Annotated in this window: 55 protein-coding genes, 1 tRNA gene and 3 pseudogenes (1 of these 59 only partly in view); 19 read left to right on the forward strand and 40 right to left on the reverse strand. The window is 68.6% G+C overall.

The features are described from left to right. From A5773_RS00120 to A5773_RS00155, 8 genes are all read right to left on the reverse strand, one after another. On the reverse strand, positions 1-1,160 hold a 1,160-nt coding region (locus A5773_RS00120), incomplete at its 3' end, for a DUF6779 domain-containing protein (protein ID WP_067788925.1). An 86-nt stretch (positions 1,161-1,246) separates the two neighbouring features. Continuing rightward, complete coding sequence (locus tag A5773_RS00125) at positions 1,247-1,723, reverse strand: DUF3180 domain-containing protein (protein WP_066955524.1); 477 nt, start codon at positions 1,721-1,723, stop codon at positions 1,247-1,249. Beyond that, positions 1,723-2,256 (reverse strand): 2-amino-4-hydroxy-6-hydroxymethyldihydropteridine diphosphokinase, encoded by a 534-nt coding sequence (gene folK, locus A5773_RS00130; protein WP_067788820.1) that lies wholly within the window; start codon positions 2,254-2,256, stop codon positions 1,723-1,725. The genes A5773_RS00125 and folK overlap by 1 nt, the downstream gene beginning before the upstream one ends. A gap of 108 nt (positions 2,257-2,364) precedes the next feature. Further along, positions 2,365-2,766 (reverse strand): dihydroneopterin aldolase, encoded by a 402-nt coding sequence (gene folB, locus A5773_RS00135; RefSeq protein WP_067788821.1) that lies wholly within the window; start codon positions 2,764-2,766, stop codon positions 2,365-2,367. Continuing rightward, entirely contained in the window at positions 2,759-3,592 is an 834-nt protein-coding gene (folP, locus tag A5773_RS00140; protein WP_067788824.1) for a dihydropteroate synthase, read from the reverse strand. Before folP ends, folB begins: the two co-directional genes overlap by 8 nt. A 19-nt stretch (positions 3,593-3,611) precedes the next feature. Further along, entirely contained in the window at positions 3,612-4,226 is a 615-nt protein-coding gene (gene folE, locus A5773_RS00145; RefSeq protein ID WP_066955536.1) for a GTP cyclohydrolase I FolE, read from the reverse strand. Between the two features lie 15 nt (positions 4,227-4,241). Further along, positions 4,242-6,629: an ATP-dependent zinc metalloprotease FtsH gene (gene ftsH / locus A5773_RS00150; RefSeq protein ID WP_066955539.1), complete on the reverse strand. Its 2,388-nt coding sequence runs from the start codon at positions 6,627-6,629 to the stop codon at positions 4,242-4,244. Between the two features lie 322 nt (positions 6,630-6,951). Then, the gene (locus tag A5773_RS00155) at positions 6,952-7,368 is read right to left on the reverse strand and encodes a VOC family protein (protein WP_067788929.1); all 417 of its coding nucleotides are present in this window, start codon (positions 7,366-7,368) and stop codon (positions 6,952-6,954) included. Between the two features lie 131 nt (positions 7,369-7,499). On the opposite strand from A5773_RS00155, the gene A5773_RS00160 reads away from it, so the two are divergent. Genes A5773_RS00160 through A5773_RS00170 form a run of 3 tightly spaced genes read left to right on the forward strand, consistent with a single transcriptional unit; the run spans position 7,500 to position 10,668 of the window. Continuing rightward, positions 7,500-8,471: an alpha/beta fold hydrolase gene (locus A5773_RS00160; protein WP_369817288.1), complete on the forward strand. Its 972-nt coding sequence runs from the start codon at positions 7,500-7,502 to the stop codon at positions 8,469-8,471. After that, the gene (locus A5773_RS00165; protein WP_067205925.1) at positions 8,468-9,655 is read left to right on the forward strand and encodes an LLM class flavin-dependent oxidoreductase; all 1,188 of its coding nucleotides are present in this window, start codon (positions 8,468-8,470) and stop codon (positions 9,653-9,655) included. The genes A5773_RS00160 and A5773_RS00165 overlap by 4 nt, the downstream gene beginning before the upstream one ends. Further along, positions 9,655-10,668 carry a zinc-binding dehydrogenase gene (locus A5773_RS00170; protein WP_067788827.1) on the forward strand — a complete coding sequence of 338 codons (1,014 nt, stop codon included), beginning with the start codon at positions 9,655-9,657 and terminating at the stop codon, positions 10,666-10,668. The genes A5773_RS00165 and A5773_RS00170 overlap by 1 nt, the downstream gene beginning before the upstream one ends. Before the next feature lie 4 nt (positions 10,669-10,672). On the opposite strand, the gene A5773_RS00175 is transcribed toward A5773_RS00170, so the two are convergent. The 4 genes and pseudogenes from A5773_RS00175 to A5773_RS26710 form a co-directional block, all read right to left on the reverse strand. After that, on the reverse strand, positions 10,673-10,957 hold the full coding sequence (locus A5773_RS00175; RefSeq protein WP_066955548.1) for a WXG100 family type VII secretion target: 285 nt from the start codon (positions 10,955-10,957) through the stop codon (positions 10,673-10,675). Between the two features lie 30 nt (positions 10,958-10,987). Beyond that, entirely contained in the window at positions 10,988-11,284 is a 297-nt protein-coding gene (locus tag A5773_RS00180; RefSeq protein WP_066955551.1) for a WXG100 family type VII secretion target, read from the reverse strand. Between the two features lie 74 nt (positions 11,285-11,358). After that, a complete protein-coding gene (locus tag A5773_RS00185) occupies positions 11,359-12,453 on the reverse strand; it encodes a PPE family protein (RefSeq protein ID WP_067788829.1) in 1,095 nt (364 codons plus the stop codon). 711 nt (positions 12,454-13,164) lie between these two features. Then, positions 13,165-13,446: pseudogene (locus A5773_RS26710) on the reverse strand (PE family protein); the annotation flags it as partial. A gap of 172 nt (positions 13,447-13,618) precedes the next feature. Here A5773_RS26710 and A5773_RS00195 point away from each other — a divergent pair. The 5 genes and pseudogenes from A5773_RS00195 to A5773_RS26380 all read left to right on the forward strand — a co-directional run. Further along, positions 13,619-13,969, forward strand: a complete 351-nt coding sequence (locus A5773_RS00195; RefSeq protein ID WP_066955561.1) for a hypothetical protein — start codon at positions 13,619-13,621, stop codon at positions 13,967-13,969. Between the two features lie 51 nt (positions 13,970-14,020). Continuing rightward, positions 14,021-14,734, forward strand: a pseudogene (locus A5773_RS25260) (DUF222 domain-containing protein); the annotation flags it as partial. A 39-nt stretch (positions 14,735-14,773) separates the two neighbouring features. Then, positions 14,774-15,235, forward strand: coding sequence for a DUF2834 domain-containing protein (locus A5773_RS00205; protein ID WP_066956001.1), 462 nt, complete (start codon positions 14,774-14,776; stop codon positions 15,233-15,235). Between the two features lie 341 nt (positions 15,236-15,576). Next, positions 15,577-16,455: a hypothetical protein gene (locus tag A5773_RS00210; protein WP_067262705.1), complete on the forward strand. Its 879-nt coding sequence runs from the start codon at positions 15,577-15,579 to the stop codon at positions 16,453-16,455. Between the two features lie 37 nt (positions 16,456-16,492). Further along, positions 16,493-16,714: pseudogene (locus tag A5773_RS26380) on the forward strand (hypothetical protein); the annotation flags it as partial. Here A5773_RS26380 and A5773_RS00215 read toward each other — a convergent pair. Then, entirely contained in the window at positions 16,686-17,918 is a 1,233-nt protein-coding gene (locus A5773_RS00215) for a PPE family protein (RefSeq protein WP_066955570.1), read from the reverse strand. The pseudogene A5773_RS26380 and the gene A5773_RS00215 sit on opposite strands and share 29 nt — an antisense overlap. 10 nt (positions 17,919-17,928) lie before the next feature. Next, entirely contained in the window at positions 17,929-18,228 is a 300-nt protein-coding gene (locus A5773_RS00220) for a PE family protein (protein WP_066955573.1), read from the reverse strand. A gap of 387 nt (positions 18,229-18,615) precedes the next feature. Between A5773_RS00220 and A5773_RS00225 the strand changes: the two genes are divergently transcribed. Then, positions 18,616-19,362: an SIMPL domain-containing protein gene (locus tag A5773_RS00225; RefSeq protein WP_067788835.1), complete on the forward strand. Its 747-nt coding sequence runs from the start codon at positions 18,616-18,618 to the stop codon at positions 19,360-19,362. Positions 19,363-19,477: 115 nt separating this feature from the next. Here the strand turns inward: A5773_RS00225 and hpt are convergent, their stop codons facing one another. Genes hpt through dacB form a run of 4 tightly spaced genes read right to left on the reverse strand, consistent with a single transcriptional unit; the run spans position 19,478 to position 23,509 of the window. Continuing rightward, a complete protein-coding gene (gene hpt / locus A5773_RS00230; protein WP_066955579.1) occupies positions 19,478-20,089 on the reverse strand; it encodes a hypoxanthine phosphoribosyltransferase in 612 nt (203 codons plus the stop codon). Positions 20,090-20,139: 50 nt separating this feature from the next. Next, positions 20,140-21,102 (reverse strand): tRNA lysidine(34) synthetase TilS, encoded by a 963-nt coding sequence (tilS, locus tag A5773_RS00235; protein WP_067788838.1) that lies wholly within the window; start codon positions 21,100-21,102, stop codon positions 20,140-20,142. Next, a complete protein-coding gene (locus A5773_RS00240) occupies positions 21,081-22,127 on the reverse strand; it encodes a zinc-dependent metalloprotease (RefSeq protein ID WP_067262709.1) in 1,047 nt (348 codons plus the stop codon). Before A5773_RS00240 ends, tilS begins: the two co-directional genes overlap by 22 nt. After that, positions 22,124-23,509 carry a D-alanyl-D-alanine carboxypeptidase/D-alanyl-D-alanine-endopeptidase gene (gene dacB, locus A5773_RS00245; protein ID WP_067262712.1) on the reverse strand — a complete coding sequence of 462 codons (1,386 nt, stop codon included), beginning with the start codon at positions 23,507-23,509 and terminating at the stop codon, positions 22,124-22,126. Before dacB ends, A5773_RS00240 begins: the two co-directional genes overlap by 4 nt. Positions 23,510-23,623: 114 nt before the next feature. On the opposite strand from dacB, the gene A5773_RS00250 reads away from it, so the two are divergent. Continuing rightward, positions 23,624-24,112 carry an inorganic diphosphatase gene (locus A5773_RS00250; protein WP_066955591.1) on the forward strand — a complete coding sequence of 163 codons (489 nt, stop codon included), beginning with the start codon at positions 23,624-23,626 and terminating at the stop codon, positions 24,110-24,112. Between the two features lie 67 nt (positions 24,113-24,179). Further along, positions 24,180-24,872, forward strand: coding sequence for a hypothetical protein (locus A5773_RS00255; protein WP_067788841.1), 693 nt, complete (start codon positions 24,180-24,182; stop codon positions 24,870-24,872). Here the strand turns inward: A5773_RS00255 and A5773_RS00260 are convergent. Further along, on the reverse strand, positions 24,869-25,948 hold the full coding sequence (locus A5773_RS00260) for a DUF475 domain-containing protein (RefSeq protein ID WP_067262879.1): 1,080 nt from the start codon (positions 25,946-25,948) through the stop codon (positions 24,869-24,871). The genes A5773_RS00255 and A5773_RS00260 overlap by 4 nt on opposite strands. A gap of 92 nt (positions 25,949-26,040) precedes the next feature. On the opposite strand from A5773_RS00260, the gene A5773_RS00265 reads away from it, so the two are divergent. From A5773_RS00265 to A5773_RS00275, 3 genes are read left to right on the forward strand one after another with little or no spacing between them, the layout of a single operon-like run. Continuing rightward, positions 26,041-27,318 carry a hypothetical protein gene (locus A5773_RS00265; protein ID WP_066955597.1) on the forward strand — a complete coding sequence of 426 codons (1,278 nt, stop codon included), beginning with the start codon at positions 26,041-26,043 and terminating at the stop codon, positions 27,316-27,318. Positions 27,319-27,341: 23 nt separating this feature from the next. Further along, on the forward strand, positions 27,342-28,043 hold the full coding sequence (locus A5773_RS00270; protein WP_066955600.1) for a glycosyltransferase family 2 protein: 702 nt from the start codon (positions 27,342-27,344) through the stop codon (positions 28,041-28,043). After that, positions 28,040-28,381 (forward strand): DUF2304 domain-containing protein, encoded by a 342-nt coding sequence (locus A5773_RS00275; RefSeq protein WP_066955604.1) that lies wholly within the window; start codon positions 28,040-28,042, stop codon positions 28,379-28,381. Before A5773_RS00270 ends, A5773_RS00275 begins: the two co-directional genes overlap by 4 nt. Here A5773_RS00275 and A5773_RS00280 read toward each other — a convergent pair. After that, positions 28,378-29,322 carry an NAD-dependent epimerase/dehydratase family protein gene (locus tag A5773_RS00280; RefSeq protein WP_156659636.1) on the reverse strand — a complete coding sequence of 315 codons (945 nt, stop codon included), beginning with the start codon at positions 29,320-29,322 and terminating at the stop codon, positions 28,378-28,380. The genes A5773_RS00275 and A5773_RS00280 overlap by 4 nt on opposite strands. Here A5773_RS00280 and A5773_RS00285 point away from each other — a divergent pair. After that, a complete protein-coding gene (locus A5773_RS00285) occupies positions 29,288-31,096 on the forward strand; it encodes a hypothetical protein (protein WP_231989172.1) in 1,809 nt (602 codons plus the stop codon). The genes A5773_RS00280 and A5773_RS00285 overlap by 35 nt on opposite strands. Before the next feature lie 96 nt (positions 31,097-31,192). Here the strand turns inward: A5773_RS00285 and A5773_RS00290 are convergent. After that, a tRNA-Thr gene (locus A5773_RS00290) sits at positions 31,193-31,268 on the reverse strand. Between the two features lie 54 nt (positions 31,269-31,322). Continuing rightward, complete coding sequence (locus A5773_RS00295) at positions 31,323-32,531, reverse strand: DNA polymerase III subunit delta' (RefSeq protein WP_066955610.1); 1,209 nt, start codon at positions 32,529-32,531, stop codon at positions 31,323-31,325. Positions 32,532-32,637: 106 nt separating this feature from the next. Between A5773_RS00295 and A5773_RS00300 the strand changes: the two genes are divergently transcribed. Next, complete coding sequence (locus A5773_RS00300; protein ID WP_231989174.1) at positions 32,638-34,311, forward strand: adenylate/guanylate cyclase domain-containing protein; 1,674 nt, start codon at positions 32,638-32,640, stop codon at positions 34,309-34,311. 6 nt (positions 34,312-34,317) lie between these two features. Here the strand turns inward: A5773_RS00300 and topA are convergent, their stop codons facing one another. The 3 genes from topA to cspA form a co-directional block, all read right to left on the reverse strand. After that, the gene (gene topA, locus A5773_RS00305) at positions 34,318-37,116 is read right to left on the reverse strand and encodes a type I DNA topoisomerase (RefSeq protein ID WP_066955615.1); all 2,799 of its coding nucleotides are present in this window, start codon (positions 37,114-37,116) and stop codon (positions 34,318-34,320) included. A gap of 193 nt (positions 37,117-37,309) precedes the next feature. Further along, positions 37,310-37,900 (reverse strand): hypothetical protein, encoded by a 591-nt coding sequence (locus A5773_RS00310; protein WP_066955618.1) that lies wholly within the window; start codon positions 37,898-37,900, stop codon positions 37,310-37,312. Between the two features lie 143 nt (positions 37,901-38,043). After that, positions 38,044-38,247: a cold shock protein CspA gene (cspA, locus tag A5773_RS00315; RefSeq protein WP_066955621.1), complete on the reverse strand. Its 204-nt coding sequence runs from the start codon at positions 38,245-38,247 to the stop codon at positions 38,044-38,046. Between the two features lie 257 nt (positions 38,248-38,504). On the opposite strand from cspA, the gene A5773_RS00320 reads away from it, so the two are divergent. Continuing rightward, a complete protein-coding gene (locus tag A5773_RS00320; protein ID WP_066955624.1) occupies positions 38,505-40,835 on the forward strand; it encodes a DEAD/DEAH box helicase in 2,331 nt (776 codons plus the stop codon). Between the two features lie 238 nt (positions 40,836-41,073). After that, positions 41,074-42,111 carry a PAS domain-containing protein gene (locus tag A5773_RS00325; RefSeq protein ID WP_066955626.1) on the forward strand — a complete coding sequence of 346 codons (1,038 nt, stop codon included), beginning with the start codon at positions 41,074-41,076 and terminating at the stop codon, positions 42,109-42,111. Here the strand turns inward: A5773_RS00325 and A5773_RS00330 are convergent. The 10 genes from A5773_RS00330 to ssd are packed head-to-tail and all read right to left on the reverse strand — an operon-like array spanning position 42,108 to position 49,373. After that, complete coding sequence (locus tag A5773_RS00330) at positions 42,108-43,649, reverse strand: radical SAM protein (RefSeq protein WP_066956010.1); 1,542 nt, start codon at positions 43,647-43,649, stop codon at positions 42,108-42,110. The genes A5773_RS00325 and A5773_RS00330 overlap by 4 nt on opposite strands. A gap of 5 nt (positions 43,650-43,654) precedes the next feature. Continuing rightward, positions 43,655-44,089, reverse strand: coding sequence for a hypothetical protein (locus tag A5773_RS00335; RefSeq protein ID WP_066955629.1), 435 nt, complete (start codon positions 44,087-44,089; stop codon positions 43,655-43,657). Next, a complete protein-coding gene (locus A5773_RS00340) occupies positions 44,086-44,871 on the reverse strand; it encodes a prolipoprotein diacylglyceryl transferase (protein WP_066955632.1) in 786 nt (261 codons plus the stop codon). The genes A5773_RS00335 and A5773_RS00340 overlap by 4 nt, the downstream gene beginning before the upstream one ends. Positions 44,872-44,900: 29 nt before the next feature. Further along, a complete protein-coding gene (locus A5773_RS25860; RefSeq protein WP_369817289.1) occupies positions 44,901-45,191 on the reverse strand; it encodes an Rv3654c family TadE-like protein in 291 nt (96 codons plus the stop codon). A gap of 31 nt (positions 45,192-45,222) precedes the next feature. Next, positions 45,223-45,525, reverse strand: a complete 303-nt coding sequence (locus tag A5773_RS25865; RefSeq protein ID WP_156744674.1) for a TadE family type IV pilus minor pilin — start codon at positions 45,523-45,525, stop codon at positions 45,223-45,225. A 23-nt stretch (positions 45,526-45,548) separates the two neighbouring features. Then, the gene (locus A5773_RS00355) at positions 45,549-45,740 is read right to left on the reverse strand and encodes a DUF4244 domain-containing protein (protein ID WP_066955635.1); all 192 of its coding nucleotides are present in this window, start codon (positions 45,738-45,740) and stop codon (positions 45,549-45,551) included. A gap of 27 nt (positions 45,741-45,767) precedes the next feature. Continuing rightward, a complete protein-coding gene (locus A5773_RS00360) occupies positions 45,768-46,364 on the reverse strand; it encodes a type II secretion system F family protein (RefSeq protein ID WP_197505408.1) in 597 nt (198 codons plus the stop codon). After that, the gene (locus A5773_RS00365; protein WP_067788845.1) at positions 46,361-47,155 is read right to left on the reverse strand and encodes a type II secretion system F family protein; all 795 of its coding nucleotides are present in this window, start codon (positions 47,153-47,155) and stop codon (positions 46,361-46,363) included. Before A5773_RS00365 ends, A5773_RS00360 begins: the two co-directional genes overlap by 4 nt. After that, positions 47,152-48,324, reverse strand: coding sequence for a TadA family conjugal transfer-associated ATPase (locus A5773_RS00370; RefSeq protein ID WP_067788848.1), 1,173 nt, complete (start codon positions 48,322-48,324; stop codon positions 47,152-47,154). The genes A5773_RS00365 and A5773_RS00370 overlap by 4 nt, the downstream gene beginning before the upstream one ends. Continuing rightward, a complete protein-coding gene (gene ssd, locus A5773_RS00375; protein WP_066956013.1) occupies positions 48,321-49,373 on the reverse strand; it encodes a septum site-determining protein Ssd in 1,053 nt (350 codons plus the stop codon). The genes A5773_RS00370 and ssd overlap by 4 nt, the downstream gene beginning before the upstream one ends. Positions 49,374-49,886: 513 nt before the next feature. On the opposite strand from ssd, the gene A5773_RS00380 reads away from it, so the two are divergent. Continuing rightward, on the forward strand, positions 49,887-50,732 hold the full coding sequence (locus A5773_RS00380) for an HAD-IB family hydrolase (protein ID WP_066955644.1): 846 nt from the start codon (positions 49,887-49,889) through the stop codon (positions 50,730-50,732). Positions 50,733-51,172: 440 nt separating this feature from the next. On the opposite strand, the gene A5773_RS00385 is transcribed toward A5773_RS00380, so the two are convergent. The 5 genes in view from A5773_RS00385 to A5773_RS00405 are tightly spaced (at most 22 nt apart) and all read right to left on the reverse strand, a layout consistent with a single transcriptional unit that may run on beyond the window. Next, positions 51,173-51,931 carry an oxidoreductase gene (locus A5773_RS00385; protein ID WP_066955647.1) on the reverse strand — a complete coding sequence of 253 codons (759 nt, stop codon included), beginning with the start codon at positions 51,929-51,931 and terminating at the stop codon, positions 51,173-51,175. A gap of 22 nt (positions 51,932-51,953) precedes the next feature. Beyond that, complete coding sequence (locus A5773_RS00390; protein ID WP_067262884.1) at positions 51,954-53,570, reverse strand: ABC transporter ATP-binding protein; 1,617 nt, start codon at positions 53,568-53,570, stop codon at positions 51,954-51,956. Next, a complete protein-coding gene (locus A5773_RS00395; protein WP_067788851.1) occupies positions 53,567-54,430 on the reverse strand; it encodes an ABC transporter permease in 864 nt (287 codons plus the stop codon). The genes A5773_RS00390 and A5773_RS00395 overlap by 4 nt, the downstream gene beginning before the upstream one ends. Continuing rightward, complete coding sequence (locus tag A5773_RS00400) at positions 54,423-55,349, reverse strand: ABC transporter permease (RefSeq protein ID WP_067262727.1); 927 nt, start codon at positions 55,347-55,349, stop codon at positions 54,423-54,425. The genes A5773_RS00395 and A5773_RS00400 overlap by 8 nt, the downstream gene beginning before the upstream one ends. Before the next feature lie 3 nt (positions 55,350-55,352). Continuing rightward, on the reverse strand, positions 55,353-56,772 hold the 3' portion of the coding sequence (locus A5773_RS00405; protein WP_067262731.1) for an ABC transporter substrate-binding protein. The gene runs 212 nt beyond the window's last position; 1,420 of the gene's 1,632 nt are visible here — the last part of the coding sequence; the start codon falls outside the window, past its right edge; the stop codon is at positions 55,353-55,355.

Consider the following 56,772-nt stretch of genomic DNA (forward strand, 5'->3'; position numbering starts at 1 on the left):
GGCGGCGGAGTGGCCGGAACGGGCGGCGGCGGTGCGAAGGCCGGCTCGTTCGTGGGCGTGAAATTGCGCACCCCATAGTCGCGATATTCCGCCGAGTGGCGCGATCGCGCCCGGCGACCCGATTCGCCGTACGGCGGCGTCACCGGCTCGGCGGGCGGGCCGTCCCAGGCCTCGTCCGACTCGGTCTGCCGGGCGCGCCGCCGCCGGCCCGATGTGTCGTCGGCCGGTGTCACGGGCGATTCGGAGCCGGTCCAGCTACTGCCCGGCGTTCCGGGCGGCAACCACAGTCCCGACGCACCCGCCGGCTGCCAGCCCTGCACTTGCGGCTGAGGCGCCGGCTCCGGCTGCGGCGGGGGCGGTGGCGGCTGCTGCTGGGGCGGCGGAGGGCGAGGTTCGAACCGCGGCTCCGGCTGGGGCGGCGACGCGCTGTACGACGGCTCCGGCTGGGGCGGGGGCGCCGGCTCCTGCGGCGCTTCGTACTGGTGAGGCACCCGCTCGCGGCGGGGCTGCGCCTGCCGGGGTGGCAACAGCGGTTCCTCGGGCACGTCGATGATCGCCGTTTCGTCGGCACGGCCCGGCTGGTTGTCCTGGGGGACGGAGGTGACCCGGTCGCTGGCGACCCAGTCATAGGGCGCGTCACGCGGGGTTTCGCCGTTGCGGTCCCACTCGCTGTACGCGCGCTCGCGTGGCGCCTCGGTCTCCGGCGTCTCCAAGGCCGGGCGCTGCGCGAGGTCGGTGTCGAACAGGATCTCCAGGCTGGTGCGCAACGCGCTCAACTCCGCCCGCAGCTCGGCCAGGTCGTCGGCGGCCTGAGCGCGCAGCTCGGAAGCCAACTCGCGGCGCAGCTGGGACTCCACGGTCAGTTCATACTCGCGACGGGCCGAAATTTCGCGATCCAGCTGCAGGTCGTACACCAGCTTCAGGTCGCGGACGCGGGATTGATCCGCGTCGCTCTGGCGGCGGTACAGCACCGATACGAAGGCACCGGCGACTGCGGCCCACAGCGCCAGGATTACAGCGAGCTTGAGGAGTTCCACCCGATTGGTGAAAACCAGTGCGGAACTGGCCCCCATCGCGAGGACCAGCAACGCGGTCAAGAGCACCCAACCCGGCCTGCGGCCGCCGCGCCGAACGCGGGCGCCGCGGGACAGAACGGTCATGGCCTGACTGTACCTGCGCGAGGTCATTCAGCGTGTCGCCCTAGTCCGGCGATTCTCACGCGGGTTGTCGACGGCATACGTGTGGGCTAGTTTTCCGCGCCTTCACCGTGCTCGGTCTGATCCGGCGGGGACTTGCAGCAATGCTGCAGCCACAGCGCGGCGACGAGTAACGCCAGCGCGCTGACGGCCGCGACCACGGCGCCGCTGGTGTCCTCGGCGGCCGAACGCAGCCAGGACCGCCGCGGCAGGAAATACACGAGCACGCCGACCCACCAGCCCAGCACCAGCGCGCCCACCCAGGCCGACGCCTTGGCGACCATGAGGCTGCGCGCCACCGCCAGCGGGTGCAGCCAGCCGGTGCCAACGCCGATTTCGCCGTCGGTGATCTTGGCCCGCACGTGGCGCGCCCATAAGGCTTCCGCGATGGCCACCGCCAGCAGCGACAGGCCCGTCCAGACCGTGATGGGCGGAAACCACCGGTAGAGGGCATTCACCAGCAGATAACCCACCACCGCAGCGGCGACGACCGCGGCCGTGAGGTCACGTTTGCGGGTCGGGCCCATCAGGCTTCCGGTCCCGGGCCGGCCCGGTCGAGCGTCAGGCTGGTCAACCGAACGCTTTCCCGGTCGGCCGGCTCCAGTTCGGCGAGCAGGCTCGCAACCGGTCGCGGGCCCTCGCCGACGGTCAGCTGGGCATCGGGGTCGATGGCAAGCCACGGGATCATGACGAAGGCCCGCAAATGGGCCAACGGATGCGGCAGCGTCAGGTTGTTCTCGCGGGAGACCACCTCCGCCTCGCCGTAACAGGCGATCAGGTCGACGTCGAGGGTGCGCGGGCCCCAGCGCTCGCCGCGCACGCGGCCCGCCGCCCGCTCGAATTCCTGGGCTCGGCGCAGCCAGCACTGCCCGTCGCACCCCGGATCGTTGGCGATCAGCACCGCGTTGAGAAACGGCGCCTGATCGACCCGGCCCCACGGATCGGTCTCATACACCGGCGACACCGCGAGCACCTTCTCATCCAGCCCGTCGACGACCGACTGCAGGCGCGCCAGTCGGTCGCCCAGGTTGGAGCCGATGGACAGCACCACCCACGTCATAGGCGCCGCTCCTTGACCCCGGCTTCGCCGGCGTCATCGTCGTCGTCGCGCGTCATAGGCGCCGCTCCTTGACCCCGGCTTCGCCGGCGTCATCGTCGTCGTCGCGCGTCATAGGCGCCGCTCCACCGGAACCACCGAACCGCGACCACCGCGCCGCGACCGCCGCACCACCACCGCGACGTCGGCGAACTGCTGCGGGATCGGGGCCTGCGGCTTGTGCACCACCACCTCGACGGCGTGCACTCTGTCGTCTTCCATCACCCGGTCGGCGATCTCGCCACCGACCGCTTCGATCAAGTTGCGCGGCGGTCCGGCCACGACGTCGGTCGCCAGCTCGGCCAGGGCGGCGTAGTCGTAGGTGTCGGCCAGCTCGTCGCTGGCGGCGGCCCCGGCGAGGTCGATCCACACGGTCATATCGATAACAAAGTCTTGCCCGTCGGCCCGCTCGTGATCGAAAACTCCGTGTCTTCCACGAATCGTCAACCCCCGCAATTCGATTCGATCAGCCATTGTCTCCAGCCAGGTCGGTCTGCTGCGTTTCGCTCTGCGTCCAGGTCCCCACCACCTTGAGCGCGTCGGTCGTGGCCCGCACGTCGTGCACGCGAACACCCCACGCTCCGTACAACGCTGCCAGCGCGGAGATCACCGCGGTCGCAGTCTCGCGGCCGGCGGGCGGGCGCGGCGAGCCATCCGGCCCGGCTAACAACGTACCGAGGAACCGTTTGCGTGAGGCGCCCAGGAGCACCGGGATCCCCGTGTCGACCAGCTGTGGCAACGCGCGCAGCAGCGCCCAGTTGTGTTGACCCGTCTTGGCGAACCCGAGCCCCGGATCGATCACCAGGTTGGCGGGGTCCACGCCGGCGGCCACCGCGGCATCAACGCTGGCGAGCAGCTCGGCGCGCACTTCGGCGACCACGTCGTCGTAGTGCGGGGCCGCATGCGGGCGATCGGCCGACACCGACCGCCAATGCATAAGCACCCAGGGCACCCCGGCGTCGGCCAGCAGTGGCGCCATCGCGGGATCTGCACGACCGCCCGACACATCGTTGACGATCCGCGCGCCATTCTGCAGCGCCGCCCGCGCGACGCCCGCGTGCATGGTGTCGATACTCACCGTAATTCCCTCTGCCACAAGCTCTTTGACGACGGGGATCACACGAGCGGTCTCCACCCCCGGGTCGATCCGGGTGGCGCCGGGGCGAGTCGACTCCCCCCCGACATCGACGATGTCCGCGCCGTCGGCGGCCAGCGCCAGTCCGTGCGCCACTGCGTCGCCGGTGTCGAGATAGCGGCCGCCATCGGAGAACGAGTCGTCGGTGACGTTCAGGACTCCCATAACCCGCACAGGCGCCGACTCACTTACGCAGGATGAGATCGAGGGCTTCGGCTCGGGAAGCGGCGTTGGATTTGAACTGTCCGCGTACCGCCGAGGTGGTGGTGACCGCGCCGGGCTTGCGGACGCCGCGCATGGCCATGCACAGGTGCTCGGCCTCGATCACGACGATCACGCCGCGCGGATCGAGTTTCTTCATCAGGGCGTCGGCGACCTGGCTGGTCAGCCGCTCCTGCACCTGCGGTCGCTTGGCGTAAAGGTCGACCAGTCGCGCGATCTTCGACAGCCCGGTCACCCGGCCGTCGTTGCCAGGGATGTAGCCGACGTGGGCCACACCGTGAAACGACACCAGGTGGTGCTCGCAGGTGGAGTACAGCGGGATTTCCTTCACCAGCACCAGTTCATCGTGGTCTTCGTCGAACATCGTGTTCAGCACGCTGTCGGGATCGGTGTAGAGCCCGGCGAACATCTCCTGGTAGGCACGGGCGACGCGAGCCGGCGTTTCCCGCAGACCGTGCCGGTCCGGGTCCTCGCCGATGGCGTACAGCAATTCCCGGACCGCGGCTTCGGCGCGCGCCTGGTCAAACACCCGAGTCGTGGGAGTGGCTGTGTCGGGCCCCAAACCAGTTAAGGCCATCGAATCCTCCGTTCGTCAGCCGTGCGCCGGTGGGTTGGATCGGCTCACGTCGTCGTCCTGCTGGTCGGGAGACTTTCCACCATTCGGGTCGGGCAGCCCGGGCGGCGGGTAAGGCGGATACGGCGGGTAAGGGGGCTGCGCCTGACCCTGCGGACCGTGCTGACCCGGACGAGCGGGGTGGCCCGGATAACCCGGGTGGTTCCCCGCCGGCTGCGGCCAGTAGGGCTGCTGCGGGGCCTGGGGCGGCGGATACCAGTTGGGCTGTTGATCATGCGGTGGCCATCCCGGCGCGTGCCAGCCCGCCGGCGCACCGTAGTCCGGTTGGGTGGGGCCGTGCGGCACGCCCGGGCGGGGGCCGTTCCCTTGAGAACCATTGCCGCCGTTGTTGTTTCGGTCGGCGTCCGCTCCCGCGGCCGCGGCGGCTTGGCTGGCCCGCGCGATGGCCGCCTTGAAAGCCGGTTCGGGAACCGGTGGTGGCCACGGCTCGCCGCGCTCGATGGCCAGCTCGCCGGGCGTCTTGATCGGCGGTTTGTCGGACGGGATGCGGCCACCGAAGTCGTCGAACATGGTGAGTCGGGGCCGCTTTTCGACGTCGGCGAAGATGCCCTCCAGCTCGGCGCGGTGCAGCGTTTCCTTTTCCAGCAGCTCGCCGGCCAGCGTGTCGAGTACGTCGCGGTATTCGGTGAGGATCTCCCACGCCTCGGTGTGGGCCGCCTCGATGAGCTTGCGGATTTCGTCGTCGATGTCGCGGGCGACCTCGTGGGAGTAGTCGGCCTGCGTCCCCATGGTGCGGCCCAGGAACGGGTCGCCGTGTTCGGTGCCGTATTTGACCGCACCCAGCTTGGAACTCATCCCGAACTCGGTGACCATCGCGCGGGCCACCTTGGTGGCCTGCTCGATGTCGGACACCGCGCCGGTCGTCGGCTCCCGGAACACCAGTTCCTCGGCCGCACGCCCGCCCATCGCGAACACCAGCTGCGCGATCATCTCCGAGCGTGTCCGCAGGCCCTTGTCTTCCTCGGGCACCGCCACCGCGTGACCGCCGGTGCGTCCGCGGGCCAGGATCGTGACCTTGTAGATCGGCTCGATGTCGGGCATCGCCCAGGCGGCCAGGGTGTGGCCGCCCTCGTGGTAGGCGGTGATCTTCTTTTCCTGCTCGCTGATGATGCGGCCCTTGCGGCGCGGCCCGCCGATCACCCGGTCCACCGCCTCTTCGAGCGCGGCGGTGGTGATGACGGTGCCGTTCTCCCGTGCGGTCAGCAGCGCGGCCTCATTGATGACATTGGCCAGGTCGGCACCGGTCATGCCGACGGTCCGCTTGGCCAATCCGTCGAGGTCGGCGTCGGGGGCGATGGGCTTGCCCTTCGAATGCACTGCCAGCACCGCGCGGCGACCCGCCAGGTCCGGGTTGGACACCGGGATCTGCCGGTCGAAGCGGCCGGGCCGCAGCAGCGCGGGGTCGAGGATGTCGGGCCGGTTGGTGGCCGCGATCAAGATGACGCCGGCCCGCGGGTCGAACCCGTCCATCTCGACCAGCAACTGGTTCAGCGTTTGCTCCCGCTCATCGTGGCCACCGCCGAGCCCGGCGCCGCGCTGGCGGCCCACCGCGTCGATCTCGTCGACGAAGATGATGCACGGGTTGTTCTGCTTGGCCTGCTCGAAAAGGTCGCGTACCCGCGACGCGCCGACGCCGACGAACATCTCGACGAAGTCGGACCCGGAAATGGTGAAGAACGGAACTCCCGCTTCCCCGGCCACGGCACGGGCCAGCAGCGTCTTGCCGGTCCCGGGTGGGCCGTAAAGCAGCACGCCCTTGGGGATCTTGGCGCCCAGCGCCTGATAGCGGCCGGGGTTCTGCAGGAAATCCTTGATCTCGTAAAGCTCTTCGACGGCCTCGTCGACGCCCGCAACGTCGGCGAACGTGGTCTTGGGCATGTCCTTGTTGAGCAGCTTGGCGCGCGACTTGCCGAAGCCGAAGCCCATGCGGGCGCCGCCCTGCATCCGGGAGAACATCACGAACAGGCCCACCAGCAACAGCAGCGGTAATACGTAGACCAGCAGCTCGCCCAGGATGCTGCCCTGGTTGACGACCGTACTGACCTTTGCGTTCTTAGCGCTCAGCGCGTTGAAAAGGTCGACCGCGTACCCGCTCGGGTATTTGGTGATGACCTTGTCGGAATTGTCGGTGTCGTTGTTGCCCTTTTTCAGGGTCAGCCGCAGCTGCTGCTCGCGATCGTCGATCTGAGCGCTCTTGACGTTGTCGCCGTTGATCTGCGCCACCGCTACCGACGTGTCGACTGGCTTATAGCCGCGGGTGTCGTCGCTGAAGTAGAAGAACGACCAACCGAGCAGCACCACGACTGCAATCGCCGTGATGGTGCGAATAACGTTTTTCCGGTTCATCAATCATCGGCCTTGCCGGCCAGGTCCTTCCCCGATATACACGCAGCTAGAAACGTCCAGGTTACCGCTAGTGGCGATCGCCAGCTCCGGCAGAGCCGGAGCGCAACGGGTCGCCACCATTGTCGCCGCGGCGATCGCCAGCTCCGGCAGAGCCGGGCGCTGGGGGTACCGCCCGCTTGCGGGGGCCGGGTCGTCGCCGTTGTCGATACAACGAGCGGGGGTTCCCCCGGGGGCGTGCCGAGCGTCACGCCAGCGCGACGGTGGCCGGTGGTGGCCACGCCAGCGTGACGTTCGATGGCGGGCGGACCCTTCTAGAGTTTCGCTACTCGTAATACCGGGCCTCGATCACATTGCCGTCCGGATCGGTGAAGTAGTACCCCTGCGGCGCCCAGCCGCGGGCCCCAAAAGTGCGACTCAACCGCGCGCTGGTGTCCACTCCTTCGGCTTGCAGACGCTGATCCAGTGCCTCGTACTCGGCCTTCGACAAAGCCAGGCAAACGTGGTTCACCGGATAGCCGGCGCTGCCTTGCGCCTGTGTCATCGACTCGGTGGTGGCGACAGCGGCACGCGGCGACAAGTCGATGATCGATTCCTCACATACCCGCACGCTGGGGAACGGCGCATCGCCCGCCTCGAACTCGGCAAACCGGACCGGCTCCAAGCCAACCACCCTGGTGTAGAAATCCATCGACGCGCGCGGATCTCGCGTCCAGAGGACGACGTGGTCGAGCCGCTTCATTTCCGGGTTCACCTGCCTTCAGTCGTGCGAGCGCTCACGGCGATATCTACCAGGCGACCAAAGCCGTTGGAATGCAAATCGCGATCAAACGCGAATACTTCTCAGCCCGGTGGGGGGTGTGCTTTGGTGACATGGTGCTCAAATCAACCGAACGGTTAGTCGAGACCAACGGTGTGCAGCTGCGGGTGGTTGAGGCGGGAGAGCGCGGCGCACCCGCGGTGATCTTGGCCCATGGCTTTCCCGAACTGGCCTATTCGTGGCGCCACCAGATACCGGTCCTCGCCGAGGCCGGCTACCACGTGCTGGCACCGGATCAGCGCGGCTACGGCGGCTCCTCGCGCCCGGACGCCGTCGAGGCTTACGACATCCACCAGCTGACGGCCGACTTAGTCGGTCTTCTCGACGATGTGGGCGCCCAACGCGCTGTCTGGATCGGACACGACTGGGGCGCCGCCGTGGTGTGGAATGCGCCATTGCTGCACCCGGATCGGGTCGCCGCCGTCGCCGCGCTCAGCGTCCCGGCGGTGCCCCGCTCGCACGTTGCGCCGACGAAGGCGTGGCGCAAGATGTTAGGCGACAAGTTCTTTTACATCCTGTACTTCCAGGAGCCGGGCGTCGCCGACGCGGAGCTCAACGGTGATCCCGCCCGCACGATCCGCCGGATGCTGGGCGGGCTGCGCACGTCGGATGACCCGCTCTCCGCGGCACGCATGGTAGCGCCGGGTACCGAGGGATTCATCGATCGCCTTCCGGAACCCGACCGGCTGCCGGACTGGCTCAGCCAGGATGAGCTCGACCACTACATCAGCGAGTTTTCTCGCACCGGGTTCACCGGCGGCCTGAACTGGTATCGCAATTTCGACCGCAATTGGGAGACCACCCCGGAGCTGGCCGACGCCAAAATCACTGTGCCTGCGCTCTTTATCGGTGGGACCGCCGATCCGGTGCTGACGTTCACCCGCGCCGACCGCGCGTCGCAGTTGATCACCGGCCCCTACCGTCAGGTCATGATCGACGACGCGGGACACTGGCTGCAGCAGGAGCGCCCGAACGAGGTGAACGCGGCCCTACTGGACTTCCTCAACGAATTGGAGCTGCGATGAGTGCCCCCCTGCGGTTCGGTGTCTTCATCACACCGTTTCACCCGATTGGCCAATCGCCAACGGTGGCTTTGGAATACGACATGGAACGCGTGGTCGCGCTGGATCGGCTCGGCTTCGACGAAGCGTGGTTCGGCGAACACCACTCCGGTGGCTACGAATTGATCGCCTGTCCGGAAGTTTTCATCGCGGCGGCGGCCGAGCGGACGAAGCACATCCGGTTGGGCACCGGGGTGGTTTCGCTGCCCTACCATCATCCGCTGATGGTGGCCGATCGCTGGGTGTTGCTCGACCACCTCACCCGCGGCCGGGTGATGTTCGGCACCGGCCCCGGCGCGTTGCCATCGGATGCCTACATGATGGGCATCGACCCGGTCGACCAACGGCACATGATGCAGGAGTCGTTGGAAGCGATCCTCGCGCTGTTCCGCGCCGGGCCCTCCGAGCGAATAGACCGTCATGCCGACTGGTTCACCTTGCGTGACGCGCAGTTGCACATCCGGCCCTACACCTGGCCCTACCCGGAAATCTCAACGGCGGCAATGATTTCGCCGTCCGGGCCGCGGCTGGCGGGTGCACTGGGCACGTCGTTGTTATCACTGTCGATGTCGGTGCCGGGTGGCTACGCCGCTCTGGAAACCACCTGGGACGTGGTGCGCGAGCAGGCCGCAAAAGTCGGACGCGACGAGCCAAATCGGTCCGACTGGCGTGTTCTGAGCATCATGCACATCGCGGACAGCCGCGAGCAGGCCATCGACGATTGCACCTACGGGTTACAGGATTTCGCCAACTACTTCGGCGCGGCGGGGTTCGTCCCGTTGGCCAACGCCGTGGAGGGCGCCCAGACGCCGCACGAGTTCGTCGAGGATTACGCGGCCAAGGGCAATTGCTGCATAGGTACCCCCGACGACGCGATCGCCCACATCGAAGACTTGCTCGACCGCTCAGGCGGGTTCGGCACGCTGCTGATGCTCGGCCACGACTGGGCGTCCCCCGAGGCGACTTATCACTGCTACGACCTGATGGCGCGCAAGGTGATTCCCCATTTCAAGGGCCAGCTCGAGGCGGCGCGGTCATCCCACGACTGGGCCAAGGGCAATCGCGACCAGCTGATCGGCCGAGCGGGTGAGGCCGTGGTGAAAGCCATCACTGAGCATGTCGAGGAGCAGAAGGGCGCGGGAAGCTGATGCGCGCGGCGGTACTGCGAGATGGACGGATGGTCTACCGGGACGACGTGCCGGAGCCCGTGCCCGAGGCAGGGCAGGTGCTCGTCGGCGTGCGGGCGTGCGGAATCTGCGGGTCCGACCTGCATTTCGCCGCTCACGGCGCACAGGTGCTGGAAATGAGCAATCGAGTGGCCGCGGGTGCGGGCGGCATGCACGTCGACCTGGGCCACGACGTCTTCATGGGACACGAGTTCAGCGCCGAGGTGCTCGAGGCCGGGCCCGACACCGAAACCCACCCGCCGGGAACGCTGGTCACCTCGCTTCCGGTCTTGCTGTCCGCCAAGGGCGTGGAGCCAATCGTTTACAGCAACAGCACAATCGGCGGCTACGCCGAACGAATGCTGCTCTCGGCACCGCTGCTGCTCCCCATCCCGAACGGCCTGGACTTCAAACATGCGGCGCTGACCGAGCCGATGGCGGTGGGGTTGCACGCCGTCAACAAGTCCAACATCGCGCCCGGCGAGACGGCGCTGGTCATCGGCTGCGGCCCGATCGGCATCGCGATCATCGCTGCCCTGCGTGCCCGAGGCGTCGAAAACATTGTCGCGGCGGACTTTTCGCCGAAGCGGCGCGAACTCGCCGCCGCCATGGGCGCCCATCGGGCGCTCGATGCCGCACAGGGTTCGCCGTTCGACTCGGTCAAACCCGCGGTGGTGTTCGAGGCGGTGGGAGTGCCGGGGATCATTGACGACGTGTTGCTTCGGGCCCGGCCCGGCACCCGCCTGGTAGTCGCCGGTGTTTGCATGCAGCCCGACACAGTGCATCCGTTCTTCGCGATTGCCAAAGAGATCAGTGTTCAATTCGTGCTCGCCTACACCCCGGAGGAGTTCACCGACTCGCTGCGCGCGCTGGCCGAGGGCGACATCGACGCGACCCCGCTGATTACCGGCGAGGTCGGCCTCGACGGGGTCGGCGCGGCCTTTGACGACCTCGCCGACCCCGAGCGACACTGCAAAGTCCTCGTCACTCCTTAGGCCGTCAGGCCCAGCTGGAGCCGACGGCGCTGTCGGTGCTGGCCATGTTGCTGCCGGCGCTCTGCACCTTCTGCCCGTGGGCGTTGGCCTGCTCATAGATCACCTGGAAGTTGCGGCCCAACTGGGTGATGAACTCCTGGCAGGCCACCGAACCGGCACCGCCCCAAAAGTCCCCGGCCGCAAGCACATCGCGAACGATGGCCTGGTGCTCAGCCTCCAGAGACGCGGCCTGCGCGCGGATGGTGGCCCCGTGAGTGTCGACATCGCCGAATTGATAGTTGATGGTCATCGTCAATCGTCTCCTGTTTTGGTTGGTGGGCTAGCTGCCCAGGATCTGCTGTGAGGCCTGCTCTTGCTGCTCGTAGTTGTTCGCGTCTCGAACCAGTCCGTCGCGGACGCCGTGCAGCATGTTGACGATGTTGCGGAACGCTTGATCGACCTGACCCATGGTGTCGTACGAGGTGGCCTGCGCCTGACCGCTCCAGCCGGAGCCGGCGATGTTCATCGAGGACGCCCACATCTTGCGAGCCTCATCCTCAACCGTCTGGGCGTGCACCTCGAAGCGGCCCGCCATCGCCCGCATTTCGTGCGGATCGGTCATGAATCGTGTTGTCATTACATGTCTCCTTCGAAAGTTGTTGTCAAGCTGGAAGTTTGGCTGCCGATGCGTTCAGTCTTTTCTCCTTTCCGTTATCCGACCACGCGCGGCAATACGCTGGCAGGAGCCGGCATGGTGGCGCCGAATCCGCGCATCTCCATGCCGCCCGTTTGGGTCGCGGAGCTATGCGGGGGTCTCAGCATTCGAGCCGCCGCGCCGGCTCCCGACAGGGGAGCCCCGGCGGGTGCGGCAACTTGGGAAGTCGCCGCGGTCCAGTTCGGGGGAACCGAGAGACCCCCGACGGATGAGGCCTGGCCGAAACTTGCCGCCGGCGACAGCCTCTGCGGTGCGGGTACTAGCGGCTGGCCGGGACGGAAACGTTGCATATCGGCCAGCCCCACCGGGGAGGATGCGCCCACGCCGCTCGCAAGGCCCGCGTTGGACGCGGTGATCCCGCCCAGTCCCGATGTGGCGGTGCCGCCACCCTGTCCGAAGGGCATGCCGAGCAGGCCGGTGAGACTGCTGATCGCCGACGGGAAGCTACTGGCCAGCGACGAGGCGGACGAACTGAGCGTCGACGGCAACCCCATGGTCGCTTGGGTGGCCAACCCCTGCATGTTGGCCTCGCCGGCCGCCATGACGCTGGCCGCGACCCCGCCGGGATTGGTGGTGGGCGGGGCGACCGTCATCGGCGCCAGCATGGCCGCCGCCGCCGAGGAGCCGGCGTAGGCGTACATGGCCATCGCGTCCTGGGCCCACATCTCGCCGTACTGCGCCTCGGTGGCCGCGATCGCCGGTGTGTTGATGCCCAGAAAGTTGGTCGCGATGAGCTGCATCAGCAAGGCGCGGTTGGCCGCGATCACCGGCGGAGGCACGGTCGCCGCAAACGCCACCTCGTGCGCGACGGCGGCTGCGGTCGCCTGCATACCAGCCTGCTCGGCCTGCGCCGCCGTGGCGTGCATCCAGGCCACGTAGGGGGATGCGGCGGCCGCCATCGCTTCCGACGACGGGCCCTGCCAGGCGGCATCGGTGAGCTCGAGGATCGCCGTCCCGTAGCTCGTCGCGGCTGAACGCAGCTCCGCGGCGAGCCCCTCCCACGCGGTCGCCGCCGCCAGCATTGACACTGGGCCGGGGCCCGCGTACATCAGGCCCGAATTGACCTCCGGGGGCATCGCACCGAAATCCATGACTACCTTCCTTTTCTCTATGTCGTTTCGCTATGCCAGCGCCGGCATGGGCTTCGGGCCGGCAGCTTTGAGGGCGGCGTGCGCCTGCACGACGTGTTCGTTGGGCATGCCGGCGGGCAGGTGCATGGGGGCGACGTGTTCGGCCGGTATCGCGGCGGCCGCCAGCGGCATCCGGTGGACGGGCGCCGTCGGCGCCAGCTGCGAAGGCGAGATGTGCTGACCGGCCGCCAATTCCGCACCTGCGACGTGGCCGGCGGGCGCCGGGTGAGCGCCGTAATTGGCATTGGCGTAGCCGCCGTGCTGCGGTGCCGGGTGGGCGCCGTAATTGGCATTGGCGTATCCGCCGTACTGCCGTGTCATGTGGCCGCCGTAATTGGCATTGGCGTATCCGCCGTGCTGCCGTGTCATGTGGCCGTAATTGGCATTGGCATAGCCGCCGTGCTGCGGTGCGGGGTGGGCGCCGTAATTGCCAGCGCCGTAACCGCCGCCCCCTTGCCAGCCCGCGCCGACGGGCGTCGCCGCCCCCAGGGGTCCGGGCGCGGCCGGGCCCGAGCCGACCGGGGCGCCGGGCACTGCCCGGCCCGGGGCGTTCGGGGTCACCCGGCGCGGCGCAGGTGGCGAAACGTGAGCGGGCGCGGCGGGTGCGGGGCGAGCGGGCGCGACAGGCGCCATACGGGCGGGGGCGACGTGGCCCCCCACCATCTGCGTCCGATTGGCAGCCTCGGTGGCTGCGTACGAATCGGCGCTGCGTCCCAACGCGCTGACGAACTGCTCATGAATCATGCTGGCCTGGGCGCTGATCGCCTGATACTGCTGGCCGTAACCGGCGAAGGCGGCCGCAGTCATCGCCGAGACTTCGTCGGCCGCCGCCGGAACCACTCCGGTGATCGAAAACGCGGCCATCGAGTTCGCGGCGGTTACCGCGGAGCCGATCGCCTGCAGCTGGCCGGCCGCGGCTAGCAGCAGGTCCGGCTGTGTGGTCACGAACGACATGTGTCTTCTCCTCATTGAATGCCTGGATCTGGGGTGTCCCGTCTGCTTCCGGAGACTATGTCATAAATTAGGAATCTATGTCTAGTACTAAGTACTAATTTCTTATTTTTCGTCATCGACTCGCAGATCTAGATGCTTTGCCCGTCTTTCGGCACCGGGTTACTCTGGACGGATGCCACGCACTAACTCCGCAGGCTGGGGACTCAAGCGCCTGCTCGAGGCGACGCTGAACCGCGACATCACGGTCGAGCAGTTGCGCGACGCCTGTGGCGTCACCAAAGGACGGTGGTATGGGGGCGCCGGTCGCGCGAACGCCGACGACTTCCCCGACGCCGAGGAGGCCAGGCGCGCCGCGCACGCGTTCGGGCTCAGCGCTACCTGGCTACAGGTGGAACTGGGCCTGATCACGCCCGAAGATGTGCATGCGGCGTTGGGTGACGGGCAGTCGCTGGATCCGTTCCGCGCCACGACCCGCCAGCGAGTGTTGATGCCGAATCCCACGGCGGAGGGCTCGGGCGGCTGAGTCGCTTCCGGTCGACGCTGCGTGTCAGTGCCGGGGCATGCTATCGAGCGTATGTTCGATACACCGCCGAATCCCGCCGCCCTGGTGGAGCTGATCGAGTAGTCGCACCGGCAGGAACCATGCTGGTGGCCCGCCGGCTGGCTGCGGTAGCAGCATTGCTGCGGCATCGGGTGGCCACCGCCGAGCGGCCCGAGTTGGACCATAAATACGCGGCAATCGACGGCTTCGAGCAGACCGCTGCCGAGGTCGCCGCCGCGATGAACCTCTCGCCCGTGGCGGCGGGCTATCTGGTGTCGTACGCGGAGGCGCTGGACACCAGGCTGCCGAAAGTTGCGGCCCTGCTCGGGAAGGGCCGGACGGACTGGCGCACGGTGCGCTTGATCATCAGCCGCAGCGATCTGGTCACGACGAGAAACTGATCAGGTGGTCATCAACGTGGTGGCCAGCGAACGGACCGTCCATTCCGATGGCGCCGAGCCCGGCTACTGGAGGGCGACGGCGTCATCCGCCGAGCAAGTGCGCCAACTGGCCGCGGCCGCATCCTTTCGTCGCCGATCCGATGACGAGTCCGGTCGAGGCCCTGCGCTATCAACCGTCCGCCGTCCGGTGCCGCGATCTCACCTGTCGCTTCCCCGGGTGCAGCCGGCCGGCCGTTGTCTGCGACCTCGACCGCACCATTCCGTTCAGCCACCGCAATCCGGCTGCGGGTGGCGGACCGTCGCGGACAACCTCAAATACCTTTGCCGACAACATCATCGGTTCAAATTGCTTTAGCGAGCGGTCGTGTTCCTCTAGCGTGTGGTCGTGACAACAACAGAGCAGGTGCAACCGGCATCCATTCCCACGTCCCGCAAAGTGTTGTGCGCCGTGTACGCGCTGATCGCGGTGCTGGCGCTTGTTGCGACGTGGAGTCAGACCGTCGCGTACACACACAGCGGCCTTGCCGCGTTCTTCGACAATTTCTGGCACGACACAAGGGTCAACGCGTCGTCGCGCAATCTCACCGCCGACGCCCTGATGCTAGGTATGTCCGTCGCCATCCTCATGGTCGTCGAAGCCAGGAAGTACGGCGTGCGATTCGTCTGGCTCTACATCGTCGGCGGGTTCTTCGTCGCCATCAGTGTGACGGTTCCACTCTTCCTTATCGCTCGCGAGATTCGGATCGGTGCAGCAGAACCCCCGCGTCTTCGCCCGTTCGATGTGATCCTCCTGGCCGTGGCTGGTGCCGGTGTCTTGGCCCTGACCTTTTGGGTTGACATGGGGTGAATTACTCAAGAGAGTAATTCCGCGTCGCTCCCATCATCGACTTAAACCCTTCGGCGAGTGGCGCGATAAGCAACTGGCCGACGGCACGGTAACTCTTGCGGGATATCCGCTCTCAAAACGGCGCCGCGGCGCGACTTCAAATCAGAAACCCCATAGCTGCACGCCGTTAGACGAATATCCCTAAAATCCTGTGCAGTCAGCCATATCACCCGACATCGTCGACAAACAGGTACGGACATGACTGAAGCGAACCAAAAGGGCGAAAGCGTTAGTCATCCGGAAGTGTGGGCAGCGTGAGCCAGCCAACGGGCACGGGCGGCCAAGGCCCGCGTCGGACTCCCATGACGCTTGCCATATACCGTGACTTACGCGTCGCCATGGTCGTACTAATGGTGATGCTCGCTGCGGGCGTGATCATCGAAAGGATATCGGCACCCTGCTGGCAATCGGCCATCAGCACTTACTATTACACGTCCGCGCACAGCATCGTCGTCGCCGCGCTCCTGGCGCTCGGCACGCTATTCATCATCTATAGGGGCAGCACCGACACCGAGGATGTCTTGTTGACTCTGGCCGGGGTCAGCGCATTGACCGCCGCGATAGTGCCGCAGCCTCGACCCAACGACCTGTGCCCCGGGCCAGCTAATCTGCCGCTCGACTTCGACGACAATGCCAAGGCCGCCATGCTGCCCAATGTTTGGGCGGTCGCCATCGCATTGGGTCTGGGCTATTTGGTGATCTGGTCGGTGATGCTGGACCAATGGAGGCGCGGTCGCCCCCCGCGGAAGCGAAGGCCGGGGGGAATAGTGTCGCTGTGCGTTTTCTGGCTGATTATGGTGCTCGGCCTGATTGCGCTGATCTTCTTTCGGGACACGTTCAAGGAGTACGCACACGGTGCAGCCGCAGTACTACTGCTCTCGGCCTTCATCGCCACCACGTTCTGCACCGCATACGTCGTCGGGCGAGAGGACCCGTCGAAGTCACCGCATCAGCGCGGTTACAAGCGCATCTACTGGGGGATTGCCTGGCTGATGCTGGCTACGTTGATTGCAGTTCTCTGGGTTCATTACTCAAGAGGGTTGGGCGGCCATTGGGGCCTTCTGGCCGAGGTGGCGCTGATCCTCGAGTTCGCCGCGTACTGGGTGGTTCAAACGATCGACCTGTGGACAACACCTGACCGGATTATGCGCTTTACCAAACGTCCTCCGCCGTGTCTGTAGTGCTGGCCGTCGCGGACGGGCACGAAATCGCGGCGCGCAATTCCGTAATCACATGCGCGACATGCTCTTCGCATTCAAAGGCACACCTAGCACCAGCCCCTTCTGCACTTGGGTGAACGATCCCAAAGAGCCCGAAGAACTACCGCCGGACTGGATTCCCGACGAGCCGGCCGTGGAACCCGTCCCGGACGATCCCACCCTTCTGACGCGCGGAGCGAGTGCGTCTCGAATCAGCCCCCCGCGGGTGGTTGAGCAATGACCGTGGGCTTGAAACCGTATCGCGGCGCGACGAAGTGGGCCGCTGCACTACGCCCCGTCCCGCCAACAGGCATCATCGGCACCCCGCCAACCGCGTTCGTGGCAGGTTCCATAGCCGACGCAGCAGTGAGGCCGTTGAGAGCCAAGGTGACCGGTGGCGCCGCCGGGGCCGCGCTGGTCCATGCCGCCGGCACCGACAACCCACCGATCGATGCGGCCTTGCCGACGGCTCCGCCGATCGAGCCGATCGAACCCAGGCCCGGCCCTGCAATGGCCGCGGGCAGAGCCGCTTCCGCGGCTTTGGCGGCACCCTCGGCCGCGGACTTCGCGGCGGGGATCATGCCCTGGGCAATACCTTGGATGTCTTTGAACGAGGTGGTGAATAGCCGGGTCGGCGAAATCAACCGGATGAACGCGTCAAAGGGCGTACTGGCGTCCAGGGTTTGCGACCCGGTCAGACCCTCCAACAAATCACCCAACGGACCGCTGACGACGAGCCCGTCGCCCTCGGGGTTGAGGGCGATTCCGCCGAGGGAAAACGCGGGATTGGGATTGTTCGCCGACCCGGCCAGCGACGACAACGCCTGGGGCACCGTGTCTAGCCCCTGCATGCTGTTACCTCCACCGCTGCCGGCCGCTTGGGCCACCGCCGCGGCCTGATTGGCGGCCCCGGCCGGGTTGGTGCTGGGCGCTGCGGGCTCGAACGGTGCCAACGTCGACGCCGCGGCCGACGTGCCGGCGTATCCATACATCGCGGCGGCGTCTTGAGCCCACATCTCGCCGTATTGCGCCTCGGTCGCCGCGAGCGCCGCGGTGTTCTGCCCGAGGAGGTTCGTCGCCAGCAACTCCATCAGCAGCGCCCGGTTGGTGGCAATCACCAGCGGGGGCACCGTTTCGGCGAACGCCGCCTCGTAGGCTCCCGCTGCCGCCACCGCTTGGGCGGCGGCATGTTCCGCCCGCCCCGCGGTGCCCCGTAGCCACGCCACTTGCGGCAGGGCCGCCGTAAGCATGGACGACGCAGCCGGCCCCTGCCATGGCCCGTCGGTAAGGCCCGCAATCGCCGAGCCGTATGAGGATGCTGCGGAATGCAACTCGGCGGCCAGCCCGTCCCAGGCCGCCGCGGCGGCCAGCAGCGGTCCCGAGCCGGGGCCGGAATACATCAGCGCGGAGTTGACCTCCGGCGGCAACTGCGCGAAATCCAGCATGTGTGCTCGCCTAACCGACCGCGGCCGTGTTGGCCATCTCCGTGGCGGCGTACGAGCCGGCACTGATGCCGAGCGTCGTCGCCAGCTGATCACGAACCGCGGCGGCCTCGGCGCTGATCTCCTGGAAGAGCTTTGCGTGCCAGGAGAACTGCGCGGCGGTCAGCATCGACACCGCATCAGCGGCGGCGGGAACGATCCCGGTCGTCGGGCCTGCCACGGCCGAGTTGCCCTCCCGCACGGCCTCATTGATGCTGTGCAGTTCGCCGGCCGCCGCATCCAGGATTTCCGGTTGCGCCATCAGATAAGACATTTCCCCTCCTCTAATTCCCTTCGAATCAACAGCTTTCAGCCCGCACGCATGCATCGAGCCGGGCGCCTGGCCACGTTAGGTCAGTCGCGTCCAGAGAAGACAGTCTCAGGCTCGCCAATTCATTACCGAGTCGATAACTGTTCACTTTGCTGGACAGAAATGCTGGAACATTTGGGTTGGATATGAAAGATATTGCAAACCAATATGTTTGGAGTCATATATGTACTTATATGTGGCCGCCACGCCAGCCCGAGAGATTTGCCATCCACGGCGAGAGCAACTGAAACGCTTGCACAACAATCGTTTTCGAACCCGTACGCCAGCCGAACAGGACGGCGGGGGCCGGCCCGTAGCATCTGCGGCGCCCCAGCGGCTAGGGTGCCAGGCATGCCGGTCGCAAATAAAGCCCCGAGGTTTGCCCGCACGCTGATCGCCTTGGCCGTCGCCGGATTGGCGGCCGCCATGGTGTCGGCCTGCGATTCCCCGCCTTCCGCGCCCGCGCCGGGGGTCAATCCCCGTCAGGTCACGGTCTTCGGATCGGGGCAAGTCCAGGGCGTCCCGGACACCCTGACCGCCGACGTCGGAATCGAGTTCACGGCACCCGACGTGACCGCAGCGATGAACCAGACCAACGACCGACAGCAAGCGGTCATCAACGCGCTGGTCGGCGCGGGCGTCGACCACAAAGACATCAGCACGACCGAGGTCACGCTGCAGCCGCAGTTCAGCAATCCCGGACCCAACGGCACCGAGACCATCACGGGGTACCGCGCGACCAACGCCATCACGGTCAAGATCCACCCCCCCGACGCCGCGTCGCGGATGCTGGCCCTGATCGTCGGCACCGGCGGCGACGCCACCCGGATCAAGTCGGTCAGCTACTCCATCGCCGATGACTCGCAGCTGGTCAAGGATGCCCGCGCGCGGGCGTTCAACGACGCGAAAAACCGCGCCGAGCAGTACGCCCAGCTGTCCGGACTTCGGCTGGGCAGGGTGCTGTCCATTTCGGAGGCGACGGAACCAACACCCGGGGGACCACCCGCGCCCCCGAAGGCCATGCCGAGCATGGTCCCGCTGGAACCCGGGCAGCAGACGGTGAGCTTTTCGGTGACCGCGGTGTGGGAGTTGGACTAGCGCGATGGCGGCGACCCGCCGCGCCCGGCTTCGCCGCGCTTGCGATCGCCGACTAGCGCGATGGCGGCGACCCGCCGCGCCCGGCTTCGCCGCGCTTGCGATCGCCGACTAGCGACTACTGCTGGTACACCCTCGGGTCCAACGTGCCGATGTACGACAGGTCGCGGTAGCGCTCGTCGTAGTCCAGGCCGTAGCCCACGACGAAGTCGTTCGGGATGTCGAAGCCGACGTAGGCGATGTCGACGTTGGCCCCCTTGGCATCGGGTTTGCGCAGCAACGTGCAGACGCGCAAGGAACGCGGATGGCGGCTGGTGAGGTTGCGCAGCAGCCACGACAGCGTCAGGCCCGAGTCGACGACGTCCTCGACGATCAGCACGTCGCGGCCCTGGATGTCGCGGTCCAAGTCCTTGAGGATTCGCACCACACCCGAAGACGACGTCGAGGTCCCGTAGGAGCTGACGGCCATGAACTCGAACTGGGTGGGCACCGGAATCGCCCGGGCCAGGTCGGTGACAAAGATCACGGCGCCTTTGAGCACGGTGATCAGCAGCAGATCCTGGCCGGTCTCGGTCATGGCGTCGCGGTACTGCCCGCCGATCTCCTCACCGAGTTCGGCGATCCGCGCCTGGATCTGCTCGGCAGTAAGCAGCACTGACTTGATGTCCCCCGGGTACAGCTCCACAGGCTGGGCGGGGGTGATCGCCGAGGAGATCTGGGCCACGCCCACAGAGTGCCACGCCAACGGCCGAATAACCAACGGCGACCCCGGTATTGCACCTATCGAACCGGTTCGCGCCACAGAGTGAGCAGGCCGTCGCGCCGCCCGGCGATCAGCCGCTCGTCCCGCAGTGCGGACCCGACCGCCACCCCGCCCTGCCCGCGCCAGGCGGTGACAAGGGCGTCGACGGAGCGGATCTGCTTGTCGGTCAGGCCCGTTGCGCCGCCCGCCAGGAGCCAGCCGCGGATCACCCGGCGCCGAACCGGGACGGGCAGCACGGCCAGCGCCTGCGTCTGCAGTCCCGCGCCCGCCTGCGCCTCGGGCAGCGCCTGGGCCGCGAGCGAGTCGATGAGCTCGGTGTCCTCCCGCAACGCCGTGGCCGTGCGGGCCAGCGCCTCGGCCACCCCACCGCCCAGCACATCCTCGAGCAGCGGCAGCACCTCCAGGCGCAGCCGGGTCCGGGTGAAGCGGTGGTCGACGTTGTGCGGGTCCTGCCACGCGGTCAGCCCCAGCTCGCGGCACGCGGCGTGGGTCACAGCGCGCCGCACACCCAGCAATGGCCGGCCCCAGGGCGCGTCGTACGGGCGCATCCCGGCGATCGACCGCACGCCCGACCCGCGGCCCAGCCCCAGCAGCACCGTCTCCGCCTGATCGTCGAGCGTGTGGCCCAACAGCACCGGTCCGCCGTGGTACGCGCTCAACGCCGCATACCGGGCGGCACGGGCGGCGGCCTCTGGACCGCCTTCATTTCCGACGTGCACGCGAACGACCTGTGCCGCAACGCATCCCAAGGTGACGGCTTGCGCCCGGGCGGTCTCGGCGACCGCGGCGGAGTCGGGTTGCAGGCCGTGATCGACGATCACGGCGGTGGTGGGCAGCAGCTGGGCCGCCACCGCCGTGAGCGCGAGGGAATCCGGGCCGCCGGACAGCGCCACGCACCATTGTTCGGCCGTGGCGACATGGGCCTGGATGAACGCCTCGACGGCAGCGCGCAGCTGCCCTACAGCACCCTGTCGATCCATCGCTGGGGTTCCTCGATTTCGGCGGGCAGGGGCAGCGTATCGGGACCCGTCCAGATCGCGTTGAACCGTTCCATGCCGACCTTCCCCACCACGTGGTCGACGAACGCCTTGCCGCGCGTGTACTGGTTGAGCTTCTCGTCGAGCCCCAACAACGCGCGCAGCAGGCGCTGCAGCGGCGGTTGCTTGCGATTGCGGCGCTCGTCGAATCGACGGCGGATGGTGGTCACCGACGGCACCACCATCGGCCCCACGGCGTCCATCACGTGGTCGGCGTGGCCCTCCAGCAGCGTGCCGAGCACCAGCAGCTGATCGAGGGCCTGCCGCTGCGGCTCGGATTGCACCGCACGCACCAGACCCACGATTCCCGACGAGCTGCCGTCGGCCGTCCCGTTGCCGCGGGTGCGGACGTACTCAGCCAGCCGGCTCGCCACCTGCGCGATGTCTTCACCGGCGTCCCGCGTCAACAGCGCCAAGGCGCGGGACATGTGCTCGGACAGCCACGGGTTGGCGGTGAACTGCACCCGGTGGGTCACCTCGTGCAGGCAGACCCACAACCGGAAGTCGGAGGGATTGACCCGTAGCTGCCGCTCGACGGCGATGACGTTCGGATACACCAGCAGCAGGCAGCCCTCTTTCGCGGCGGCGAACGGGTCGTACTGACCGAGGATTCCGGACGACACGAACGCCAGCACGGCGCCCGTCTGCGCGCCGGTGACGCGGCCCGTCAGGAACCCACGCGGCTTCTCGGCCCCGTTCATCATCACCCGCATCGACTCGGCCGCCGCGCCGATCCATTCGGGGCGGTCGACGATGCGGGCCGCGGGCACGACACCGTTGGTGACCAGGCCCGTGACCTCGCGCACCGGCGGTTCGGCCTTGGCGGCCGAACTGGTGAGCTCGTCGATCACCTGACGCCGGGTGTATTCACTGGACGGCGGACCGGGCCGGGCCAGCCGCTGACCGACGGTGGCGGCGAAGCGCCAGTCGACAGCGGTACCGAGGGTCAGCTCCGAGGGCGCGCTCATGAACAACCACACGACCAGAGCCGGCTGGCCAGGGCGTCCATCACGTTGCGGCCGTTCGGACCGGCGGCGTTGGAGATGAAGGCGAACGTGAGCACCCGCCCGCTGCGGTCGGTGAGCACCCCGGCCAGGGCATTGATGGCGGTCAACGAGCCGGTCTTGGCGCGCAACCAGCCGGCCGGCCCCTGATTGGAGGCCGCGTCGGTGAAGCGGTCGGCCAGCGTCCCGCTACCGGCGGCGATCGGGAGCAGATCCAACAGCGCCCGCAGCGTCGGCTGGTCGGGTCCGGCGGCGGCCTGCAGCACACCGTCGAGGGTCTTGGCGGTGAGCCGGTCGTCGACGGAAAGGCCGCTGGAATCCATCAGCGTGACGCCCCCGGTGTCGACGTGGGCGGTGCTCAACCGGTTCGTCACCGCGTCGGCCGCTCCGGCGAAGCTGCGCGGGCGGTTGATCGCGGCCGCCACCTCGCGGGCGATGCACTCGGCCATCACGTTGTCCGAGTGGTCCATCATCTCGGACAGCCGCTGCACCAGCGGCGCCGACTGCACGACGGCGAGCTGCCGCGCCCCCGAGGGTGCCGTCGCGATCGTCACGGCGCCGGGATCGAGGCCCAGCGCCTTGGCCAGCTCTCGCCCGGCGTCGAGCGCCGGGGTTCGCGACCGCCGGGAGTTGACCGTGCTCGGCTGGATGCGCCCGGCGTCGATCATCACCGACTCGATCGGCGCGATGTCGCCGTTGTCGACGTCGGCCCCATCCCAGCCCTGCGCCATCGTCGGCCCGGCGAACGCCGAGGTGTCCACCTGCACCGCCGTCGGCGTCACGCCGCTGCGGCGGATCTGCTCGACCAGGTCGCCGAGCCGAGCGGATCCCCGATACCAGGTGTCCACGCCGGGCGGCGCCGCCGACAACACCGGGTCGCCGGCACCGACCAGCACGACGGGGCCCTGGGCGTTCTGGCTGCCGGCCACCACCCGCGTGCTGATCCGCGCCTGGTGGTCCAGGGTCAGCAGGGCCGCGGCCGCGGTCAGCACCTTGTTGGTCGAGGCCGGCACCAGCGGCATGTCGTCGGCCACCTGCCAGAGCTCTTTCCCGGTCAGGGCGTCGGTGACCCGGGCGCCCAACCTGCCCAGGTTCGGATCGGCCGCGATGGGCGCCAGCGCGGCGGCCACCCCGGCCGGGCTCGGCGTCTCGGCGGTGTCACTGACCGGGATCATCCCCGGCTTGACCGTCGGCGCATGCGGGGGCGGTATCGGGGCGTGCGAGCTGTTGCCGCCGTGCCCCGCCGAGGTGAAAAACGTTGCCGCCGCCACCACGGCGGCGACAAACGCCAGCACGGCCAACCCGACGAACACGTGGGTGGATTTCTGCCAGCGAGTGGGACCCATCGCTCTCCTGACTCTCTTCAGCCCATTCTGCCGAATCCGCCGCAAATGCCTCGACTAGGGTGATCCCCGACGCAGACGGACCACCGCGATACGCCCAGATCTAAGGAGCACACAGTGCAATTCGACGTGACCATCGAAATTCCGAAGGGCCAGCGCAACAAGTACGAGGTCGACCACGAGACCGGCCGGGTGCGTCTGGACCGCTACCTCTACACCTCGCTGGCCTACCCCACCGACTACGGCTTCATCGAGGACACACTGGGTGAGGACGGCGACCCACTGGACGCCATGGTGCTGCTGCCGCAGTCTGTGTTCCCGGGCGTGATCGTCGAGGCGCGCCCCGTGGGCATGTTCCGGATGGTCGACGAGGCCGGGGGCGACGACAAGGTGCTGTGCGTGCCGGCCGGCGACCATCGGTGGGACCACATCCAGGACATCGGCGACGTGCCCGAATTCGAACTGGACGTGATCAAGCACTTCTTCGAGCAGTACAAGGCGCTGGAGCCGGGCAAGTTCGTCAAGACCGCCGACTGGGTCGGCCGCGCGGAGGCCGAAGCTGAGGTACAGCGTTCGGTCGAGCGGTTCAAGTCGAACGGGCACTGACGACCGCTTACCTGCGGTAACGCTCGTGGCATAACCGCACGCCGATTTCCGGTGGCATCCTGGCGATGTGACCCCGGTGCTGCATTTCGCCACCAATTTCTGGTGGCTGGTTTTCCCGCTGGGCGGTGCGATCGGCGGCGGCCTTCGGGCCATAGCCGCCGCGAACGAGCGTCGGGCCGAGCGTCGGCTGGAACGATATCGGCTGAAGCAGCAGGCCAAGATCGCGGTGGCCGAGGCATCGGGCCGGGCACGGACCAACGAGGAAAGTGATCGGCGAGAGATCGCCAAACTCGTTGCGGCGCATGACCGTACCGACATCCGGTGGTTCGACTACGAAGTCGATATCGCGCGATTGCTGGATTTCCCGATGATGACCGATATGCGGGCCCCGCTGACCATCGCGTTCCATCGGGCGAAGCGGCACGCGGATTTGCTGCGGCCCGAACCGCCCGAGAGCCTGGTCGGCAACCGGGACGCGTTGGTGGAATACCGCGACGCCGTCCACGAGTACATCAGTGCGTTCGAGATCGCCGAGGCCGAGGCGATCCGCCGGCGTCGCAGCGACTTCTCTGCGGACGAGCAGCAACGGATGGCGCGGGCCCAGAGCTTGCTGCACCTGGCGCAGGACGAGGCGGCCACCCGCGACGAACGACAGAATGCCTACGCGCGGGCGAGCAAGGAACTCGACGGCCTGATCGTGCTGCCGGCCCCCGCAAGAGCCGGCATCGAAAGGCGCATCGCGGGCCAGATCGGGGCCTAAGCGGCCGACGCGGCCTTTGCGTTGCGCCGATTGCGCAGCACGCTCCAGCTCAGCGCCGCGCCGATGAACACCACTCCCACCGACGCGGTGATCGCCTCGGGAACCTGGTATCGCGGGTTGACGGAGAGCAGCATTATCACGGCAAGCACCCCGATCGCCCAGTGTGCGCCGTGCTCCAGGTACACGTAGCGGTCCAGCGCATCCTGCTTCACCAGGAAGATGGTGATGGACCGGACGAACATCGACCCCACCAGTCCGAGGCCCAGCGCGATGACGATCGGGTCCGACGTGATCGCGAATGCGCCGGTGACCCCGTCGAACGAGAAGGCGGCGTCGAGGACCTCGAGATACAAGAACAACGTCAAGCCGGCCTTGCCGACCGCCGTGCCGGCCGACGCCGCCTCGAGGTCCGGCGGGCGAAACGCCCGGCTGAGACCGTTGACGACCAGATAGGTCACCAGGCCCAGCAGTCCCGCGGTGAGCACCGTCTGGCCCTCGTCGGTGGAGTGCGTCAATCGCGTCCCGACGAGCACCAGCGTCACGACGGCCACCGCCACCGATACCTGCCCCAGCCGCCCGATGCGGGCGAACGGAGCCTCAATCCACTTGAGCCATTTGATGTCTCGGTCGTAGACGATGAAGTCCAAAAACAGCATCAGCAGGAACGTCCCGCCGAACGCCGCGATCTGTGGGTGCGCGGCGACGATCAGCTTTTCGTAGCTGGGCGAGCCATCGGGGAACTCCAGCGCGCCGTGCGGCGGCGGGTGCAGCGCCAACTCCATCGCCCGGACCGGATCGAGGTGCGCGGTGGCCCAGACGATCAGCAAGGGGAAGATCAGCCGCATCCCGAACACGGCGATGAGAATCCCGACGGTCAGGAACATCTGCCGCCAGAACGGGCTCATCTGCTTCAGAATCGCGGCGTTGATGATGGCGTTGTCGAACGACAGCGACACCTCGAGGGTGGCCAGCACCAGCAGGAGAAAGAGGTCCTTCAGGCCGCCGTGGGCATACCCGACCGCGAGGGCCGCGATGCTGACCAACAGCGAGATCCCGAAGATGCGCAAGGCGGCCAAGGTGTCCTTTCCGACAGCCGCCCACGATAGCGAACCCCGGTCGCCGCCACCGACCAGCATCCACGGCCACTTACTATTTTCGAATTGTGGCCATGCCCGAAGTCGGCGGTACCCAAGCCTCCACTGGCGCCGGTCCGATCACGCGCGGCAGCGTGGCCCGGGTCGGCGCCGCGACGGCGCTGACCGCCCTGTGCGGTTACGCCGTGATTTACCTGGCCGCCCGTGACCTGGCGCCGGGCGGCTTTTCGGTATTCGGGGTGTTCTGGGGGGCATTCGGCCTGGTCACCGGCGCCGCGAACGGGTTGCTTCAAGAGACCACCCGGGAGGTCCGCTCCAGCCGCCACCTCCCGGCGGCCTTGCCGGGCGGAGACGAACCCCGGACCCATCCGCTGCGGGCCGCCGCGCTGGTCGGCCTGGGCGCGGCCGTGGTGATCGCCGGTAGCTCGCCGCTCTGGAGCGGGCGGGTATTCGTCGAGCAGCGCTGGCTGTCGGTGGCGCTGCTCAGCGTCGGGCTGGCCGGGTTCTGCGTGCACGCCACCCTGCTGGGCATGCTGGCCGGCACCGATCGGTGGACCGGGTACGGGGCGCTGATGGTGACCGACGCCGTCATCCGGGTGACCGTCGCCGCGGCCACCGTCGTGCTCGGCTGGCGCCTGGTCGGCTTCCTGTGGGCCACCGTCGCGGGCGCGGTCGCCTGGCTGATCATGCTGGTGGCGTCGCCGTCCGCGCGGGCAGCCGCCCGAATGCTGACGCCCGGTGGCGCCCAGACCTTCCTGCGCGGGACCGCCCATTCGATCACCGCCGCGGGCGCGAGCGCGATTCTGGTCATGGGTTTTCCGGTGTTGCTCAAGCTGACCAGCAACGAGCTGGGAGCCGAAGGCGGGGTCATCATCCTCGCCGTGACGTTGACGCGGGCGCCGCTGCTGGTGCCGCTGACCGCCATGCAGGGCAATTTGATCGCCCATTTCGTCGACGCGCGCAGCAATCGGGTTCGTGCCCTGATCGCGCCGGCAGGGATCATCGGCGGCATCGGTGCGGTCGGCGTGGTGGCCGCCGGGATCGTGGGCCCGTGGCTGCTGCGGGTCGGCTTCGGGCCGCAGTACCAGGCCAGCGGCGCGCTGCTGGCCTGGCTGACCGCGGCCGCGGTGGCGATCGCCATGCTGACGCTCACCGGCGCCGGCGCGGTAGCGGCGGCGCTGCACCGGGCGTACTCGCTGGGCTGGGTCGGCGCGACGGTGGCGTCGGGGTTGCTGCTACTGCTGCCGCTGCCGCTGCAGACGCGGACCGTCGTCGGCCTGTTGTGCGGTCCGTTGGTGGGAATCGGTGTTCATCTGGTGGCGCTCTCGCGCGCCGAGCGCTTGACCGGCTGATCCTGGCTAACCTTGTGGGCTAGATGGTTACTGACTCCAAATACTCGGGCGCCTGGATCGTCATCCCCGCCTTCAACGAAGCCACCGTCATCGGCGAGGTGGTCGCCGATGTGCGCTCGATCTTCGACAATGTCGTCTGCGTGGACGACGGCAGCACCGACGGCACCGGCGAGGCGGCCAGGCGGGCCGGTGCTCATCTGGTGCGGCATCCGATCAACCTGGGCCAGGGCGCGGCCATCCAGACCGGCGTCGAATACGCCCGCAAACAGCCTGGGGCGCAGGTGTTCGCCACGTTCGACGGCGACGGGCAGCATCGGGTCAAGGATCTGGCCGCGATGGTGGACCGGCTTTGCGCGGAGGACGTCGACGTGGTCATCGGGACGCGGTTCGGCGCGCCCGGTGGCACCCGGCCGCCGTTCGTGAAGCGGCTGGTTCTGCAGACCGCCGCGCGCCTGAGCCGTCGTGGTCGCCGACTTGGCTTGACCGACACCAACAATGGGTTGCGGGTCTTCAACAAGAAGGTTGCCGACGGACTGGATATCACCATGAGCGGCATGAGCCACGCCAACGAGTTCATCATGCTGATCGCCGAAAACCATTGGCGCGTTGTCGAACAACCGGTCGAGGTGCTCTACACCGATTACTCCAAGTCGAAGGGACAGCCGCTTCTCAACGGCGTCAACATCATCTTCGACGGGTTCCTGCGAGGGAGGATTCCAAGATGAACTGGATCCAGGTGCTGCTGATCGGGTCGATCATCGCGCTGCTGGTCTATCTGCTGCGGTCGCGGCGGAACGCGCGGTCCCGGGCCTGGGTCAAGGTGGGCTACATCGTCTTCGTGCTGGCCGGTGTCTATGCCGTGCTGCGGCCCGACGACACCACGGTCGTGGCGCAGTGGTTCGGGGTGCGCCGCGGCACCGACCTGATGCTGTACGCGCTCGTGATGGCCTTCTGCTTCACCACGCTCAGCACGTATATGCGGTTCAAGGACCTGGAACTGCGATATGCCCGGCTCGCCCGCGCCCTGGCGCTCGAGGGCGCGCAGGCGCCCGAACACAGCTAGACCGTCTGGCCGCTGCGGAAGTACTCGACCGTGCGGCGCACGCCGTCGTCGAGCCGGACCTGCGGACGCCACCCCAAAACCCGTTCGGCCAAACCGATGTCGAGGCACGACCGCCTCAGGTCGCCCAGGCGGTCCGGATGAAACTCCGGGTCGTCGGGCCCCCCGACCGCCGCGGCCACGGCCGAATGCAGTTGCCGGTCCGAGGTTTCCATTCCGGTGCCGATGTTGAACCGCTGGCCGCCGCCGGCCTCCCCCGCGGCCTTGACGAAGGCGTCCACCACGTCGTCGACGAACACGTAGTCGCGGGTCTTGCTGCCGTCGCCGAACACCTTGGTGGGCTTACCCGACAGCAGCGCCTGGGCGAAGATCGCCACGACGCCGGCTTCGCCGTGCGGGTCCTGCCGCGGTCCGTAGACGTTGGCCGGAGCGATGTGCGAGCAGTCCAGGCCGTAGAGGTGGCGGAAGGTGTTCAGGTAGATCTCGCCCGCCACCTTTCCCGCGGCATACGGCGAGGCCGGGTCGGTCGGCACCGTCTCGGGCGTCGGGTACACCGGCGGGGTGCCGTAGATGGATCCGCCCGACGAGGTGTGCACGATCTTGCGCACCCCCGTCCGCCGCGCCGCCTCCGCCACGCGCACCGTACCGATCACGTTGACCGAGGCGTCGAATTGCGGGTCGGCCACCGAGTGCCGCACGTCGATTTGAGCCGCCAGGTGGAACACCACCTCGGGCCGGTGCTCGTCGAGGATGGCCTGCAGATCGGCGGTGACGATGTCCGCCTCGACAAAGACGTGCGCGGGGTTGTCGGCCAGGTGCTCGAGGTTGGTCGCGCGACCGGTGGCGAAGTTGTCCAGCCCCACCACGGTGTGGCCGTCGGCCAGCAGACGGTCGACTAGCGTCGACCCGATGAATCCGGCTGCCCCGGTAACCAGTGCGCGCACCGGCCCACCATACATACTGGCCCTGGCCGCGGCGCTGATCGCCATTCAGCTGGGCATACGCGCGGTGCTGGCGTTCGGCGGCTATTTCTACTGGGACGACCTGATCCTCATCGGGAAGGCCGGCACCCACAACCTGCTCTCGCCGGCGTACCTGTTCGACGACCACGACGGCCACGTCATGCCGGGCGCTTTCCTGCTCGGCGGCGCCATCGTCCGGCTGGCTCCGCTGAACTGGACCGGGCCGGCGATCAGCCTGCTGGTGCTGCAGCTGCTGGCCTCGCTGGCGCTGCTGCGCGCCCTGTACGTCATCCTCGGCCGGCGGCCGGTGCTGCTGGTCCCGCTGACCTTCGCGCTGTTCACCCCGTTGGCGGTACCGGGGTTCGCGTGGTGGGCGGCGGCGCTGAACTCACTGCCGATGCTGGCGGCGCTGGCATGGGTGTGCGCCGACGCCATCCTGCTGGTGCGGACGGGAAACCAGCGCTATGCGATAACCGGGACGCTGGCCTACTTCGGTGGGCTGCTGTTCTTCGAGAAGGCGGCGGTCATCCCGTTCGTCGCGTTCGCGGTGGTAGCGCTGCTGCGTCACGTCGACGGCGACCGGGCGGCGCTGCTGACGGTGTGGCGCGCCGGGCGGCGGCTATGGGTAGCGACGCTGGCGCTCACCGCGGGCTGGATCGCGCTCTACCTGGCCGTCGTCAACCAAGGCCGGTGGAGCTCGGACCTGGCGATGACGGCGGACCTGCTGGCGCGATCGATCACGCACGGCATCGTCCCCGGGCTTGCCGGGGGCCCGTGGCACTGGGACCGGTGGGCGCCGGCCTCACCGTGGGCCACGCCCCCGCCGCTCGTGATGGCGCTCGGCTGGCTGGTGCTGGGCGGCACCGTGGCGGTCTCGCTTGTGCGCAAGCAGCGCATCGTACCGGTGTGGCTGACCGCGGCCGGCTACGCCGTCGCCTGCCAGGTGCCGATCTATCTGATGCGCTCGTCGAAGCTGACCGCGCTGGAACTCGCCCAAACCTTGCGCTATTTCCCGGATCTCGTCTTCGTGTTGGCGCTGCTGGCCGCCGTCGCGTTCTGCGCGCCGAACCGGCCCGCCGCGCCGCGCTGGCTGGACGCCTCACCCAGACGCACCGCGGCGACGCTGGGTGTGACGGCGTTGTTCGTGGCCAGCAGCCTGTATTCGACGGCGACCTTCTTGATCAGCTGGCGGGACAACCCGGCCCAGCGCTATCTACAGAACGCCCGGGCCGATCTGGCCGCGGCGCACGCGGCCTCCACGGCGCCGCTGCTGGACCAAGAGGTCGATCCGCTGGTGCTGCAACGGGTGGCGGCGCCGGAGAACCTGGCCAGCCACCTGTTCGCCCTGCTGCACGACCGGCCCGAATTCGCCTCCGCCACAACTCAATTGCGCATGCTTGACAGCTCGGGCCGACTGGTCAAGGCGCGGGTGACCTGGGTGCGGACCATCGTGCCCGGCCCCATGCCGCAGTGCGGCTACTTCGCGCAGCCGGACAAGCCGGCGCGCCTGGTCCTGGACGGCCCGCTGCTGCCCGCCGACTGGAGCGTCGAGCTCAATTACCTGGCCAACAGCGAGGGAACGATGACGCTGGCGCTGACGCAGGGACCCGACGTCAAGGTCCCCGTGCATCCCGGGCTCAACCGGGTCTTCGCCCGGCTGCCCGGCGCCGGGGACGCGATCACCGTGCGCGCCAACACCACCGCGCTGGCGTTATGCGTCGCGTCGGGTCCGGTGGGGTTCCTGGCGCCGGCCTAGCCGCACACTCGCCGAGCCATCGGCACCGACGGTCACGCCGGCGTGACGCTGGACGCCGAACGTCGCCCTGGCGTGATGCTGGGTGGAGAAGAATTGTGGAGCCGCCTGGGGGAATCGAACCCCCGACCTATTCATTACGAGTGAATCGCTCTACCGACTGAGCTAAGGCGGCACACCCTCACGCCGGGCGGCACGAGTCTACGGCAGGCGGGCGGGCGCGACGAAATTAATCGCGCAGTTCCTGGCCAAAGGTGGCCACCATGGCGTCGACGGCGAACTTGGGCTTGACGTTGATCGCCAACGCCTCGCGGCACTCCAGCACCGCCTCGATGCAGCGCAGCAACCGCTGCGGCGGGGCGTGGGCGGCCAGCGCCGCCACCCGATCGGCCATATCCGGATGATTGGGCCGCACCGAGCCCGCGCCCGACGAAACCATGAGCGCGTCCCGGAAATAGTTCGCCAAGTCGATCAGCGCCCGATCCAGCGCGTCGCGTGAGGCCCGGGTTTGACGCGACTTCTGGCGCCGTTCCAGGTCTTTCATCGCGCCCGTGGCGCCCCGCATCGCCCCGGCGGTGCCCTTACCCGTGCCGCCGGCGCCCAGCGCCGTACGCAACTCCTCGGTCTCGGCCTCGGCGCGGTCCGCCGTGAGCACCAAGGCCTCGGCTTCGGCCGCGGCCACCAGCTCCTCGGCGGCGGCGTACGCCCGCGACGGCGTCGCGGCGTCGCGCACCAGCGCCAGCGCCCGCTCGCGGCGTTCCCGGGCCTCGGAATCGGTGGCCAGCCGGCGCGCCCGGCCCACGTGGCCGCCGCTGACCGACGCCGCCCAGTTCGCGGTGTCCGGAGTCAAGCCGTCGCTCTCGATCAGGACGCGCGCGATCGCCTCGGTCGGCGGGGTGACCAGCGCGACGTGCCGGCAGCGGGAACGCAACGTGATGGCGATGTCCTCGGGATCCACCGACGGCGCGCACAGCAGGAACACGGTCGACGGCGGCGGCTCCTCGACGACCTTGAGCAGCGCGTTGGCGGCGCCCTCGGTGAGCCGGTCGGCGTCCTCGATCACCACGATCTGCCGGTGCCCGGTGGCCGGACGCCGGGACGCGATCTGCACGATGGCACGCATCTCGTCCACCCCGATGGACAGCCCTTCGGGGATCACCCGGCGCACATCGGAGTGGGTGCCGGCCATGGTCGTCGTGCACGCCCGGCATTGCCCGCACCCCGGTTCCCCATCGGAGGTGCACTGCAGCGCGGCGGCGAAGCACAGCGCCGCGACCGAGCGCCCCGACCCGGGGGGACCCGTGATCAGCCATGCATGTGTCATAGTCCCGGCGCCCGCTTCGCTGTGAACCAGATCACCGCGCGCCGCCCTCGCGGCGGCGAGCAGTTCGGCCGTCACCACGTCCTGGCCTACCAGCCGCGTAAACACCCCGGACATCACGGGTAACAGTAGCCACCACCGCCGACATATACCGATCGGCCACCGTATTGGGACAATCCCGTTACATTTCGGCTCTTTTCGGCCCGAATGGGGGCCCGCCGAGATCGTTGTAAGTTTCCGACAAGTCCCTGCTGACCGATACGGTGGGATCGTGGCAACAGCGGGAGCACTGCCCGGGCGGATCAGCGCATTCGTCCGGTGGGTGGTGCGTACCCCGTGGCCGTTGTTCTCGCTGAGCATGCTCCAGGCCGACATCATCGGCGCCCTGTTCGTGCTGGGCTTCCTGCGTTACGCCCTGCCCCCCGAGGATCGCATCCAGTTGCAGGATCTGCCGGTCCTGAATCTGGCGGTCTTCGCGACCGCGCTGGTGGTGCTGTTCCTGGCCGGCTGGATGGTCAACCTGAAGCTGCTGATGCCGGTCTTCCGCTGGCAGCGCCGCGACAACCTGCTCGCCGAGGCCGACCCGGCCGCCACCGAGCTGGCGCGCAGCCGCGCCCTGCGAATGCCCTTCTATCGCACGCTGATCAGCATGGCGGCCTGGTGCATCGGCGGCGTGGTGTTCATCATCGCCAGCTGGTCGGTGGCCCGATTCGCCGCTCCCGTCGTCGCCGTCGCCACCGGGCTCGGCGCCGCGGCGACCGCGATCATCGGCTACCTGCAGTCCGAGCGGGTGCTGCGGCCGGTGGCCGTGGCGGCCCTGCGCAGCGGCGTGCCCGAGAACGTGCAGGCGCCCGGCGTCATCCTGCGGCAGATCCTGACGTGGATGCTGTCCACCGCCGTCCCGGTGCTGGCCATTGTGCTGGCGGTGATGGCGGACAAGGCATCCCTGCTGCACGCCACGCCGGAGAAGCTGTTCACCCCCATCCTGTTGCTGGCGCTGGCAGCGTTGGGCATCGGCTTCGTCAGCACCCTGCTGGTGGCCATGTCGATCGCCGACCCGCTGCGCCAGCTGCGCTGGGCGCTGTCCGAGGTGCAGCGCGGAAACTACAACGCGCACATGCAGATCTACGACGCCAGCGAGCTGGGCCTGCTGCAGGCCGGCTTCAACGACATGGTGCGTGACCTGTCCGAGCGGCAGCGGCTGCGCGACCTGTTCGGCCGCTATGTCGGTGAAGACGTCGCGCGCCGCGCCCTGGAACGCGGCACCGAGCTGGGCGGTCAGGAGCGCCACGTTGCGGTGCTGTTCGTCGACCTAGTCGGCTCCACCAAGCTGGCCGCGACCCGCCCGCCCGCCGAGGTGGTCCACCTGCTCAACGAGTTCTTCCGCGTGGTGGTCGAAACCGTGGGCCGGCACGGCGGTTTCGTCAACAAGTTCCAGGGCGACGCCGCCCTGGCCATCTTCGGTGCGCCGATCGAACACCCCGACGCTTCCGGCGGGGCGCTCGCCGCGGCGCGCGAGCTGCACGACGAGCTGCTCCCGGTCATCGGGTCGGCGGAGTTCGGCATCGGCGTCTCGGCGGGCAGGGCGATCGCCGGGCACATCGGCGCGCAGGCCCGCTTCGAATACACCGTGATCGGCGACCCGGTCAACGAGGCCGCCCGGCTGACCGAGCTGGCCAAGCTCGAGTCCGGCCACGTGCTGGCGTCGGCGATCGCCGTCAGCGGCGCGCTGGACGCCGAGGCGTTGTGCTGGGACGTGGGCGAAGTCGTCGAGCTGCGGGGCCGCACCGCCCCCACTCAGCTGGCCCGGCCGGTCAAGCTGGCCGGAGTCACGGACTCCCAGCCCGTGCGGGCCCCCGAAGAGGTGCACAGCGAGTCGATCGGTCCGGGCTACTAGCCCGGGCTAGCTGCTGCGCTTGGCGGCCTTCTTGGCCGGGGCCTTCTTGCGGGCGGCCTTCTTCGCGGGACGCTTCACCGGACCACGGGCCCGCCGATCGGCCAGCAGTTCGGCGGCGCGTTCGTCGGTGATCGACAGGACGTCGTCGCCCTTGCGCAGGCTCGCGTTCGTCTCGCCGTCGGTGACGTAGGGACCGAATCGGCCGTCCTTGATCACCATCGGCTTGCCGGTCGCCGGGTCGGCGCCCAGCTCCCGCAACGGTGGCGCGGCCGCGGCCTGCCTGCCGCGGCGTTTGGGTTCGGCGTAGATCTTCAGCGCCTCGTCGAGCGTGATCTCGAAGATCTGGTCCTCAGTAGCCAGTGAACGAGAGTCGGTGCCGCGCTTGAGGTATGGGCCGTAGCGGCCGTTTTGTGCGGTGATCTCCTCACCCGTCTGCGGGTCCACGCCGACCACCCGGGGCAGCGACAGCAACTTCAGCGCGTCCTCGAGGGTGACGGTCTGCAGGTCCATGCTGCGCAGCAGCGAGCCGGTGCGCGGCTTGGGTCCCGTCGGCTTCTTCCCCTTCTTGGCCGGGGCGCCGCCTTCGTCGTCTTCCGGTGGCGGCGGGAGGATCTCGGTCACGTAGGGGCCGTACCGGCCGTCCTTGGCGACGATCTCGTGACCAGTCTCCGGGTCGACGCCCAACGCGCGTCCCTCTTGCGGCGTGGCGAACAGCTCCTCGGCCACCTCCAGGGTCAGCTCGTCCGGCGTCAGCGAATCGTTGAGATTGGCGCGCTGCGGCCCGAGCTCACCCTCGTCGTTGGTCACCATGCGTTCCAGGTAGGGCCCGTTCTTGCCCACCCGGACGTACACGGGGCGACCCTGATCGTCGTCAAACAGCTTGATGGAGTTGACTTCTCGGGCATCGATGCCTTCGAGGTTGACGCCGACGAGCTTCTTCAGGCCGCCGGAGCGCGCCACCGAATCGGCCACTCCGTGGTCGCCGCCGAAGTAGAAGCGGTTGAGCCAGTCGGTGCGCCGCTCCTGCCCCGAGGCGATCGCGTCGAGCTCGTCCTCCATCGCGGCGGTGAAGCCGTAATCGACCAGCCGGCCGAAATGGCGCTCCAGCAAACCGATTACAGCGAACGCGACCCACGAGGGCACCAGGGCGCTGCCCTTCTTGTGCACGTAACCGCGGTCCTGGATGGTCTTGATGATCGACGAGTACGTCGACGGCCGGCCGATGCCCAGCTCCTCGAGCGCCTTCACCAGCGACGCCTCCGTATAGCGTGCCGGCGGGTTGGTGGCGTGGCCGTCGGGCGTCAGCTCGATGGCGTCCAGCCGCTGGCCCTGCGTCAACTGCGGCAGCCGGCTCTCGGCGTCATCGGCCTCGCCGCCGGCCAATTCGTCGACGGTCTCCACGTAGGCCTTCAAGAAGCCGGCGAAGGTGATGGTGCGCCCGCTGGCGCTGAAGACGACCTGGCGGCCGTCGGATTCGCCGTTGATCCGCAGGCTCAGCGTCGTCCCGCGCGCGTCGGCCATCTGCGAGGCCACGGTGCGCTGCCAGATCAGCTCGTAGAGCCGGAATTCGTCGCCGTCGAGCTCGCGGCGCACCGCGTCCGGGGTGGCGAAGGTCTCACCGGCGGGCCGGATCGCCTCGTGCGCCTCCTGAGCGTTCTTCACCTTGCGGGTGTACTGGCGCGGCGACGGGGAGACGTACTCCTCGCCGTAGAGCTGCCGCGCCTGCGTGCGCGCGGCGTTGATGGCCGACTGCGACAGCGTCGTCGAGTCGGTACGCATATAGGTGATGTAGCCGTTCTCGTAGAGCCGCTGGGCGATGCTCATGGTGCGCTCCGAGGAGAACCGCAACTTGCGGCCGGCCTCCTGCTGCAGCGTCGACGTCATGAACGGCGCGTAGGGCCGGCGGGTGTAGGGCTTCTCCTCCACCGAGGCGACCGACAGCTGCGCCCCGTGCAGCCCGCTGGCCAGCTCGGTCGCCCGGGCCTCGTCCAGCACGGTCACCTCGTCGGCCTTGCGCAGCTGGCCCAGCGAGTCGAAGTCGCGGCCGGTGGCAACGCGCAGGCCGTCGACGCTGGTCAGCCGGGCGGTGAAGGTCGGCGGTGCGGCCTGCGGGTCGGACACGCTGGCGTCCAGCCGGGCCAGGATGTCCCAGTAGGAGGCGCTGCGGAACGCCATGCGGTCGCGTTCCCGCTGCACGATGATGCGTGTGGCCACCGACTGGACCCGCCCCGCCGACAGCTTCGGTGCCACCTTCTTCCACAGCACCGGGCTGACCTCGTAGCCGTACAGCCGGTCCAGGATGCGGCGGGTTTCCTGCGCGTCGACCAGGTCGATGTCCAGGTCACGGGGGTTCTCGGCGGCCTCCAGGATCGCCGGCTCGGTGATCTCGTGAAACACCATCCGCTTGACCGGGACGTTCGGCTTCAGGGTCTCCAGCAGGTGCCAGGCGATGGCTTCGCCCTCGCGGTCACCATCCGTGGCCAGGTAGAGCTCGTCGACGCCCTTGAGCAGGCCCTTCAGCTCGCTTACGGTGCTCTTCTTCTCGGGGCTGATGATGTAGAGCGGCTCGAAGTCGTGATCCACGTTGACACCGAGGCGGGCCCACGGCTCCGACTTGTATTTCGCCGGCACGTCGGCCGCGGCGCGGGGCAGGTCGCGGATGTGGCCACGCGAGGATTCGACGATGTAGTTGGAGCCCAGGTAACCGGCCAATTTGCGCGCCTTGGTCGGCGACTCGACGATGACGAGTCGCCTACGGCTCCCAGCCCGGCCGCTCTCGCGGTCCTTGAGATTCGGGTCGGCCAACTACGCTTACGCTCCATCCTTGATCCCGGCCCCCCTGCGAGGCCGCCCCGCAGAAGAATGACAGGCCGGCGTCAAAAATTCCGCGGAAATTCAGATACGCCAGCGTTCCTTCGCCCTCGGGCACCTGACAATTTCGCACCCTGAGGCGCGACTGCGCAAACCGGCCGCCGGAAACACAAATCTTTTTCGACGGTTATACCCGCGGCCACACCGATGACGCGTCGACGCCGTCGGGGGCGTCCCCCACGTTCTCTACCAGGCGCGATAGCCGGCGACGGCCGCTGATCCGCAGTGCCGGCCTGCCGCCGCGGGTGCCGATCAATGTGGGGGCGATTCCGACCCGCATCAAAGCCGACGCCAGTGGGGAATGGGTATCGGGCGCGTGGGGATCCAGGCCCAACAGGTAATGGTCGCCCTCGGGATGACCGGCCGCCAGCGTCCAGGCCCGCAATTCCCGCGGCCCGGGCAGCCAGCGCGGCGGCACCGTTTTGACCGCGCCGCGCGTCCATTCGGCGGCCAAACTCACCAATGCGGCGGTGACCGCCGTCCGCACCAGCGGGGTGTCCTCGTCGGTGTGGCCGATCTCGGGCTCCAGCCCCGCTTCGCGGATCATCTCGGCCAGCGCGGCGGCCCGCCAGGCCTGGTCCACCACCACGGAAAGTCGCGCGCCCTGCGCCCCCGGACCGCCGACCATGACGATCTGACCGGAAGCCGCCAGCACCCCGGAGAGATCGGCTACCGCGGGCGGCACCGACTCCGCTGTGAAGAAGGAAAGCTGGCTCACGCCACCGACAGTAGGCCAGTTCGACCATCCGCGTCTTGAGGCAACCGGCGCGGCGGCGCTTCGGGACCGGACGGAATACGAAAACCCCCCGACGGGCCCGCTGGGCGGGACTGCACGGGGGGTTCGTGGAAGACCTGCTCCGGTTAAGCGGGGCGGACTCCGGTGGCCTGGGGGCCCTTAGGGCTGTGGCCGATTTCGAACTCGACCTTCTGGTTTTCTTCGAGGGTACGGAAGCCCGAACCCTGGATCTCCGTGTAGTGGACAAAAACATCTGCGGAACCGTCTTCGGGGGCAATGAACCCGAAGCCCTTCTCCGCGTTGAACCACTTCACAGTTCCCTGTGGCATCTCTCGATCTTTCCTTTTCTTCTGGGTGCGGGGCACCGCCTGCCGATGCCCCGGGCCTGGTACGACCGCCATACCTCGCTCAGTCGCCGGAACTTCACCCGACCGATTAACCTCGCAGGAACCGCGGCCGCAACGTCGATCCTGCGAAAGTTTGCACGAACACAGAAGCTGCGACCGCGAATAGTCAACCATGTTCATCGCTTCGGCGACAGACTTGCGTCTTGGACTCATTCCAAGCCGATCCCAGGAGGGTGCGAATGGCGAGTTTCGGCAGCGACCTGCTCGCCGCCGCGCTCGCCGGTACCGACGCCGACGAGCATCCACTGCGGCACGTCGCCGAACTGCCGCCACGAAGCGGCCGTCCGCACAGTTGGCCGGGTTGGGCCGAGCCGGACGTGGTGCGCGCGTTCACCGACCGCGGGGTGATTTCGCCCTGGTCACACCAGTCGGCCGCCGCGGAACTGGCGCACGCCGGCCGTCATGTGGTGGTGAGCACCGGGACCGCGTCGGGCAAGTCATTGGCGTATCAGCTTCCCGTTCTCAATGCGCTGACCATCGATCCGCGCGCCCGGGTGTTGTATCTGTCCCCGACGAAGGCGCTGGGCCACGACCAGTTGCGGGCCGCGCACGCGCTGACGGCCGCCGTTCCACGGCTGCATGACGTGGCGCCCACCGCCTACGACGGCGACAGCCCCCCGGAAGTCCGCCGGTTCGCGCGGGAGCGATCCCGGTGGCTGTTCTCCAATCCCGACATGATCCATTTGTCGATTCTGCGCAACCATGCCCGCTGGGCCGTGCTGCTGCGCGGTCTCCGCTTCGTGATAGTCGACGAATGCCATTACTACCGTGGGGTTTTCGGCTCCAACGTGGCGATGGTGTTGCGGCGGTTGCTGCGGCTGTGCGCGCGCTACTCGTCCGCGCCCACGGTCATCTTCGCCAGCGCGACCACCGACGAACCGGGCGCGACGGCCGCCGAGCTCATCGGGCTACCGGTCGAGGAGGTCACCGAGGACGGTTCGCCGCAGGGCGCCCGGACGGTCGCGTTGTGGGAACCGGCGCTGCGCGCCGACCTGCTCGGTGAGAATGGCGCGCCAGTGCGTCGCTCGGCCGGAGCGGAGGCGGCGCGGGTGATGGCCGACCTGATCGCCGAAGGGGCGCAGACGCTGACGTTCGTGCGGTCGCGCCGCGCCGCTGAGTTGACGGCGTTGGGCACGCAGGCGCGATTGGACGAGATCGCCCCCGGGCTCTCCGGCAAGGTGGCGTCGTATCGGGCCGGGTATCTCGCCGAGGACCGCACCGCGTTGGAGCGGGCCCTCGCAGAGGGCCGGTTGCGCGGCCTGGCCACCACGAACGCCCTGGAGTTGGGTGTCGACATCGCCGGGCTGGACGCGGTGGTCCTCGCCGGGTTCCCGGGCACGGTCGCCTCGTTCTGGCAGCAGGCCGGCCGGTCGGGCCGGCGCGGGCAGGGCGCGCTGGTGGTGCTGATCGCCCGCGACGATCCGCTGGACACGTATCTGGTGCACAATCCCGCCGCGCTGCTGGGCAAGCCGGTCGAGCGGGTGGTGATCGACCCCGCCAACCCCTACATTCTGGGGCCCCAACTGCTCTGCGCCGCAACCGAAATGCCACTCGACGAGGCCGAGGTGCGCGACTTCGGGGCAACCGAGGTGGCCGAGGGTCTGATCGACGACGGACTGCTGCGGCGGCGCAACGGCAAGTACTTTCCCGCGGCAGGCCTAGAACCGCATGGGGCGGTGGACATCCGGGGGTCGTCGGGTGGCCAGATCGTCATCGTGGAGGCGGACACCGGGCGGCTGCTGGGCAGTACCGGTGTCGGTCAGGCCCCGGCATCGGTCCATCCGGGCGCCGTCTACCTCCATCAAGGGGAGAGCTATGTCGTCGACTCGTTGAACCTCGAGGATGCGATCGCCTTCGTGCACGCCGAGGACCCCGGGTACGCGACGTTTGCGCGGGAAATCACCGACATCACCGTCACCGGTACCGGCGAACGCACGCGGTTCGGGTCCGTCACCCTGGGTCTGGTGCCCGTCACCGTCACCCACCAAGTGGTGGGGTATCTGCGTCGCCGCCTTTCCGGTGAGGTGATCGACTTCATCGAGTTAGACATGCCGGAACACACGCTGGCGACTACCGCGGTCATGTACACCATCACCGAAGAGGCCTTGCTGCGCAAGGGGATTGATGCGCCGCGGATCCCCGGATCACTGCACGCCGCCGAGCACGCGGCGATCGGCCTGCTGCCGCTGGTGGCCAGCTGCGATCGGGGCGATATCGGCGGCTTGTCCACCGCGGTGGGACCGGACCCGGCCGGTCTGCCCAGTGTCTTCGTGTACGACGGGTATCCGGGCGGCGCCGGGTTCGCCGAGCGCGGTTTTCGCCAGGCGCGTACCTGGCTGGGAGCGACCGCCGCCGCCATCGAGGCATGTGAGTGCCCCCGGGGTTGTCCGTCCTGCGTGCAGTCCCCGAAATGCGGCAACGGCAACGACCCCCTCGACAAGGAGGGTGCGGTGCGGGTGTTGCAACTGGTCCTCACGGAGCTGCCGCACGTCGAGCAATCCGGCGGATGACGACCGACCCCTCGACGGTCGACCCCACGGATGCCAGCTGACGGGCCAACGGACGCTCATCGGTGAGCGGCGACACCCCGACCTCGCGGGCGCAGCAGCAAACTACCAAGGCCACAACAACATTGGCAAGTTTCACCGGCTCACCGGCGGGGCGACGCTGAAGGCCCGCGGACGGCGCCGACATGGCCGGTAGGCCCGAGGTCCCAACAATGCGGGCCGTCGCCGTAAAATCGGCGGCATGGGCCACGACTGGTTGCTCGTGGAGACGCTGGGGGGTGAACCCACCGTGGTGGCGCAGGGACGCCAATTGAAAAATCTCGTCCCGATCACCACGTTCATGCGCCGCAGTCCCTATCTCTCCGCGGTTCGGACGGCGATCGCCGAGTCGGTACAGACTGGTCAGAGCTTGACCAGCATCACTCCCAAGCGCGACCGCGTCATTCGCACCGAACCGGTGGTGATGTCCGACGGCCATATCCACGGGGTGCACGTGTGGACCGGCCCCGCCGACGTCGAGCCGCCCGAGCGGCCGACCCCCGGGCCGCTGAAGTGGGACCTGACCATGGGTGTCGCCACCGACACCCGGGAGTCGTTGGCCAACAGCGGAAAAAATCCCGAAGTCGAGGTCACCTTCGGCAGGGCCTTCGCGGAAGACCTTCCCTCGCGCGAGCTCAACCCCAACGAGACCAAGGTGCTGGCCATGGCCGTGAAGGCCGAGCCCGACCAAACACTGTGCAGCACTTGGGATCTCACCGATTGGCAGGGCAACCCCATGCGGATCGGCTTCGTCGCGCGCACCGGCCTGGAGGCGGGGCCCGACGGCCGGGACCACCTGGTCGCGCGGGCGATCAATTGGCGTGCCGAACTCAAGGGCCCGGGGGTCTCGACAGACGATCTGGCGCAACGGATCCTGAGCGGGCTCGCTCAGGCCGGCGTCCACCGCGCGCTGATCGACCTGAAGAACTGGGCTTTGCTGAAATGGCTGGACGAGCCCTGCACGTTCTACGACTGGCGCGGCAGTGAGACCGGCAAGCCGAAGGTTCACCCCGACGATCAGCACTTGGTGTCCTCGATGACCGAAGAATTCGCCCACGGTGCGACCAGCCGGGTGCTGCGAATGCCCGGCCATGACAACGATTGGGTGCCGGTGCACGTCACGGTCAACAGGGTGGAACTCGAACCGGATACCTACGCCGGACTGGTCTCGCTGCGGTTGCCCTCGGAAGAGGAACTCGCCGCCGCCGGATTTTCGGGCGGCCCCGACCCGACGGCCTAACCCACGACGGGCAGCAAGCGGTCGGCGGCGACCGACAGCCGCTGGCCCCCGAGTTGCGGCCACGCCTGCACCGCGCAGAACGGCGCGCACTGATCCTGCGACGACCTCGTGCCGACGTGCACGCAGCACTGCACCAGCCGCTCTTCGATCATCGTGGACATGTCCATGAACGGTTTGACCGTGACCCGAACGACACGCTCACCCAGCATCCGCCTCAGTTGGCGTCGCCGCCCCGGCAGGGCGGCCGACGCCACGGTGAGCAACGTCGCCATGCCCAGATCGCAGTTCTCGCAGATCATGCGCCACACGTCCGACATCGCAGGATGCGACAACGAAGACTGCTCCGACAGCAACCCCATCAGGGATTCCCGTACGGCCAGCCGCAATTCCCGGGGAATGTCGGAGTCGGCGATCCGGTTGGCGATCAACCCCAGCTTGTCCTTGAGGTTGTCGTGGCCCATCAGTGCGACCAGCGAGCGCCAGTTCCCGTTGTCCTCACGAAGCAGGTACCCGACCGAGCAGCAATGGGGGTGCGAGCATGGCAGCGCGGTCAGATCCCGCCAGGTGACCAGGCCGGTCGTCTGCGGTCCCAACCGCTTCAGCACACCGGTGTGGGTGAGGCGGCTGGCCGGGTCAATGAGACCCGAACGCCCGGAACCGAATTGCGGCTGGATGCAAACACCACCGACATAGGGCGTGTCCAGCGCCAGCTTGACGATGTCGCCGATCTCGGTGTCGTTGACACCGAGTGCCGCCGTCATCACGAGCGTGGTGAAGACCTCGCGTTCGGAAAGTCGCCGCAGCGCCGACTCCTTGAGGCGCGATAGGTCGCCGCCACGGTGATAGCGGTGCGCGGCCGGCGAGAGCCCGTCGTACTGCAGGTACACCTCGGTGCGTTCCCGGTGCTCGGTGAGCAGGTCGAGCAGCTCGTCATCCTGAGCTATCCGGATACCGTTGGTGTTCAGCAGGATTCGTGTTATCGGTCGCGAGCTGAGCTCGGCGAGCAGCTCGGGCAGCTGCGGGTGCAGGCTGGGCTCGCCACCGCTGAGCATCACCACATCCAGGCGGCCGTTCTCCCGTGCGAGCCGCTGGTCGACGTTGGCCAGCACGTCACCCACCGCGACGACATTGCGGAGGTCCGGCGAGGAATCGGCGAAACACGTTGGGCAGCGCAGGTTGCAGGTCGCGGCGATGTCCTCCAGCAGGATGCAGGTGTGTTGAGTCTGCATCGGCGGCAGGCCGCGTAGATAGGCCGACGGGATCGGGTCGAAGTTGTCCGGCTCATCGGGGACATGCGCCTTGGTGGGCGCGGTCCACTCCTCGAGGTAGGCAAGGATCTCGGGGTCTTCGTCGTACAGCGTTCGAACGAGCCCGTGTCTCGGGCAGCCCCGTTCCAGCCAGACCTGCCCGTCGCCGCGCACGGCCAGCCAGCCGCTGAGCCGTGCCACGTCGCCCAGCGGACGATCGGGTTCCTCGGCGTGACACTGGGGGCAAAACGCGTTGACGTAGCGGTGGATTCGGTCGCCCCGCAGTTCCATGCCGCTCATCGGGTGATGTGATAGAGCATCGGGTTCAATCCGGTACAGATGCCGACGGTGAAGATCGAGGTGAGTGCCCAGCCGATCATCAATCCCATGCCGATTCCCCTCGCCCAGGCACTCGTCTTCACGAACAACAGCGCTCCCCCGCCTGCGAACGCGATCAGCCCGAGCATGACGGCTCCGGCCGCGAAGGCGATCTTCGGAGCGACGGCATTGGCGAGCCCGAACAGCACCAGCGGGCCGACGACGGTGTTGATTCCGGCATACAGCGCCATCCCGGCGATGGCCGCGCCGAAGATTTCGCCGCCGCTCGGCTTGCTCGGCGGCGGTTGCCAGCCGGGGTAGGGCCGGTTCATGTCATAGGGATAACCGGGTGGGGGCCAGTCCGGGGGGCGCCAGCCGTCCGGCGGAGGCGGACCCGGCGGTGGGTTCGTCATGCGGGAACCGCCTCCCGTCGCAGCAAGGTGTCGTAGTGGCCCCGCCGATACCCCAGGCGCAGCCGGATGGCGATGAGCAGGAGCGAGGGCAGGAGAAACCACTGCGGCCGGGTCAGGCCCAGCCACACGGTCTCGTTGGCCCGGACGAACTCGACCAGGAACCGGAACACCGCATACCCCGCCACGTAGAGGACGAACAGCTCACCCGGATGACTTATCCGGTTGCGCAACCACAGCAGGACCGCGAACGCGGCCAGCTGAAAGGCGATTTCGTAGAGGAACGACGGGTGCATTGCCACGCCCGCGAGGCAACCGGGACATTTCGGTGTGCCGGCCGGGGCGTGGATGCCCCACGGCAGGCCGGTCGGGCGTCCCGGCGCTTCGGTGAGGTGGCAGCCGACGCGGCCGATCGCCATGCCCAGCGCGACCGCCGGAGCGAACAAGTCACCCGTCTTGCCGGTGTAGCCGCCGATGCGCTTGGCGATCAGGACGCCGAGGTAGGCGCCGCACAGTCCGCCCAGAATGCTGCGCGACCCGAATTCCCAGGCCTGTAGCAGCGACGGGTTGAGGCGGACGTCGAGGTGCTCGGCCCAACCGGAGAGGCGCATGCCCACCGCGCCACCGACCAGGGCGCCGGTCACCGCCACCAACGATTGTTCGTTGACCGCTCCGCGCCGGCGGGCCTCGACGATGAACACGACGGCGGCGGCCAGGACGCCCAGCGCGACGAAGACACCATGCACCGGCAACACGAACGGGCCGATCCGCCACTGCGGCACCACGTCGACAGACTATTACGCACGGGCCCGCGTCAGCCGCTAACGGGCCCCGCCCGCGCGGCGGCGATCGCCGCGCCGCCGAAGACCGCCACCCGGACCCTGACGACGACGTCGAGATCGTCCACGGCACAACTGGCGTCGCCGGTTTGCATCTGGTGGGCCACCGCCGTCGCGCGGGCGCAGGCGGCTTCGGCCCCCGCCGGCAGCCGGGCCGCCGCGGCCAACGCCGCCAGATCGGCCGCCGCCTGCGCGCGATGCCGCGCCACCACCACCGAACCGAGGTACGCCCCGCCCCCCGTGACGCACAGCAGCACCGCGACCATCCAGGCGGCGACCAGGGTGGCCGAGCCCCGATCATCCCGACGGCTCCGCCATCGAGACCGCTTTGGCCGCGATGTCGAGCGCCGGCAACAACTTCGAGCGCGCGACGACGGTGGCCACCAGGAACTCGCCGTCGCGGTGCACCTCGACCCGCGCCCCGCCGGGGGCGATGCGGCGAGCCGCGCCGAGCGCCGTGCGTTCGTCGCCGCGGGCCGCGAGCCGGGCCGCCTCGCGGGCGGCGTCCACGCAGCGAATCTGCATCGACACCGCGGTGACGCCGGCCAGACACAGCACCAGCACGACGACCAGCGTGGCGACGCCCAGCGCCGCCTCCACGGTGCTGGCACCCGCACCGCCGGCTAGACCTTGGTGTTGAGCGCGCGACCGATGATGTTGGTCAGCGCCGACACGACGGAGTCGCCGGTCACGACTGTGTACAGGATCGCACCGAAGGCGGCGGCGGCGATCGTGCCGATGGCGTATTCGACCGTGGACATGCCCGACTCGTCGGACACCAGGACCGTCACGCGGGCCAGTAGCCCTCGAAACATGTTGTGCAGCAATGCTTCCCTTTCTTCTCACCACAATCCCGACTGCAAGACGTTGCCGGCGAGCCCGGCCACCACCGGAACGATCCCCAGGCACACGAAAGCCGGCAGGAAGCACAATCCGAGCGGTCCGGCGATCAGCACCCCCGCGCGCTCTGCGGTTGCGGTGGCCGCGTGCGCGGCGTCGTGACGGGCCTGGTCGGCCAGGTCGGCGACACCCTCGGCCAGCGCCGCACCCGAGGCCGCCGACCGCCGAGCCAGCCGCAGCAACGCTTCGGCCTGGGCATCAGCGGAGTTGGCCCGCGCATCCGGCGTAATCGTCCAGGCGACAACGGGATCGGCGCCCAGCGCCAACAGATCGGCCGCGCGCCGCAGCACGCGGGCCAACGTCGGCGGTGCGGACGCCGCGGCGGCCGCCGCGGCGGTGGCCACCGCCATGCCCGCTCCCAGGCACACGGCCAGCACGTCGAGGCAGGACGCCACCGCCAGCGGGTCGGGCCCGTGCGCCGGCCCGCTCCCCGGGCGCGCTCGGTGCTCGCGGACCGGCATCCGCGCCCGCGCCCGCACCAGCGACGGACCGGGGCCGATCCACGCGGCCACCGCCAGCAACACCGCCGCCGTCGTCATGACTCGAGCCGATCGGTGATGCGGTCGGCCCACAACAGGCCGCCGCACGCCAGGGCTGAACCGACCACCAAGAGCCATCCGCCCGCGTGCCCGCCCAACAGGAAGGCCAGCGGTCGCGCCCCGATCAGTTGGCCCAGCAGCACGCCGAGCACCGGCAGGCCCGCCAGGATCACCGCGGTTGCGCGCGCACCGGCCATGTTCGATGTCACCCGCGCCGAGAACCGTTGCCGCTCAGCGATGTCGCGCTGCGCGGCGCGCATCAGGGTGGCTATCGCCAGGCCGTGATCGCTGGCCAGTTGCCAACACAGCGCGAGGCGATCCCATTGCGCGGGCAGCGCAGACGACTTCGCCGCCACGCGCAGGCCGGCCGCGACGTCGGCCCCCAACCTGGCGCGGGCGGCCACCGCCCGCAACGACTCCGCAACCGCGCCGGCGGATTCACCGGCGGCCACGCCGAATGCGCGCGCCGGATGCGACCCGACCCGCAATTCGCCGACGAGCACGTCGAGTGCGCCTTCCAGCGCGTGGCCCTCGCGCTGGGCGGACCGGATGCGGTGGCGGCGGTGATAGCGCAGGCCCGCAGTCGCCGCAACGACCGCGACCGCCAGCAGCGTCGTCAACGGCACCAGCACGGCGGCGGCGCCCACGACCGCCGCGGCAAGCCAGCCGGGCCCGGTGCGCGGGCGCCACCGACGGTCCGACGGCGCGGGCGCGAGACGGCGCCGCGGCGACGCCGGAAGGACGACGAGCGCGAGCGCCAACAGCAGTTCGCCCGCTATCGGGCCGTTCATGCCGGCATCCGGCTTTGCAACAGGCGATGCAGGAGGTCGGCGTCGTCGGTCAAGCCCGCGTCGGCATGCCACACGGTGACCGCGCGGACTCGTCCCGCAATCTGGCGCAGCACGGCGACTTCACCGAGCCGGCGCCGCCCGCTGCGATCCCGGGTGACATGCAACAGCACCTGCACGGCCGCGGCGAGTTGACTGTGCAGCGCCGCGCGATCGAGACCGCCCAGCGCGCCCAGCGCCTCGAGCCGGGCCGGAACTTCGGCCGGATTGTTCGCGTGGACCGTGCCGGCTCCCCCGTCGTGGCCCGTGTTCAACGCCGCCAGCAGATCAACCACCTCGGCGCCCCGCACCTCGCCGACCACGATGCGGTCGGGCCGCATCCGCAACGCTTGGCGCACGAGTTGGCGCACCGGAACCTCGCCGACGCCCTCGACGTTGGCGCACCGCGCGACCAGCTTCACCAGGTGCGGATGCCGGGGCGCCAGCTCGGCGGCGTCCTCGACGCACACGATCCGTTCGGTGGGCGCGACGGCACCGAGCATTGCCGCGAGCAAGGTCGTCTTGCCGGCGCCCGTGCCGCCGCACACCAGGAAGGCCAGCCGGGCGGCGATGATGTCGGCGACCAGGGCGGCCGCCTCGGGAGTCAAGGAGCCCGCCGCGGTCAGGGCGGCCAGGTCCTGGCTGGCCGGCCGCAACACCCGCAGCGACAGGCACGTGCCGGCGGCCGCCACGGGCGGCAGCACCGCGTGTAAGCGCACCGCGAACCCGGCGCCGATGCCGGTGAGCTGGCCGTCCACCCACGGCTGCGCGTCGTCCAGCCGCCTGCCGGCGGCCAGCGCCAGCCGCTGTGCCAGGCGCCGCACCGCCGCCTCGTCGGCGAACCGAACTTGCGTGCGGCGCAAACCATTCCCGTCGTCGACCCACACCGCATCGGGCGCGGTGACCAAGACATCGGTGGTGCCGTCCGCGCACAACAACGGTTCGAGGATGCCGGCGCCGGTCAGCTCGGTCTGCAACACCCGGAGATTGGCCAGCACCTCCGTGTCGCCCAGCATCCCGCCGGACTCGGCCCGAATCGCGGCGGCCACGGCGCTCGGCCCCACGGGAGCGCCCAGCGGGGCGGCTTCGGCGGCCAGCCGCTCACGCACCCGATCGATCAGCGAACCACTCACGCGGCCCTGCCGTTTCGTGCCGGCCCTGACGAGGCACGCGGTAATACGGCTAGCACCTCGCGGGCCGCGGCGGCGAGCGCGGATCGCCGTCCGACCCGTAGGCCGCCGCGCTCCAGCTGCTCGGCGAAGCGCGGCTCCGCCCTCATGGACGCCAGCAACGGAAGCCCGGTGATGTCGGCGATCTCGCCCGCACGCAACCCACCCGGCGACGGACCGCGCACCACCAATCCCACGTTGGGGTTGACGGTGCCCAGCACCGCAGCCAGTGCGCCGGCCGCTGCGCACGAGCGCACATCGCACCGGCTGACCACGACCACGAGGTCGGCGGCATCAAGCGCCGCCTGCACCGCATCGGTGAGGCGACGCGGAAGGTCGCAGACCACCGTGACGGGGCCTCGGCGACCGGCATCGACGATGGCTTGCACGGGCCCCGCCGCCAACTCGTATCCGCGCCGCGTGCCGGACAGGAAGCTGACTCCGCGGTGCCGCGGCAGCGCCGCACGTACGGACGGCCAGTTGAGGCGGCCGCCCTGCAGCGCCAGATCCGGCCAGCGCAGGCCCGGCACGCTCTCGGCGCCCAGCAGTAGATCGATGCCGCCGCCCCACGGGTCGAGGTCCACCAACAGCGCGTCGGTGGCGGCCTGCGTCAGGGCGACCGCCAGCGACGAAGCGCCTGCCCCGCCACACCCTCCGGTGACGGCGACGACTTCGCCGCGCGACCCGTCGTCGCGCGACGACTCGGCGGCCTCGGCGAGCGCGCCTACCAATTCGCGCTCCTGCTCGGGCAGCCGCAACACAAGCCCGGCCCCCACCGCAACGGCAGCCGCCCATGTCGCGGTCGCCGGGTCGGCCGCCGTGAGCACAATCACATGCGGGCGGCGGGGAAGCGTCGCCCGCCCGCACCTGTCGGCCGCTGCCTCGTCCAGCACCACGGCCGCGGCGGCAGACCACGTCTTGCGACTCAGGGCGCCGCCGGCGTGGACCACCCGGACACCGACGGCCGCGGCCACGCGATCCAAATCCCCGCGCAGTCCCGGGTCCGCCAGCACCGCCAAGAGGCCCGCGGAAGCCCCCACTTCGGGCGGGGAGGTGCTCGTCACGCGCCCACTCTGGCGGGTTCGCGATGTTGGACGCCAGTCCCAAATGCGGATCTGGGGATAGAGACGCGAGTGTGCACAAAGACATCGACCGGCGCTCGGTCGGCGTAAAGGAGATGGAATGTCCGCAACCAATTGAGCGGTCGCGTCGCGCGGTCCGTATGCGCGGAACCGGCCTTGAAAAGACCTGAAAAATACCCCAGAAAAGGGACGACCCCCGCCAGGGGGGGGAGGAGGCGAGGGTCGTCGTGCATCAGCCCCGGGGGGTCGGGCTGATACACCCTCGGCTCAGGCCGAGTAATGCTTACTATACACATGACAAGCCGCGATAACGCAATAGCTCTTTCTATGAAAGAACACGTTGAGCCGCAAAAACACTGGCGTTACCAGCGGTCCCACTTTGCTGAGCGGCCTTTTCGGGCCCAGAATCTCGGCGCCGCCGCGCGACCGACCTATGCTGGGTCGGTGACCGTCTTCGACCCGGCCGCGGAGCAGCACACGGCGGCAACGTCCGCTTCCCGGGCCCGCACCGCGGCCTTCTTCGATCTGGACAAGACGATCATCGCCAAGTCCAGCACGCTGGCGTTCAGCAAACCGTTCTTCAACCAGGGACTGCTGAACCGCCGCGCCGTGCTCAAGTCGAGCTACGCGCAGTTCATCTATCTGCTCTCCGGTGCCGATCATGACCAGATGGACCGGATGCGCCTCCATATGACCAACATGGTCACCGGGTGGGATGTCGATCAGGTCAAGTCGATCGTCAACGAGACGCTGCACGACATAGTCACGCCGCTGGTATTCGCCGAAGCCGCGGACCTGATCGCCGCCCACAAACTGTGCGGCCGCGACGTGGTGGTGGTCTCCGCCTCCGGCGAGGAGATCGTGGCTCCGATCGCGCGGGCGCTCGGCGCCACCCACGCGATGGCAACCCGCATGGTCGTCGAGGACGGCCGGTACACCGGCGAGATAGCGTTCTACTGCTACGGCGAGGGCAAGGTGCAAGCGATCCGCGAGCTGGCCGCCCGCGAGGGCTACCCGCTGGAGCATTGCTACGCGTACTCCGACTCGATCACCGACCTGCCGATGCTCGAATCCGTCGGCCATCCCAGCGTGGTGAATCCAGACCGCGGATTGCGCCGGGAAGCCGTCGAACGTGGTTGGCCGGTGCTGTCGTTTTCGCGACCGGTATCGCTGCGCGACCGCATCCCGGCGCCGTCGGGGGCGGCGATCGCGACGACCGCGGCGGTGGGCGTCAGTGCGCTGGCCGCCGGCGCGGTCACCTATTCGCTGTTGCGCCGCTTCGCGTTCTAGCCCCGGCCAAGGAAGTCAGCAAACACATTTCGGCATGGCTTCGCAATTTTTGCAAAATTGGGCCTTGCTGCGCTAAGGGTCTAGTAGTACAAAGGAACCACGGAAGCCCGGTGAGGCCTAGGTCGATCCGGAGGAGAAGGTTCGATCTCCCGACCCGGGCGCCCAGCACGGTGCTCGGCACCCACGCGGAGTCATAGCCGCGATAATGGCAGAAGTGTTGCGGGCCTGCGTAATTGCGAAATGTGGACGGTGTCGACGGCCCTTTGGGTGGGGTTGCGACCGGAAGCATCGCAAGATCGCCGAGGCCAACCCACGCAGCCCCGAAATGCACGCATGGTAACCGAGTTCCGTGCTAGCGGGCGGCGGACCGAATACTTCGGGACGTCGCCCGCTTCGTATTGTCCGGTGGCGTTTCTGCGGCCGCCCGGCTACCGATTCAGCTATCGGTTCGACAGCGACTCGGCGATCGTCACAGCCTCCTGCGCGCCGGCCCGCATGGCCCGGCAACACAGCACCAGCCAGGCTCCCACCCCGGCCGGCGTGCCGTCCGCGAAGCCTTGTGCGGCGTCGCGATAGTCGGCCGGCTGGCGCATCCAACTCACCTCGGGCACACCCAATCCGTGTGGATCCAACCCGCTGGCAATGGTCACCAACCGCGACACCGCGCGGGCGACCACACCGTCGGCGCTGCCGAACGGCTTCAGCGTCAGCAGTTCGCCGTGCGCGACCGCGGCGACCACCGGCGCAGGCGCCTGGGTGCCGCCGCTTACCAAATCCGCCAGCAACTCCAGTCGCGGCCCGACGCCGGCATCGGCGCGGGGCCGGCCCAGCCGGTCCTCGTCCACCTGGTCAGCCGCCGCCAGCATGTGCAAGCGGGCCAGCGCCTGCAGTGGTGCCCGCCGCCAAATCCCGACCAGGGGGCCCTCTCCGCCTTCCAGCGCCTGGGCCACCCGCAGCGCCCCGCCGAACACCGGATCGCTGACGGCCCCGGCGTCCGCGAGGTCTTCCAGCCGGACTGGACCACCGTCCAGCACCGACGAGGCTCGGGCCGCCCGCAACGCCGCTTCGGCTGCGGTCACCGGCCATCCGCGCAGGTTGGCTCGGTGCCGGTGGGCGCGGCCCAGCGCGTCGCGGGCCCGGTCGCTGGCCTCGGCGACGCCCGGCAACTCCATCAACGGAGCGAGTGGATCAGCCGTCACAGGTTGCCAACCTATCCCGGCTTCAACGATCGGATGCCGGCACGTGCGGGATGGCCTCCAGCAGCCGGCGGGTGTATTCGTGCCGGGGCCGGGTGAACAGCTCGTCGGTGGCGGACTGCTCTACCACCCGACCGGCGCGCATCACCAAGACGTCGTCGGCGATCTGCCGGATCACCGCCAGGTCGTGGCTGATGAACAGGTACGTGAGGCCCAGTTCGGCCTGCAGCTCGGCCAGCAAATCCAAGATCTGGGCCTGCACCAGCACGTCGAGCGCGGAGACCGCCTCGTCGCAGACCAGCACCTCGGGCCGCAGCGCTAGCGCCCGGGCGATCGCGACTCGCTGCCGTTGGCCACCCGACAGTTCCCGAGGCAGCCGCCCCAGAACCGATGACGGCAGCGCCACCTGGTCGACGAGTTCATGCACCGCTCGCGCGCGTTCCCCGCGGTCGCCGACGCGGTGGATGCGCAGCGGTTCCTCGATGGCGCGAAACACCGTGTACATGGGATCCAGGCTGCTGTAAGGATTTTGGAAGACCGGCTGCACCCGCCGCCGGAAGGCCAATTGCTGATCCCGGCCCAGTGCGTCGTCGATGCGGGTGCCGTCGAAAACGACCGTGCCCGAGCTCGCCGGCAGGAGGCCGAGCACCATCTGCGCCAGGGTGGACTTGCCAGAACCCGACTCCCCGGCGATCGCCAGCGTGCTCGCCCGCCGCAGCCGAAACGAAACCCCGTCGACGGCACGAAATTCCGCTCGCCGCCACGGCGCGCCTTGCGACTCGCGGTAGACCTTGGTCAGCTCCGAGGCGACCAGGATGTCGTCGGACGCCCCGCGATCCGCCGGACGCTGCCGGGCCGGGCTGTGCACCGTCAGCGACGGCGCGGCGGCCACCAGCCGCCGGGTGTACTCGTGCCGCGGCTCCCGCAAGATCGACCGCGTCGCACCGGATTCCACCACGACGCCCTCGCGCATCACGACGACGGACTCGGCGCGTTCGGCGGCTAGCGCCAGGTCGTGGGTGATCAACAGCAGCGCGGTGCCGAGCTCCGCGGTGAGCTCCTGCAGGTGGTCGAGCACCTGGCGCTGGACGGTGACGTCGAGCGCGGACGTCGGCTCATCGGCGATCAGCAGCCGCGGCCGTCCCGCCAACCCGATCGCGATCAGGGCCCGTTGACACATGCCGCCGGACAGCTGATGGGGATAGCGACCCGCTTGTTTCGCCGGGTCCGCCATGCCCGCCTGCGCGAGCAGCTCCACCGCGCGCCGCCGCGTCCGCCGGTCGGAGGTGTTGGCCCGCAACGCTTCCGATACCTGGAATCCGACCTTCCAAACCGGGTTGAGGTTGGTCATCGGGTCCTGGGGTATGTAGCCGATCTGGCGCCCCCTGATGGAGCGCAGCGTCCGGCGGTCGGCCCGGGCGATGTCCGATCCGTCGAAGACGATGCGCCCGGCGGTAATTCGGCCGCCGGGGGGAAGCAGCCCGAGGATCGCCGCCGCCGTGGTGGACTTCCCCGATCCCGACTCGCCCACCACCGCGACCGTGTGGCCCCCCAAGACGGTGAAATCGACGCCGCGGACCGCAGCGTGATCGCCGAAGCCTACTTTGAGGCCCTCGACCGACAGCAGCGGCGTGTCGTTCATGGCCGCCACGCCCGCGACGCCGGATCGAGGGCGTCGCGCAATGCGTCGCCCATCATCATGAAGGCCAGCACCGTGGTCGCCAGTGCGCCGGCGGGATAGAACAGGATGGGTGAGCCCGCCCGCAACCGCGTCTGGTCGAGGTTGATGTCGCCGCCCCAGGACACCACCGACGTTGGCAGTCCGACGCCCAGGTAGGACAGCGTGGCCTCGGTGACGATGAAAACGCCCAGGGCGATGGTGGCCATCGCGATGACCGGACCAAGGGCGTTGGGCATTGCGTGGCGCACCAGAATTTGAAAGCGGCCCAGCCCCAGCGCTTTCGAGGCGAGCACGTAATCGCTGCTGCGCACTGCGAGCACCGATCCGCGCGCGATGCGGGCGATCTGCGGCCAGCCGAACAAGGCCAGGATGGCGATCACGGTCCACACCGTGCGGTGGTGCATGACCTGCATGAGCACGATGGCGGCCAGCAGCAGCGGCAGGCCGAAGAACACGTCGCTGATGCGGGAGACCACCGCGTCGATCCAGCCTCCGTAGAACCCGGCCACTGCGCCGAGCGCACCGCCGACGACGAACACGACCAGGGCAGCCCCCAACCCGACGGTGACCGAGGCCCGCGCGCCGTAGACGGTGCGGGCGTAGACGTCGTGACCCTGCAGGTCGGTGCCGAACCAGTGCGCGCTCGAGGGCGGAAGGAGGCTCTGGCCGGGGTCGGCGTAGGTGGGGTCGGCCCCGGTGAACAACGCCGGAAACATCGCGACCGCGACGATGAACAGGATCAGCAGGCCGGCCACGACGAACTTCGGGCGGCCGCGCAGCCCGCGCCACGTGTCGCGCCAAAAACCCGACCGCTCAGCCATACCGGATCCTCGGGTCCAGCGCGGCGTACAGCAGGTCCACCGCCAGATTGGTGATCAGGTAGATCAGCACCAGCACCGTGACTATCGACACCACTGTCGGCGCCTCCTGCCGGGTGACGGCCTGATACAGCACACCGCCGACGCCGTGGATGTTGAAGATGCCTTCCGTCACAATGGCTCCGCCCATCAGCGCCCCCAGGTCGGCGCCCAGGAAGGTGATCACCGGGATCAGCGAATTGCGCAGGATGTGCACCGTCACCACGCGCTGCCGGGACAACCCCTTGGCGGTGGCGGTGCGGACGTAATCGGCGTGCGCGTTGGCGGCCACCGCGGACCTGGTCAGCCGCACCACATAGGCGAACGACACCGAGCCCAGCACGATGCCGGGTAGCAGCAGACGCCCGAACGTCGAGCGCTCCCCCACGGTGACCGGTGCGATGCCCAACCGCACCCCGAAAACGAATTGGGCAAGGAACCCCAGGACGAAAATGGGGATCGCGATGATGACGAGTCCGGCGATCAGGACGGTGGAATCGAAGCCTCCCCCCGTGCGCAGTCCGGCGATCACGCCGAACCCGATGCCCAGCACCGCCTCGACGGCCAGGGCTATCAGCGCCAGCCGCACCGTCACCGGAAAGGCATGTGCGAGAACGTCACTCACCGGCAACCCGGAGTAGGACCGGCCCAAGTCGCCGTGCAGCACGCCGCCGAGGTAGCGGAGGTACTGCACCAGGAACGGATCGTCGAGGTGGTAGCGGGCCCGCAGTTGCGCGGCGACCTCGGGCGTGAGCGGGCGGTCCCCGGCGATCGCGGCCACCGGGTCACCGGGCAACAGGAAGACCATGCCGTAGATCAGCAGCGTGGCGCCGAGGAAGACGGGCACCATGACGGCGATCCGGCGCGCGATGTACCAACCCATCTGTCAAGCCTTGACGATGTTCTCGTAGTCGGGCAGACCGTTCCAGGTGAGCTTGACGCTACCGACCTGTGGCGACCATCCGACCACCGCGATGTAGTACCACAGCGGCACAGCGGGCATGTCGTGCAACAGGATTCGCTGTGCCTCGTTGACCAGCACATCCGCTTGCTGCAGATTTGGCGCGGCCTCGGCGGCGGCCAACCCGGCGTCGAATTCCCGGCTCGAGTACCCGACGTCATTGGATCCCGCCCCCGTGGCGTACAGCGGGGCCAGGAATTCGATCATCGACGGGTAGTCACCGATCCAGCCCGCGCGGAACGCGGTATCGATGGTGCGGTTGGTGATCTGGGTGCGGAAGCCCGCGAACGTGGGGTGCGGCGCGCCGACGGCGTCGATGCCCAGCACGTTCTTGATGCTGTTGGCCACCGCGTCCACCCATTCCTGATGGCCGCTGTCGGCGTTGTATGCGATCCAGTACCGCCCGCTCCAGGGCGAAATCGCGTTGGCCTGCGCCCAAAGTTGGCGTGCCCGTTCGGGGTTGAAGTCCAATGCGGCGCTGCCCGGGATGTTCCGATCGAAGCCGGGCAACGAGCTGGCGGTGAAATCGCGGGCCGGGCTGCGGGTGCCGTTGAAGATCTGCTGGCAGATCTGCGGCCGGTTGATGGCCGCCGACAGCGCCAGGCGGCGCAGTCGGCCTTCTGCGCCGCCGAAGTGCGGCAACCGCAATGGCGTGTCGAGCGATTGGCTGACCGCGACGGGCCCACTCGCGGCGTTGCCGCCGAGGTCACGCTGGTAGATCGTCAGCGCGCTGGACGGAATCGTGTCCAGCACATCCAGATTGCCGGACAGCAGATCGGCGTAGGCGGTGTCCAGGTTGGCGTAGAACTCGAACCTCAGACCTTTGTTGTGGGGTTTGCGATTGCCGTGGTAGTCGGGGTTGGGTTTCAAGTCGATCTTGACGTTGTGTTCCCAGGCCGGCCCGTCGGGACCGTTCGCCAACTCGTACGGCCCGTTGCCGACCGGGTTGCGGCCGAACGCGGCCATGTCCCGAAAAGCCTTGTCCGGTAACGGGTAGAACGCATTGTGTCCAAGCCGCAACGTGAAGTCGACGGTCGGCGCCTTGAGCCGCACATCGAACTCGAGATCGTTGACCACTTGCAGCCCGGACATGGTGGTCCGGGTCGGCTTTCCGCCACCGGTCAGGCCGGCGACCTCGTCGTACCCGACGATCGGGCTGAAGAAGCTTTGTTGCAGTTGGGCATTGGTACTCAGCGCCCCGTAGTTCCACGCGTCGACGAACGAATGGGCCGTCACCGGTGAGCCGTCGGTGAACTTCCAGCCGGGCTTGAGGATGATTCGGTAGTCGATGTTGTCGGTTGTCTCTACCGACTGCGCCACCTCCGGCGACGGCTTGCCCGCGGAG

It is taken from the genome of Mycobacterium sp. 852014-52450_SCH5900713, assembly GCF_001667075.1.
Classification (GTDB): Bacteria; Actinomycetota; Actinomycetes; order Mycobacteriales; family Mycobacteriaceae; genus Mycobacterium.

Bases quoted from the DNA above. Each gene is read 5' to 3' on its own strand.
- A5773_RS00125 (WP_066955524.1), bottom strand. From the start codon at position 1,723: ATGGGCCCGACCCGCAAACGTGACCTCACGGCCGCGGTCGTCGCCGCT.
- folK (WP_067788820.1), bottom strand. From the start codon at position 2,256: ATGACGTGGGTGGTGCTGTCCATCGGCTCCAACCTGGGCGACCGACTG.
- folB (WP_067788821.1), bottom strand. From the start codon at position 2,766: ATGGCTGATCGAATCGAATTGCGGGGGTTGACGATTCGTGGAAGACAC.
- folP (WP_067788824.1), bottom strand. From the start codon at position 3,592: ATGGGAGTCCTGAACGTCACCGACGACTCGTTCTCCGATGGCGGCCGC.
- folE (WP_066955536.1), bottom strand. From the start codon at position 4,226: ATGGCCTTAACTGGTTTGGGGCCCGACACAGCCACTCCCACGACTCGG.
- ftsH (WP_066955539.1), bottom strand. From the start codon at position 6,629: ATGAACCGGAAAAACGTTATTCGCACCATCACGGCGATTGCAGTCGTG.
- A5773_RS00155 (WP_067788929.1), bottom strand. From the start codon at position 7,368: ATGAAGCGGCTCGACCACGTCGTCCTCTGGACGCGAGATCCGCGCGCG.
- A5773_RS00160 (WP_369817288.1), top strand. From the start codon at position 7,500: ATGGTGCTCAAATCAACCGAACGGTTAGTCGAGACCAACGGTGTGCAG.
- A5773_RS00165 (WP_067205925.1), top strand. From the start codon at position 8,468: ATGAGTGCCCCCCTGCGGTTCGGTGTCTTCATCACACCGTTTCACCCG.
- A5773_RS00170 (WP_067788827.1), top strand. From the start codon at position 9,655: ATGCGCGCGGCGGTACTGCGAGATGGACGGATGGTCTACCGGGACGAC.
- A5773_RS00175 (WP_066955548.1), bottom strand. From the start codon at position 10,957: ATGACCATCAACTATCAATTCGGCGATGTCGACACTCACGGGGCCACC.
- A5773_RS00180 (WP_066955551.1), bottom strand. From the start codon at position 11,284: ATGACAACACGATTCATGACCGATCCGCACGAAATGCGGGCGATGGCG.
- A5773_RS00185 (WP_067788829.1), bottom strand. From the start codon at position 12,453: ATGGATTTCGGTGCGATGCCCCCGGAGGTCAATTCGGGCCTGATGTAC.
- A5773_RS00195 (WP_066955561.1), top strand. From the start codon at position 13,619: ATGCCACGCACTAACTCCGCAGGCTGGGGACTCAAGCGCCTGCTCGAG.
- A5773_RS00210 (WP_067262705.1), top strand. From the start codon at position 15,577: ATGACGCTTGCCATATACCGTGACTTACGCGTCGCCATGGTCGTACTA.
- A5773_RS00215 (WP_066955570.1), bottom strand. From the start codon at position 17,918: ATGCTGGATTTCGCGCAGTTGCCGCCGGAGGTCAACTCCGCGCTGATG.
- A5773_RS00220 (WP_066955573.1), bottom strand. From the start codon at position 18,228: ATGTCTTATCTGATGGCGCAACCGGAAATCCTGGATGCGGCGGCCGGC.
- A5773_RS00225 (WP_067788835.1), top strand. From the start codon at position 18,616: ATGCCGGTCGCAAATAAAGCCCCGAGGTTTGCCCGCACGCTGATCGCC.
- tilS (WP_067788838.1), bottom strand. From the start codon at position 21,102: ATGGATCGACAGGGTGCTGTAGGGCAGCTGCGCGCTGCCGTCGAGGCG.
- A5773_RS00240 (WP_067262709.1), bottom strand. From the start codon at position 22,127: ATGAGCGCGCCCTCGGAGCTGACCCTCGGTACCGCTGTCGACTGGCGC.
- dacB (WP_067262712.1), bottom strand. From the start codon at position 23,509: ATGGGTCCCACTCGCTGGCAGAAATCCACCCACGTGTTCGTCGGGTTG.
- A5773_RS00265 (WP_066955597.1), top strand. From the start codon at position 26,041: ATGCCCGAAGTCGGCGGTACCCAAGCCTCCACTGGCGCCGGTCCGATC.
- A5773_RS00270 (WP_066955600.1), top strand. From the start codon at position 27,342: ATGGTTACTGACTCCAAATACTCGGGCGCCTGGATCGTCATCCCCGCC.
- A5773_RS00275 (WP_066955604.1), top strand. From the start codon at position 28,040: ATGAACTGGATCCAGGTGCTGCTGATCGGGTCGATCATCGCGCTGCTG.
- A5773_RS00285 (WP_231989172.1), top strand. From the start codon at position 29,288: ATGAATCCGGCTGCCCCGGTAACCAGTGCGCGCACCGGCCCACCATAC.
- A5773_RS00295 (WP_066955610.1), bottom strand. From the start codon at position 32,531: ATGTCCGGGGTGTTTACGCGGCTGGTAGGCCAGGACGTGGTGACGGCC.
- cspA (WP_066955621.1), bottom strand. From the start codon at position 38,247: ATGCCACAGGGAACTGTGAAGTGGTTCAACGCGGAGAAGGGCTTCGGG.
- A5773_RS00320 (WP_066955624.1), top strand. From the start codon at position 38,505: ATGGCGAGTTTCGGCAGCGACCTGCTCGCCGCCGCGCTCGCCGGTACC.
- A5773_RS00325 (WP_066955626.1), top strand. From the start codon at position 41,074: ATGGGCCACGACTGGTTGCTCGTGGAGACGCTGGGGGGTGAACCCACC.
- A5773_RS00330 (WP_066956010.1), bottom strand. From the start codon at position 43,649: ATGGAACTGCGGGGCGACCGAATCCACCGCTACGTCAACGCGTTTTGC.
- A5773_RS00335 (WP_066955629.1), bottom strand. From the start codon at position 44,089: ATGACGAACCCACCGCCGGGTCCGCCTCCGCCGGACGGCTGGCGCCCC.
- A5773_RS25860 (WP_369817289.1), bottom strand. From the start codon at position 45,191: ATGGTCGCGGTGCTGCTGTGCGTCACGGGGGGCGGGGCGTACCTCGGT.
- A5773_RS00355 (WP_066955635.1), bottom strand. From the start codon at position 45,740: ATGTTTCGAGGGCTACTGGCCCGCGTGACGGTCCTGGTGTCCGACGAG.
- A5773_RS00360 (WP_197505408.1), bottom strand. From the start codon at position 46,364: ATGACGACGGCGGCGGTGTTGCTGGCGGTGGCCGCGTGGATCGGCCCC.
- A5773_RS00365 (WP_067788845.1), bottom strand. From the start codon at position 47,155: ATGAACGGCCCGATAGCGGGCGAACTGCTGTTGGCGCTCGCGCTCGTC.
- A5773_RS00390 (WP_067262884.1), bottom strand. From the start codon at position 53,570: ATGAACGACACGCCGCTGCTGTCGGTCGAGGGCCTCAAAGTAGGCTTC.
- A5773_RS00395 (WP_067788851.1), bottom strand. From the start codon at position 54,430: ATGGCTGAGCGGTCGGGTTTTTGGCGCGACACGTGGCGCGGGCTGCGC.
- A5773_RS00400 (WP_067262727.1), bottom strand. From the start codon at position 55,349: ATGGGTTGGTACATCGCGCGCCGGATCGCCGTCATGGTGCCCGTCTTC.